The sequence below is a fragment of the Pseudomonas sp. A25(2017) genome (genome assembly GCF_002001065.1).
Classification (GTDB): domain Bacteria; phylum Pseudomonadota; class Gammaproteobacteria; order Pseudomonadales; family Pseudomonadaceae; genus Aquipseudomonas; species Aquipseudomonas kilonensis.
Map to the genome: position 1 here is coordinate 1 of NZ_MUOA01000033.1, position 57,671 is coordinate 57,671.

The following is a 57,671-nucleotide window of genomic DNA, read 5'->3' on the forward strand; positions in this document are numbered from 1 at the left end:
TGGGCATCCCGGCATGGATGCCGGGATAGCCGCGCTGGGCCATGGATGGCCCTTCGCGGCGGGCCCACGGAGCAATGCCGGAGTGAGGGCACACCGAGCCTAGGCGAGGTGCCGAGTGGTGGGGCAGGAGCGCTTTGGTTACTTTCGACTGGGCCGGCTTCCGGGCTTTTCGAAAGTGACCCGCCGTCAGGGCGGAACCCTAAGTGGCCGTTACCGCAGCAACGGATATACACCCAAAACCAAGCCCAAAACCAAGCCCCCAAAAAAAACGGCGCCTCCCTCTTCAGGAAGCGCCGTTTTTTCTAGCGACTTAGGGCAGCAGCGTTACAGATTACAAATCCTTAACGGTACGAACCTGATCCTTGTTCACACGAGTCTGCTTGCCATCCAGTTGCTCGAATTCGTAGAAGCCGCTTTCTTCATTGTAACGTGGGGCATCGACGGTCTGGATTTCGCGACCGTCATTCAAGGTGATCACTGTTGGCGAAGCGCACCCGGCAAGGGTGGCGAGGCCCAGAGCGAGCATGAACGTGGCGAGGGTCCGTTGTGTCATGGTGTTTCTCCGAAATGGATTCTTCAAGTTACTGACCTTCAGACGTATACATCGCGCGCAAGTTCCTGGCTAGTGTCAATCTGACACGCCTTTGTGTCGGGCCAGTAACTCCGGTGTGTTCAGATTTGCCAGCCGCGGATCGTCGGCAGGGCATTGCAAGGCAACGGCGTGCAGCGCGCGCATGATGCGACCGGGGCTGCGTTCGCCTTCGCTCCAGGCCTGTTCGAAGCGTGCTGCCAGAGTCAACGGGATGACGCACAGCAACGGCTCCCAATGCTCGCCGTGGCGCACCATCAACGGTTGGTCGGGGTGCTGGCTGGCCGTCCTGCGCATGTTGTCGAGCAGGTTGGCGTCGATTTGCGGCACATCACACGGCAGCACCAGCAAATACGGATGCTTCGCAGCCTTGAGGCCTGCCCGGATGCCCGCCAGTGGCCCGGGAAAGTCGCCTTCCTCGTCATGCACCAACTGATCGGCATACGGTGCATAACGTTGCGCATTACGGTTGCAGGAGATGATCAGATCATCGCTCATGGCGCGGGTCTGGCGATGCAGATGGGCAATCAGCGGTTCGCCCTGCCACGGCACCAGGCCTTTGTCCTGGCCGCCCATGCGTTGTCCGCGCCCGCCCGCCAGGAGCAGGATGGAGCAGGGTGGCAGTGACGTGTTCGAGGTCATGGCGTGTCTCCGCACGGGCGAAAAAATGAAGCGCTGTGATATAACACCGGGCTGTTTCCTCCACAACTGGACGAGCCTATGAAAGCCAAGGCTGATGTACCTTTCGTGCCGCTCAATATCGCGGTGCTGACTGTCAGTGATACCCGTACCCTGGAAACCGATACGTCCGGGCAGGTCTTCGTCGATCGGCTCACGGCGGCCGGGCACAACCTGGCGGAGCGGGTCCTGCTCAAAGATGATTTGTACAAGATCCGCGCGCAAGTCGCGACCTGGATTGCCGAGGACGTGGTGCAGGTGGTGTTGATCACTGGCGGCACCGGCTTCACGGGGCGTGACAGTACGCCGGAAGCCGTCACGTGCCTGCTGGACAAGCAGGTCGATGGTTTTGGTGAGTTGTTCCGACAGATATCCGTGGCCGACATCGGTACTTCCACCGTGCAGTCCCGGGCGCTGGCTGGCCTGGCCAATGGCACGCTGGTGTGCTGCCTGCCGGGTTCGACCAATGCGGTGCGTACCGGATGGGATGGCATCCTGGCTGAACAACTGGATGTGCGGCATCGGCCGTGCAACTTCGTGGCTCATTTGAAACAGGCAGCGCCTTGTGAATCCCGTGGGTAAACCGGGCAAGGCCGGGGCCTTGATGGCCGTTGAGGTCGCGTTGGAGCGACTGCTCGAGATGGCGGCGGCCACGCCGATTGTCCAGCGCGAGCATTTGCCGTTGGCCGCGGCGCTAGGGCGAGTGCTCGCCGAGGATCTGGTGTCGACCCTTGATTTGCCGCCATGGCCCAACAGCGCCATGGACGGCTATGCCTTGCGGCTGGCTGACGGGAATGGCGAGCCGTTGAGGGTCAGCCAGCGGATTTTTGCCGGGCAGGCCCCGGAGCCGCTGGCCGTTGGCACGTGCGCGCGAATCTTCACTGGGGCGCCAGTCCCGGCCGGCGCGGATTGCGTCGAGATGCAGGAAAATGCCGTGGTTGAAGACGACCAGCGGGTGCGCTTTACCGAGCGTATGGTCAGCGGGCAGAACATTCGCCCCCAGGGACAGGAGACCACCGTCGGGGAGCAGGTTCTCTCTGCTGGCACTCGCCTGGGGCCGATCGAGCTGGGGCTGGCGGCCTCCTTGGGCTGTGCATCGCTGGAGGTGGTGCGCAAGGTCCGCGTCGCAGTCCTGTCCACGGGGGATGAGCTGGTCGAACCCGGTCAGGCGCTGGGCCCAGGCCAGATCTATAACAGCAACCGCGTGCTGCTGTGTGGCTGGCTGCAACGCATGGGGTGTGAGGTGGTTGACGCGGGTATCCTGCCCGATGATTTATCGGCCACCCGCGAGCGCCTGGCACAGTTGTCAGATGTCGATCTGATCCTGTCCACCGGCGGGGTATCGGTGGGGGAGGCGGACTTCCTGGGCATCGCCTTGCGCGAGGACGGTGAGCTGGCGCTTTGGAAACTCGCCATCAAGCCGGGTAAGCCGCTGACGTTCGGGCATTACCGCGGCGTGCCGGTCATAGGCCTGCCTGGAAACCCGGCCTCCACCCTCGTGACTTTCGCATTGCTGGCAAGGCCTTACCTGCTGAGACGCCAGGGCGTTCAGTCGGTGGCGCCGCTCAAGTTCAAGGTGCCGGCCGGTTTCGCCTGGCCGAAGGCGGGCGCTCGACGAGAGTACTTGCGCGGCCGCATGGAGAATGGTCGAGCGATCATCTACCGAAATCAGAGCTCGGGTGTCCTGCGCAGCGCGGCCTGGGCCGAAGGGCTGGTCGAAGTGCTCGAGGGACGGACGCTGGTGGAGGGCGATGAAGTGGGCTTCATTCCCTTGAGTGAAGTCCTTGGCTAGCCCTGTGGCAGGTGTTCTGCGGCCCGAGTCGGATACTCGGGCCTGCATGCGTCTCACCCTTCATCGTGTGAGCAGCATCACCAACTGATCGAATCGATTGTTCGCAATCCAGCCCAGCAGTCCGAGCACCACCGCTGCAGCGCCAGCCGAGTAGGCCAGCCGGTGGCGGATCACCTTTACGTCGGTGCGAATTTCATCCATGTCTTTGCGGATGTATTTGAGGTGGATTTCCAGTTCAACGACGCGCGGTTCCAAATCAATTCCTCCAGCGGGATTACTGCAACTTTTGCATTCGTTCCGAGTATCGGCCCGCCCGTTCCCGAAGGACGGGCGCTGCCGGGGCAACAGTTTGTATTCACGGTTATGCATGGGACGGTTCATCCCCTTGGCCATAACTGTTCAAACGACTGATCCGGCCCCGACGGGCCGTGACGTATCCATCCATGGGTAAGTGCTTCCTTGTGTGATGAGGGTTTTAGCGTTCCAGCAGAACAGAAGGCCAAGGTCTCTCAATACCGCTAGAGGGTCAATTGAGCCGATTCGCCAGATCTTGTAAGAAAACTCTTCAAATCAAGGCGTATCGGTCGTGCGAGCTGCCCAACGGTTTTTCTCCCGGGGCAAACCTTCCTGCCTTTTTTAATGAATTGAGCTTCATCGAGGCTATTTCGGTCGAATGAGCGGTCACATTTCCTGAACCTTCCAATGACGGAGACAACGATGAGCAAAGGCAAGGCGCTGTTGATTTTGCATGGCAAGCAAGCGCTCAACGAAGAGGTTCGCACGGCGGTGATGCTCAAGCGCGAGCAGGGCTGGGACCTGGCGGTACGGTTGACCTGGGAAGCCGGTGATGCCCAACGATGCGTCGACGAGGCGCTGGAGGCCGGTTATACGCGACTGATCGCCGGCGGCGGCGATGGGACCTTGCGTGACATCGCCGAAGCGATCGTCCTCAAAGCGAGCGATGCCAGCCTGGTACTGCTGCCGCTGGGCACTGCCAACGATTTCGCCCGGGCCGCCGGCGTTCCGTTGGAGCCGGCGCAGGCCCTGGATTTGCTTGACGTTGCGCCACGGGCGGTGGATGTGGGCGAAGTCTGCGGCCGGATTTTCCTGAACATGGCCACTGGCGGTTTTGGCAGCCAGGTGACGGCGAACACCTCCGAGGACCTCAAGAAAGTCCTGGGGGGCGCGGCCTACCTGTTCACCGGCCTGTCGCGATTCAGTGAGCTGAGTGCCGCCTATGGTGAGTTGCAAGGCCCCGATTTCCACTGGCAGGGCGATTTGCTCGCGCTGGGTATCGGCAATGGTCGACAGGCGGGGGGAGGCCATGTGCTGTGCCCGCAGGCGTTGGCCGATGATGGGTTGCTGGACATCAGCATCCTGCCGGCGCCTCAGGAAGTGGTCAGTACGTTGAAGGACTTGCTGGCGGGCGGCCTGGGCATCGACAACATGTTTGTTCGCGCGCGCTTGCCATGGGTGGAGATCAAGGTCGCCCAAGGCCTGGATATCAATCTCGATGGCGAGCCGTTGCAGGTCGACGCCCTGCGTTTCACTGTCCGCCCGAAGGCACTGCGCGTGCATCTGCCGTCCGATTCGCCGCTGTTGGGCGGTGCGGCTGCGCTCAATCGTCCAGGCTGATGATTTTTTCGCGCACCGCGAACAGCACCAGGCCGGCCACGTCATGGATCTGCAGGCGCTTCATGACTTGCGCCCGGTGGGTTTCGACGGTCTTGATGCTCAGGTTCAGGCCGTTGGCAATTTCCCGGGTGGACTTGCCGCGTACGATCAATCGCAGTATTTCCAGTTGGCGTGCTGTCAGGTTATGGGCCTGGGCGGGGGCCGGCTGGTGCTTCTGGACGCGAGTCAGCGCCTGGTTGATCACGGTGTGGGCGATGGCCGGGCTCAGGTAGCGTTCATTGTTGCGCAACGCCTCCAGGGCGTGTTTCAGCTCATTGGCAGTGGTGTCCTTGAGCAGATAGCCATGGGCTCCGGATTCCAGCGCCTGCATGATCAGCGCCGGATCCGTATGCATGGACAGGATCAGCACCTTGCTGTGGGGGCGCACTCGCTTGAGCTGTAGCAGGGCGTCCAGGCCGCTGGTGTGCTTCATGGAGATGTCCAGCAGTACGATATCGGGGTTCAGCCGTTCGACCAATTCCACCAATTGCGTGCCATCACTGGCCTCGCCGATGACGGCATAACCGGGGATATCCATGACCAGCGCGCGTACGCCGGCCCTGATCAGGGAATGGTCATCTACCAGAAGCAAATTACAAATCAAAGGAGAACCTTATTCTTACTGGCTCGTTCCAGGGCACGCGGTGCCCAGGGAAAGCGTGCTTCGATGTGCGTGCCTTTGCCGGCCTCGCTGATGACCTTGAGGGTGCCGCCCAATTGTTCGACTCGCTCCAACATGCCGGCCATGCCCCGTTGACCTTCGCGCGCGGGGTGGGTGGCCGGGACAAACCCCAGGCCATCGTCGCTGATCTCCAGGGTCAGGCCGTCGGGCAGGCGTTGCAGGCGTACCAGCAGATTCGTCGCCCGCGCATGACGCAAGATGTTGGTGACCGCTTCCTGGGTGATCCGGAACACCGCGACCGACATTTCCTCGGGGATGCCTGCCATACGCTGTTGGCAATCGAGGCTCCATTTCACCGGGACGTTGGCCAGCGTCTTGAGCAGGTGTGCCCGCAGGCTGGCTTCAAGTCCGAGGCTGGTCAGTTCCCTGGGGTTGAGGATCGCCGATACATCGCGGACCTTGTTGAGGGTTTCGTCCAGGATCTCGCAGAGCAGCGCGCATTGGCCTTGCAATTCTTCCGGCATCCGTCGCTTGAGCCATTCGCCTTGCAGTTTCGCCGCGGTCAGCAACTGGCCAATGTCGTCGTGCAATTCGCGGCTCAGACGATGGCGCTCGTTTTCCTGCACTTCAAGTAATCGGTCGGCCAGTTCCTGGGGCTGGAACTTGATGGATTTGCGCGACAATCGATGGTGGATCCAGACACAGGTCATGGCTGCGACATTCAGTGCCAACAGGCTCAACGGCACCGTATGGGCGAACAGGTAGGCCAGCAGGCTGCCGAGGGTCGAGCAGACGCACAACAATAATGTGAAGCGACGGGCGTTTTCTCGGGAGGGAGGCCAGGTGATGAATGACTTGAGGCTGGCGTACATAGCGGATGGAGCCAATGAATGTTCGCTGCGGGCAGGCCGGTCAGCGCATCTGACAGGCCGGTCGGGTAAACGTTTCAGGTCGAGGGCGGCTTCGGTTGGCGGCTTTTACGGCGCTGTCTTGAAGTGGCTGACGCGCGAGATGGTACCACTTCGCTTATCGTTGGTCGCGCTCGGCATGGCGCGGCGAAAGCACCATGGGCCGGGCGCGCCGCATTGAGCCGATATCATCGCATCAGGCTTGTTTCTGGGAGTAGGGTATCAACGCCAGCGGACGTGGCGCTGCCAATGCCTGGCCAGGACACTGGCCTACCTGGAAAGCAAATGCCTCGATCAACGAGATCTGTTCACTGCTGTCCAGGCTCAACTGGCCTGTGGTGTGATCGACCAGTTCCAGTTGCCAGGCCATCAGGGTCAAGCAATCCTTCAGGGCGTCCAAGGCCTGGTCATGCAACTCCATGTGGTTTTGCGCGTGATTGAGCAAACCATGGATATGCAGTGAAAACTCCGAAACGGCTTCCAGCGCCAGGGCATTGGCCTTGTTCGAGAGTTTCAGCAAGGTGCTGAGCATGCAATCGATGGCGTCCTTGTCGTTGTTGATCAATTGCAGATGGCTCAGGCATTCCTCCGACTTGGCCAACAGCGTCTCGGCTTCGATCAGAAGTTCGGGAAGACGCTGACTCCAGTTCCTACGATCGTTCGGCATGCTTATCTCCACAACATCATGTCAGGCGAAAGAAAACCGCTTATGGCGAACGGCTGGATCTCAAGGTCGATTGCGGACGGACGCACGGCGACACGCCCCTGCCGTTCAGCGAAAGTGAATTCGCAAACAATTGCACGGGTGGGATCGGCCGAAAGACTGGAGGTCCGATGTCCAATGGTCGCGCACAAAAGCCTGACTCCGTTCAGCAATGAGAATGGCGTCACATTAATGGCTATTGGATAACGGGAATATCAGGTTGGACCTGATTGTGCCTAGGGGAATCCCTTAGGCAGCGGAACTTTGCGCGCAAACCTGGGTCGCGCGGCGAGGGAAATCGCAGATGAAGTTGCGAAGCCAGTAAAGCATGATGTTAATGTGACATCAATGCCCCCTCACTTGTATTTTATCCGGGGTCAAGATTCGGTTGGTGCAGCCGATATCTGTTTTATTGGATTCATCCGAACAAGCCCAGGAGTCATCGATGGCCGGCATTCTCGACACAGTAGATCAACGAACCCAACTGGTGGGTGAGAATCGCCTGGAAATTCTCATGTTCCGCCTGGCGGGGCGGCAGTTGTTCGCCATTAACGTGTTCAAGGTCCAGGAAGTCCTGCAACTGCCGAAGCTGACCTTGATGCCGCAGCGCCATCCGTTCGTGTGCGGCGTGGTCAATCTGCGGGGCCAGACGTTGCCGGTGATCGACCTGTCCCAGGCCATTGGCATGCGTCCGCTGGTGCCAGGTCCTAACAGCACCATTATCGTGACCGAATACAATCGCTCGGTTCAGGCATTTTTGGTGGGCGGTGTCGACCGCATCGTCAACATGAACTGGGAAGCCATCCTGCCACCGCCGACCAGCGCCGGCCGTGAGCACTACCTGACGGCCATCAGCAAGGTGGACGATCAGTTGGTGGAAATCATCGACGTGGAAAAAGTCCTGGCCGAAATCGTGCCGTACAACGCCAAGGTCTCCCGGGACAAACTCGAAGACCCGGTGCTGGAGCGCGCCCGAGGCCGCGAAGTGCTGCTGGTGGACGACTCCAACGTCGCGCTCTCGCAACTGCGCGATACCCTCGGGCAACTGGGCGTGAAAATGCACATCGCCAGCGACGGCCTCAAAGCCCTGAACATGCTCAAGGCCTGGGCCGATACCGGCGAGGTGATGACCGATAAATTGCTGATGATCTTCACCGACGCGGAAATGCCGGAAATGGACGGCTACCGCCTGACCACCGAAATCCGCAACGATCCGCGTTTGCGTGGGCTCTATGTCGTACTGCACACCTCGTTGTCCGGCAGCTTCAACGATTCGATGGTCAAGAAGGTCGGGTGCGACAACTTCCTCTCCAAATTCCAGCCGGACAAGCTGGTCGACGTGGTGCGTCAGCGGCTGATGCTCGACTGAAGCCGAGGATGGTTTGCTTCGATGGCCGGCTCGTATAAGGTGGCATTTTTTCGCCACCAGGGAAGTTGACCATGTTGCGGCTGAGCGCGCTGTATCGGTATCCGTTGAAGTCCGGCCAGGGCCAGCCCCTGCAAGGGATTGGGCTGGACAAGCTGGGATTGGACGGTGATCGGCGCTGGATGCTGGTGGATGAGGGCACGGGTCGTTTCCTGACCCAGCGCGCCGTGGCGAAGATGAGCCAGCTCTCAGCCTTGTGGAACGAAGCGGGCGGCCTGACGCTCAGCGCGCCGGGCCATGGCGCCATCGACGTGCCGCTGCCGCCAACCCAGGAAGAGCAGCGGCGCGCAGTGATCATCTGGCGTGACACCTTGCGCGTGCCGGATGCCGGTGACGAGGCCGCGGCCTGGGTCAGCGAATTCATCGGCACCCCCACGCGGCTGGTGCACGTGCCGGTGGAACTGGCGCGCACCACGGCAGCCGGTTATGGCAAGGACGACGACAAGGTCGCCTTTGCCGATGGTTTCCCCCTGCTGCTGATTGGCCAGGCGTCCTTGCAGGACCTGTCGAGCCGGGTTGGTCGTTCGCTGGAAATGTTGCGCTTTCGTCCCAACCTGGTGATCGAGGGCAGCGAGGCGTTTGCCGAGGACGTCTGGAAGCGCATTCGTATCGGTGAGGTGGAGTTCCGGCTGGTCAAGCCATGCTCGCGCTGCATCATGACCACGGTCGATCCGCAAACCGGCGAACGCGATCCGAATCGCGAACCCTTTGCCACCTTGCAGCAATACCGTTCGACACCGGACGGTGCGATGTTCGGCCAGAACCTGGTCAACGACAGCAACGGTCGGCTTGAAGTCGGCATGCCGGTTGAAGTGCTCGAATAAAAAGATCCGTGAATAAAAATGTGTGGCGAGGGGATTTATCCCCGCTGGGCTGCGAAGCAGCCCCAGACCTGCCGCCCTCTGTGTATCAGGCTGATTGTGTTCAGCCTTTTTGGGGCTGCTGCGCAGCCCAGCGGGGATAAATCCCCTCGCCACAGATGAGCGGCGTATCTATGCCACAGAATCAGCCGCGGTACTCACACAGGTAAGCGGTATCGACGGCCACTTTGAGCTGGAACTTGCTGTTGGCCGGGACATTGAACTGGCTGCCGGCCTCGAAGGTTTCCCAGTCGGTGCTGTCAGGCAGTTTCACGGTCAGGGCGCCGGAGACCACGTGCATGATTTCCCGTTGGGCCGTGCCGAACTCATATTCGCCCGGTGCCATGACGCCGATGGTCGCAGGGCCTTCGGCAGTGCCAAAAGCGATCGACTTGACGGTGCCGTCGAAGTACTCGTTGACTTTAAACATGGGCGATTCCTCGAAAAAGGGGCTGGAAAAGGCCGGTCAGTATGCACAAGGCTGCAACATTCGTCATCTGCCGCACCAGCAGGTGGCAGGCGTTCAACCCGGAAGCACCAGGGGCAACAACCGCGCGGTGTTGCGCGCGTCTTCCAGCGCACGGTGCTGTTGACCGCAGAATTGCAGGCCAGCCAGTTGCAGCGCGCCATTGAGCCCCAGCGGTCGCTCCAGTCGACGGACCTTGGCGAAGCGTTGCTTGAGGTTCATGTGCGGCACCTGGCCGAGGACACTGTGCAACTGCTGGTGCTGCCATTCCTGAAGCAGTTGCTTGCGGTCGTAATCGCCCCAACTGACCCAGCTTTCCAGCTTCGACTGATACGGCGCCAGCCAGCGCTCGAACGCCGGCCAGACCTCGCTCAAGGGCGCGGCACCGTCGATATTGGCCTGGGTGATGTGGGTCAGTTCGCGACAGAAGGGCGTGAGCAGCGGCCGCCTCAGGGGCCGCACGAAACGCTGGAAATGATCCACCTCGCGACCGTCACGATTCACCAGCGTGGCGCCGATTTCGATAATTTCCATTTCGGTTACCGGCCAGCCACCTTCATCGGTGGTGGCCTCCAGATCAATCACCAGCCAGTGAGGCATTGCAGGGTTCCCGGTATCGGCGTGCTGATGGGTTTGAGCGTAGTCAAACCCGCGGCATCCGACTAGTGGGCTGTTTCAACGCGCAACAAAACCTGGCGGTTTTTCACCTGGTCACCCCGCGTGACCTGCAATTGCCTGACCACGCCGTCGACGCCGGCCTTGAGTGGGTGCTCCATTTTCATGGCCTCAAGCACCATCAGCAGCTGGCCTTGGCGCACTGGGCTGCCTTCGCGGACCAGCAGCTCGACAATGGCGCCGTCCATTGGCGCCTTGAGCGTGCCATCGCTAGGGCTGGCCTTGGCGGCGATGGCGGCCAGGGTCCGATCTTGCAGGTGCAGGCCGCCAGGGCGGGTGAACAGCCAGAGATCGTTGCCATCGAGGCGCCAGGCATGGCGCTGGCGAATCCCGTCGATGATCAGCGTTGCGCCATACGTGTCAGCGTCGAGCAGCCTCAGTTCGATCAAGCGCCCGGCACTGCGGATGTGCAGTGTCCCGTCGGTTTTGGCCTCAAGGCTCAGCGCCCAGTCGTGCTCGTCGATGCCGATTCGATAATGCAGCGCCGCGCCGAGGCTGTTGCGCCATCCGCCAAGGTCGGGGGCATGCCGTGTTTGCGAGGCCTGATAGAACGCCGCCGTGGCAATGGCGAGTTGTTCGGCAGAGGGCTCAAGGGGCAAGAGCGCCGCATGATTGGCTAAGTGCTGCCCGATGAAACCGGTGCCGAAGGCGCCGTCGATGAACCGCGGATGTGCCAGCAACCCGGCGAGCAAGCGCTGGTTGCTCTGGACGCCAAGCAATACGCAATCTTCCACCGCTCGCAACAACTTGCGCCGGGCCTCCTCACGGGTGGCACCGTGGACGATGAGCTTGCCCAGCATCGAATCGTAGAACGGGGTGATGGCTTGGCCCTCCAGCAGGCCATGGTCGATTCGCACGCCGTCCTGTATAGGCGGCTCCCAACCGATCAGCCGCCCGGTCTGGGGCAGGAAATCCGCCGCCGGGTCCTCGGCGTACAGCCGCACTTGCATGGCATGGCCGCTGAGCGTCACCTGCTCCTGGCGCAGGGGCAGGGGCCTGCCGGCGGCGACGTCCAATTGCCAGGCCACCAGATCCAGGCCGGTGATCAACTCGGTGACTGGGTGTTCGACCTGCAGGCGCGTGTTCATCTCCAGGAAGTAAAACCGACCGTCCGCAGCGAGCAGGAACTCCACGGTCCCGGCACCGACATAATTCACTGCGCGTCCGGCCTTGAGTGCTGCGTCGCCCATGGCCTGGCGCAGATCAGTGGTCATGACCGGGCAGGGCGCTTCCTCGATGACTTTCTGGTGGCGCCGCTGGATCGAGCAGTCCCGTTCGCCCAAATGGATCAGCTGGCCATGGTGGTCGCCGAAAATCTGCACTTCCACATGCCGCGGATCGATCAAGGCCTGTTCGAGGATCAACTCGTCGTTGCCAAAACCGTGCAGGGCCTCCGAGCGCGCACTGCGTAACTGCTCCAGCAGGTCTTCGGCGCGCTGGACCAGGCGCATGCCTCGACCGCCGCCACCGGCGCTGGCCTTGATCATCAATGGGTAGCCAATGCGCCCGGCTTCGCGCTGCAGCGTGTCGTCGTCCTGGGCGGCGCCCTGGTAACCGGCGATGCAGGGAACGCCGGCTTCAATCATGGCGATTTTTGCCCGGCGCTTGCTGCCCATCAGGTCGATGGCTTCGGGGCTGGGGCCGATGAACACGATGCCGGCCGCTTCGCAGGCCTTGGCAAACCCGGCATTTTCCGAAAGAAAGCCGTAGCCGGGATGGATCGCATCGGCCCCGCAGCGCCGGGCTGCATCGAGCATGGCCGAGGGGTTGAGGTAGGACTGCTGCACCGCGGCTGGGCCGATCAACACCGCTTCATCGGCCATGCGCACGTGCAGCGCCTCGGCGTCGGCCTCGCTGAACACCGCCACCGTGCGATAGCCCAGGGCCTGGGCGGTGCGCTGGATCCGGCAGGCGATTTCGCCGCGGTTGGCGATGAGGATTTTGCTGAAGGCGGGCATGGGGTTCATTCCTGGGTTTTTGTGGTGTCTGTTTGGGCCTCATCGCGAGCAAGCTTTGCTCCCACAGGTGAATGCACTCACTGGGCATTGTGGGAGCAAAGCTTGCTCGCGATGGCGGTCTGGCAGGCGATGTACTCAGTTGTGCTTCCCCGGCAAAATCCCCATGAGCTTGCAGATGATGCCCAGCATGATCTCGTCCGCACCGGCACCGATGGACACCAGCCGCACGTCGCGATAGGCCCGGGCGACCGGGTTGTCCCACATGAAGCCCATGCCGCCCCAGTACTGCAGGCAACTGTCGGTGGTTTCCCGGGCCAGGCGCCCGGCCTTGAGCTTGGCCATCGACGCCAGCCGCGTGACGTCCTGGCCGTTGATGTACTGCTCGGTGGCCTGGTAGACCAGCGCCCGCAGGCATTCGATCTCGCTGGCCAGTTCCGCCAGGCGAAAGTGGATCACCTGGTTGTCGATCAGGGCCGCGCCGAAAGTCTTGCGTTCCTTGCAGTACGCGATGGTGCTGTCGATGCAATGCTCCAGGCCCTTGAGCATGTTGGCCGCGCCGAACAGGCGTTCTTCCTGGAACTGCAGCATCTGCATCATGAACCCGGCGCCTTCCTGGCCGATGCGATTGCGTTGTGGCACTCGCACGTCGTCGAAAAACACCTGGGCGGTTTCCGAGCTGCGCATGCCGAGTTTGTCCAGGTGCTGGCCGAGGCTGATGCCGGGGCTGTGCATCGGCACCATGATCAGCGATTTGTTGACGTGGGGCTTGTCGTCCGAGGTGTTGGCCAGCAGGCAAATGAAATCGGCGCTGGGTGCATTGGTGATCCACATCTTGCTGCCGTTGATGACGTAGTCGTCGCCGTCCTTGCGCGCCGTGGTCTTGAGCCCGGCGACGTCGGAGCCGGCGCCGACCTCCGAGACGCCGATGCAGCCGACCTGTTCGCCGCGTATGGCCGGGCGCAGGAACGCTTCACGCAACTCATCGGAACCGAAGCGGGCCAGGGCCGGGGTGCACATGTCGGTCTGGACGCCGATGGACATGGGCACGCCGCCGCAATGAATGGTGCCGAATTCCTCGGCCGCGACGATCGAATAGCTGTAGTCCAGGCCCATGCCGCCGAAGGCAGCTGGTTTGGAAATGCCCAGCAGTCCCAGCTCGCCGGCCTTGCGGAAAACCTCGTGGATGGGAAAACGCCCGGCTTTCTCCCATTCGTCGACGTAAGGGTTGATGTCATGCTCGACAAACTGGCGAACGGTGCGCCGCAGTGCTTCGTGTTCCTGGGTGAAGATCATTTTTAGTGTTCTCCTGTGAGCCGTGGAGCGTCCTCAGAAACGGGCCACGCCGAAGCTGTTGGCTTGCAGTGGCCGCTGCTCGGCCTGGTGACAGATGTCCAGCAGCAAGCCCAGCAAAGTGCGGGTGTCGCGCGGGTCGATGAGCCCGTCGTCCCACAGGCTGGCGCTGCCGTAGAGGGCGGTGGACTGGCTGTCGAGTTTCTGCGCGGTGGTTTGCTCGAGCAGGTCCAGCATCTTCGGGTCGGGGGTCAGACCGTTCTTGATCTGCGTGGCCTCGGTGACCATGCGCAGGACCTTGCCGGCCTGGGCGCCGCCCATCACCGCCGTATGGCTGTTGGGCCAGGCGAAGATGAAGCGTGGGTCCAGCCCACGGCCGCACATCGCGTAATTGCCGGCGCCGTAGGAGCCGCCCACCACGACGGTCAGCTTGGGCACTCGGGCATTGGCCACCGCCTGGATCATCTTGGCACCATGCTTGATCACCCCTTGTCGCTCCGACTCGGTGCCGACCATGAACCCGGTGGTGTTGTGCAAAAACAGCAGCGGCGTACGGCTCTGGTCGCACAACTGGATGAACTGCGCGGCCTTGCTGGCGCCTTGGGGGGTGATCGGTCCGTTGTTGCCGATCAAGCCACAGGCATGGCCGCGAATGTGCAGGTGGCCGCAAATCGTCTGGGCGTCGAACTCGCTTTTGAAGGCCAGGAAATTCGAGCCGTCGGCGATGCGGGCGATGATTTCCTGCACGTCATAGGGTTTCTTCGGGTCGTCGGGGATCAGTCCCAATAATTCTTCGGCGGGGTAGAGCGGCTCCGTCCAGCTCCGTTCGGGCTGTGGCGGCAGTTGCGCATTCCAGGGCAGCAGGCTGAGGATCTCCCGGGCCAGGCGCACGCCGTCGGCGTCGTTCTCGGCCAGGTATTCGGCGGTGCCCGCCACCTGCGCATGCATCTGCGCACCGCCCAGTTCCTCCTCGCTGGCCACTTCGCCGGTCGCCGCCTTGAGCAACGGCGGCCCGGCCAGGAACAGCCGCGCTTTGTCGCGCACCACCACCACGTAATCCGACAAACCCGGCTGATAGGCGCCACCGGCCGTGGCCGAGCCATGCACCACGGTGATCTGCGGCAGGCCCATGGCCGACATGCGCGCCTGGTTGGCGAAGCAGCGCGCGCCTTCGACGAAAATCTGCGCGGCGTAATTGAGATTGGCGCCGCCACTTTCGGCGAGGGTGATGACCGGCAGTTTGTTTTCCATGGCGATCTGTTGCAGGCGCAGAGTCTTGTACAAGCCGCTGGGGGAAATCGTGCCGCCCTTGATTGCGCTGTTGTTGGCCACCACCAACGCCCGCACCCCGGACACGTAGCCGATCCCGGCGATCAGGCCGCCGCCGGCCTGGCTGCCGTCCTTGTCGTCATGGCGTTTGTAGCCGGCCAGGCTCGCCAGCTCGAGAAACGGCGCGCCGGGGTCGAGCAGCAAGTTCAAACGCTGGCGCGGCAACAGTTGGCCGCGCTGGTCGAACTTGCCCTGGGCCTGGGCGGCTTTCTCCAGCACGGCCTGTTCGAGTTGGCGCAAATGTTCGACGCCGGCCAGCATCGCCGCGTGGTTGCGCGTGAAGTCAGCGCTATGGGGATCAAGGTGCGATTCGATGACTGGCATGCAAACTCCTTTCAAACGGATTAGCGCAAAATCGCCCCCCCTGTAGGAGCTGCCGAAGGCTGCGATCTTTTGATCTTGATTTTTATCTTTCGCTCGCGACTCAATTGTCCGGGACAAGATCGCAGCCTCGTTGCACTCGTCAGCTCCTACGGGTCAGGCATGCATCAGGGCGGTGTGGGGAGGCGTTGACCCGGTCGGCAATCTGTTGCGGCACCGGAATCTGAATTTCCAGCAACTGCTGGGCGAACGCCTTGCCCTGGGGATCGATGCGCAGGCTGGCGACACCGCCGCCGCCGAGGGCGTTTTCCAGCAGGAAATTCAAACTGTGGGTGCCCGGTAGGTACCAGCGTTCGATCCGGCCCAACCGCGGGTCGAGCACGTGGCTCATCCAGTCGACCATCACCTCCGGCGTCAGCGCTTCGGCGATCCAGGGCAGGTATTCGGGTTCACGGGCGATCACGCCAATGTTGCTGTGGTTGCCCTTGTCGCCGGAGCGCGCCACCGCCAGTTTGACCAGCGGTACGCTGGCATCGGCCCGGCCCTGGGGTTTGGGCACATTCGGGGCGACCGGCAGATCGACGGTGTGCAGCGGTGCGAAAGTGGGCAGGGGGCAAGGGTGACGCTGGCCGTCGAGTTCGATGTCGAGCCGGCAAGTGGCTTTGTCGATCAGGAACGAGAACAGGCGAATCAACGGCGACACCGTCGGCCGGCCACCGACCAGCCCTGTCAGCCCCGGCGCCATGCCGGTGGCGGCTTGGGCGATCTCCCTGGAAAACAGCACCAGCGGCTGTTTCTCCGGGTGCCGAACCGCCAGCTTGATCACCACCTCACGGCTGTCCCGGCGCTGGCCGTGCTGGCCGTAAGTAGCTTCGCTGCCCAGCAGTTCGATGTTCACTTCGCTGTAGGGCGCCCAGCCTCGTTGGCTGAAAATCTGTGAGGTCTTGGTGACGATTGCCTGACTGACCCGTTCAGCCTTGGCCACCGCATCAATGCCGGCGATCAGGCAGGTGGCGGTGCAGCGCCAGCCGTCCGGCCAGGTGGCGCTGACCTTGTATTGATCGGTGGGCGGCAAGCCCTTGGCGCCGTGGACGTGCACGGCGTGTTTGCCTTGCTGGATCAACCTGACCTGGCTGAAATCACAGATCACGTCCGGCAACAGATAGCCTTGCGGGTCGCCGATTTCGTAGAGCAACTGCTCGCCGACGGTCAATGGCGTGACCAATCCGCCGCTGCCTTCGGTTTTGGTAACCGTGAACTGGCCGTCGGCGCTGACCTCAACGATGGGAAAGCCGATGTGTTCATAACCCGGGACTTGCTGCCAGTCGGTGAAGTTGCCGCCCGTGCACTGGGCGCCGCACTCGATCAGGTGCCCGGCCAATGCGGCCTGGGCCAATCGGTCGTAATCGTCCCAGGCCCAGCCGAATTCATGCACCAGGGCGGCGCTGACCACGGCGCTGTCCACCACGCGGCCGGTGATCACGACATCGGCCCCCAGGCGCAACGCCTCGACGATGCCGGGCGCGCCGAGGTAGGCGTTGATGGACACGCACGCGGGCGGCAGGGGCTCGCCACTGAACATTTCACGGATGCCCTGGGCGGCGAGCCGTTCGAATTGCGGTTGCAGGTCATCGCCCAGCAGCACGGCGATCTTCAACGGCACGCCCGCCTGGTCGCAGGCGGCTTGCAGGGCCTTCGCACAAGCCTGGGGATTGACCCCGCCGGCGTTGCTGATCACGCGCACCCCATCGTCATACAAACGCCGTAGCAGCGGTGTGAGGACCTCGATGAAGTCCGTGGCATAGCCGCTTGAAGAATCCTTCAGCCGCGCTCCCGCCATGATCGACATCGTCACCTCGGCCAGGTAGTCGAATACCAGGTAATCCAGCGCCCCGCCCTCGACCAGTTGCGCCGCCGCAGTACAGGTATCGCCCCAAAAGGCGCTGGCGCAACCGATTCGGATCGTTTTGGGCATGGCGCTCCCTCCGGCAAAGGTGGCTCGAGACTACCAAGCAAGCGCTTGGTCTGTAAACGACCGCTGGTTCTTCTGGCCGAGCGCTTGCTTGGTTGCCTCGGTCAGCTTAAATTGCCCGCGCCACTGATGATTTGGTGTGCAATGCTCGCGCGTGGGTTGATCGACTGTAGGAGAGAATGGGTGGACGAGCAAAAAGCCCTGGGCGTGATGCGGGAGCTGGTCGACAACGGGCAACTGACCGACCCGGACAGTGCTCGCGGCAAACTGCTCCAGACCGCCGCCCACCTGTTTCGCAACAAAGGCTTCGAGCGCACCACGGTGCGCGACCTGGCCAGTGCCGTGGGCATCCAGTCAGGCAGCATCTTTCACCATTTCAAGAGCAAGGACGAAATCCTGCGGGCGGTGATGGAAGAAACCATCCGCTACAACACCGCATTGATGCGCGCCGCCCTGGCCGAGGCCGACAGCGTGCGTGAGCGGGTATTGGCGCTGATTCGCTGCGAATTGCAGTCGATCATGGGCGGCACCGGCGAGGCCATGGCGGTGCTGGTCTATGAATGGCGTTCGCTATCGCAGGAAGGGCAGCGGCACGTGCTGGCCCTGCGTGATATTTATGAAGACTTGTGGCTCGAGGTCCTGGGCCAGGCCAAGGAGGCCGGGTATATTCGCGGTGATGTGTTCATTACCCGGCGGTTCCTCACGGGAGCGTTGTCCTGGACCACCACCTGGTTTCGCGCCGAAGGCAGCCTGAGCCTTGATGAGCTGGCCGAGCAAGCCCTGATCCTGGTGCTTGAAGAAAAACAATAATCGAGCAATGCCTTAAATGACCGTGTGGCTGGCTAAGTGGCTGAAACCGCCTAGCTTGATTGTTATTGATGGGACTTTTGGGGAGTGGGTTATCTTGACGTTTTCGCCGATGAGGATGACCTCGCGTCTGCTGCTGGCTGCTCTGGCCGTTTTCCTGGCGTTGCCGACCGAGGCGGCGCAACTGGTGCGGATCGGCGCGGCGCATTTTCCGCCTTATACCGTTCGTCCCGAAAACGGTGCCGACACCGGCCTGCTGCCGCAAATGGTGGAGGCCTTGAACCAGTCGCAAACCGACTACCAGTTCGTGCTGGTGCCGACGTCGATCCCGCGCCGCTTCAATGATTTCAAGCAGGGCCGGGTCGACATGGCGATTTTCGAGAACCCCGAGTGGGGCTGGCAGGATGTGCCGCACACCTCGGTGGACATGGGCCTGGAGGATGCGGAAGTCTTCGTCGCCCAGCGCCAGCCGGATCGACAGCAAAGTTATTTCACTGACCTCAGGGGCAAGCGCCTGGCCCTGTTCAGCGGTTATCACTACGCCTTTGCCGAATTCAACGCCGACCCCAAGTTCCTCGCCGGCCAATACAACGCCACGCTGACGTATTCCCACGACAGCAACCTGTTGATGGTGTTGCGAGGACGGGCGGATATCGCCCTGGTGACCCGTTCGTACCTCAACGATTACGTGTTGCGCAATCCGGACGTCGGCCCGCAATTGCTGGTGTCCGAGCGTATCGATCAGGTTTACCACCATTTCGCGCTGATCCGGCCACAGGCGCCCATTTCCAGTGAAGCGTTTGCCCAGTTGCTGCAAACGCTGCGGGATAACGGTCAGTTGTTGAAGATTTTCCAGCCCTACCAGATCCAACTGGTGCCCACGCATTCCCATTGAAGGCGACACTAAATTTCCCTCCCCGGCTCACGTCCCACGTTGACTACCGACGAATACGCGAGCCCCTCCCATGTCCAACTTCAATCACCCGACGACGCTGCCCTTGCCCGGCGGCCGTCGCCTCGGCGCCGATGAAACCGAACGCCACCTGAGCCTGATGCTCGAAGGCGCGCCGCTGATCCGGCTGCGCCTTGCGCGCGGTCCCGAGTTGCACGTGCACTTGCAGGAAATCAACGACCGCCCAGTGGGCCCGGCGCTGTGGGCGGCCTGCTATTGGCTGTTTGCTCGCGATCCCGACTGCCAGCGCCTGACCTGGCACCTCGACGAGCGCCCCGGCGAAGCCTTGCTCAGCGGTTTGTTGACGGTCACTGAACGTGCCGGTGAATACGTTTGCGAGCGCACGATGTTCTGGCAATTGCCGCAGCCCTGGCTGGGAGTGTCGTTCAACGGCAGTTACCCGCAACACATGATCATCACCAATGGCCAGCGTCATCCACGCCGGCCCATCAAGCCCCGTGGCGAGGTGTACCGGCGTTTCGATGCGCGGCTGGGGGCCTGGGTGTCCTTGCGCACCTTGGAAATCGAGGAGGACCTTACGCGTTTCAACCGCTGGCAGAACAGTCCGCGGGTGGCGAGTTTCTGGCAGGAGGAGGGCAGCCTGGAACAGCATCGCGAGTACCTGGGCAAGCTGCAGGCCGACCCCCGGGTCTTGACCCTGATCGGCTGTTTCGATGACCAGCCGTTCGCTTATTTCGAAGCCTATTGGGCCAAGGAAGATCGGATCGCGCCGTTCTATGACGCTGGCAACTACGATCGCGGCATTCACATGCTGGTGGGTGAAGAGCAACACCGGGGACCGCACAAGGTGGCCAGTTGGCTGTCGGCGCTGGTGCATTACTTGTTCCTGGACGATCCGCGCACCCAGCGCGTGGTCGCCGAGCCCCGGGCCGACAATGCCCGGATGATCGGGCACCTGCACAACCAGTGCTTCCATTGTGAAAAGGAATTCGACTTCCCCCACAAGCGCGCGGCGCTGATGATCCTGGGACGTGAGCGGTTTTTTGATCGGTGTGGGTTGATGTGAGGTTTGGCATGGGGCAGGTGGTGGTTAACAGGCCGCCATCGCGGGCAAGCCTTGCTCCCACAGGCCCCGGGCTTCACATACTATTTGCCCGCCAGAAAAATCTTTGGGAGCAAGGCCTTGCTCCCAAAGGCTCTGGGCTTCACAAGCTATCTGCCTGCCAGAAAAACCTGTGGGAGCAAGGCTTGCCCGCGATGGGGTCGGAACTGACATATCACCGCCGGGCGAAGGTATCTCCTCGAACCCCCGACACCTTGCGGCAATGCACCAGGGCATCGCGGATCATGAAGTTCACCAGGGTCGGCGAGACGCCCAGTTCCTTGGCGATGTCCTTCTGTGGCACGCCGTGCAGGCGGTACATCTCGAAGGCATAGCGGGTGCGGCTGGGCAATTCGGTCAGCGCGTCGGCGATGTGCTCCAGCGTGGAGAAGTTGATATGGGAGGTTTCTGGCGAAGCACCCTGGATCACCACGTTCAACCCTTCCTCTTCCGGCCCCGAGTATTTCTGTTCCAGCGCCTGCTTGCGGTAGTGGTCGATCGCCAGGTTGCGCACGATCTGGAACAGGTAGCTGAGCTGGGCCTTGAACGAGGAGGTGATCTGCGGTGCCGATTGCAGCCGGAAAAATGCGTCCTGCACCACATCTTCCGCGCGGGAGCGGCAGCCGGTAATGCGCGCCGCGATCTTGACCAGGATCAATCGGTTGTCCACGAATGCCTGGAGTAACGGTGAGTCGCACCTGCTTGTGGATACTTGTTCCGTCATGGAATTCACCTTGCTGCAAAAAGTTAGCAGGACGTCCGGATGTCGGTCCCGTCCTGCACATCGAGCGCCAAATTAGGCTTAATGATAATGATTGTCAATTGAGAAAAAGAATTATTGCCGTAATAAAGTCCAGCCTCGGCCCCGCGACCCATTGCCGCGGCGCGTGGCTGTCGGCCGCTTCGGTGCGCAGGCTTCGCGACTAATTATTTGCCGCTGCTATCCGTTCCCATGGGTGACAACTTGCAAGCCGAATTCAGGCAGGAAACCCCCATGACCGACGCGTTCGAACTCCCCAGCACCCTGGCTCATGCCCTCCAGCGCCGCGCCGCGTTGACGCCGGACCGGGTGGCCCTGCGCTTCCTTGCCGACACCCCGGAGCAGGGTGTGGTGTTGAGTTATCGCGACCTGGACCTGCGCGCCCGGACCATCGCCGCCGCCTTGCAGGCCGAAGCGGCGCTGGGTGATCGCGCCGTGCTGCTGTTCCCCAGCGGCCCGGATTACGTCGCGGCGTTCTTTGGCTGCCTCTACGCTGGGGTGATTGCCGTGCCGGCCTATCCGCCGGAGTCCGCCCGTCGCCATCATCAAGAGCGCTTGCTGTCGATCATTGCCGACGCCGAACCGCGCCTGTTGCTCACCAGTAGCGATCTGTGCGAGCCGTTGCAGGCCATCGAATCGGCACCGCCGGTGTTGTGCGTCGATACCCTCGACCTGGCCCGCGCCGGGCAATGGCGGATGCCGGCGCTGCAGGACGATGACATTGCCTTCCTGCAATACACCTCCGGCTCCACCGCGCTGCCCAAGGGCGTGCAGGTCAGCCACGGCAACCTGGTGGCCAACGAATTGCTGATCCGTCATGGCTTCGGCATCGACCTGAACCCCGATGACGTCATCGTCAGCTGGCTGCCGCTGTACCACGACATGGGTCTGATTGGCGGCTTGTTGCAGCCGGTGTTCAGCGGCGTCCCCTGCGTATTGATGTCGCCGGCCTACTTCCTGGCCCGGCCCCTGCGTTGGCTCGAAGCAATCAGCGAATACGGCGGCACCATCAGCGGTGGCCCGGACTTCGCCTATCGGCTGTGCAGCGAACGGGTCAGTGACTTGGCCCGGCAGCGTCTCGACCTGAGCGGCTGGCGCGTGGCCTATTCCGGTTCCGAGCCGATCCGCCTCGACACGCTGGAGCGGTTTGCCGAGAAGTTCGCCCCGTGCGGCTTCACACCGGACAATTTCATGGCCTCCTACGGCCTGGCCGAAGCGACGCTGTTCGTCGCCGGCACGCCACGCCGCCACGGTATTCCTTCGCTGCGGGTGGATGATGCGGCACTGGCGCAAAACCGAGCCGAGCCGGGGCAGGGCAGTGCGGTGATGAGTTGCGGTGTCAGTCAGCCTGGGCACGCGCTGCTGGTCGTCGAGCCCGCTACGGTGCAGCCGTTGGCCGACAATCAGGTCGGTGAAGTCTGGGCTGCTGGCCCGAGCATCGCCCTGGGTTACTGGCGCAACCCTGAAGCCAGCGCCCAGACCTTTGTCCAGCACGATGGCCGGACCTGGCTGCGTACCGGTGACCTGGGTTTCCTGCGCGGTGGCGAGCTGTTCATCACCGGTCGCCTGAAAGACCTGCTGATCGTGCGCGGGCATAACCTCTATCCCCAGGACATCGAGCAAACCATCGAGCGTGAAGTGGAGGTGGTGCGCAAGGGCCGCGTGGCCGCGTTCGCGGTCAACGATAACGGCGAGGAAGGCATCGGCATCGCTGCGGAAATCAGCCGCAGCGTGCAGAAAATCCTGGCGCCCGAAGCCTTGATCAAAGCCATTCGCCAGGCCGTGGCCGAAGCCTGCCAGCAAGCCCCGAGCGTGGTGGTGCTGCTCAATCCCGGCGCGTTGCCCAAGACTTCCAGCGGCAAGTTGCAGCGCTCGGCGTGCCGTAGTCGATTGGCCGACGGCAGCTTGGACAGTTATGCACAGTTCCCGTCGGCCAAGGTAGAAGGCGCTGACGAGTCTGCGCCGTCCTCCGAGCTGCAAACGCTCATCGGCCAAATCTGGCAGGAGCAGTTGCAGGTCGAACACGTCCAGGCTGACGATCATTTCTTCCTGCTGGGCGGTAACTCCATCGCCGCCACTCAGGTGATCGCAAAGCTACGGGAAACCCTGGGGCTGGAGTTGAACCTGCGCCTGCTGTTCGAAGCCCCGACCCTGGTTGCGTTCGCCACAGCGGTGGCGAACCAGCAACAGGACGGCGGCCAGCCTCAAGGCGCGATCAGCGCATTGTCGCGCGCCGATGCGTTGCCGCAATCCCTGGCCCAGAACCGTTTGTGGATCACCTGGCAGCTCGATCCGGCGAGCCATGCCTACAATATTCCCGGCGCCTTGCACCTGCGCGGCGAGCTGGACGAAGACGCGTTGCGCGCCAGTTTCCAGCAATTGATCGAGCGTCATGAGTCCCTGCGCACGCGGTTCCTGGAGCGGGATGGCGTGGCCCTGCAACAGGTCGATCCGGCCGGTGAATTCAAGCTGCATGTCATCGATCTCGGCGACCTGCCTGCCGACTTGCGCGAAGCCCGGGCGCGGCAGGTTCGAGAAGACGAAGCGGCCACGCCGTTCGATCTGGAGAAGGGGCAACTGCTGCGGGTCAGCCTGTTGCGTCTCGACGAGGATGACCATCAGCTGCTGGTGACCCTGCACCACATCATCGCCGACGGCTGGTCGATGAACGTGTTGGTCGAAGAGTTTTCCCGGCTGTACGCCGCTGCATCCCAAGGCCAGGTCGCCGGTCTGGCGCCGTTGCCCTTGCAATACGCCGATTACGGCAGTTGGCAGCGCCAGTGGCTCGCCCAAGGCGAAGCCGAGCACCAACTGAGCTATTGGAAGCAGCAACTGGGCGCGGAACAATCGGCCCTGGTGCTGGGCACGGATCACCCACGCAGCGCTCAACGCCAGCGCAGTGCCGCGCGACATAGCCTGCGCCTGGACAAGGGTCTCGGCGAGGCCCTGCGCCACGTGGCCCAGGCCCATGACGCGACACCGTTCATGCTGTTGCTGGCAGCCTTCCAGGCGCTGTTGCAGCGTTACACCGGCCAATCCGACATCCGCATTGGCGTGCCCAACGCCAACCGTCCGCGCCTGGAAACCCAGGGCTTGATCGGCTTCTTCATCAACACCCAGGTGCTGCGCGGGCAGGTCGATTCACGTCAGCCATTCGCTGCGCTGCTGGCCCAGGCCCGGGAAGCCACGCTCGGTGCCCAGGCCCACCAGGACTTGCCGTTCGAACAATTGCTCGAAGCGTTTCCCGAGGCGCGCGAGCAAGGCCTGTTCCAGGTGATGTTCAACCACCAGCAGCGTGACTTGAGTGCCTTGCGGCGCCTGCCGGGGTTGCTGGCCGAGGAGTTGCCGTGGCACAGCCGTGAAGCCAAGTTCGACCTGCAACTGCACAGCGAAGAAGATCGCAACGGCCGGCTGACGCTGTCGTTCGACTACGCCGACGAACTGTTCGAGGCGGCGACCATTGAGCGGCTGGCAGCGCATTACTGCAACCTGTTGCGGGCGGTCTGTACCGATCCGCAACAAGCCATCGGTGATGTGCCGTTATTGGCCGCCGATGAACACAGCCAACAGCAGCAATGGAGCGCGGCCCCGTGCGCGCCGGCCAGCCAATGGCTGCCGGAGCTGTTGAACGAACAGGCCCGCTGCACGCCGCAACGCACTGCGTTGCGCTGGGACGGTGGTCAACTCGATTATGCCGAGCTGCACACCCAGGCCAATCGCCTGGCCCATTACCTGCGGGACAAGGGCGTTGGCCCCGACGTGTGCGTGGCGATTGCCGCCGAGCGTTCGCCGCAGTTGCTCATTGGTGTGCTGGCCATCATCAAGGCCGGCGGTGCCTATGTGCCGCTGGATGCGGACTACCCGGCCGAACGCCTGGCCTACATGCTCCACGACAGTGGCGTCGACTTGCTGCTGACCCAAACCGCGCTGCTCGAACGGTTGCCGGCGTGCGACGGCGTCAGAGTCATCGCCATGGACGCCCTGCACCTGGAGCAATGGCCAAGCAATCCGCCGGGCCTGCACTTGCACGGCGACCACCTGGCCTACGTGATCTACACCTCCGGCTCCACCGGTCAGCCCAAAGGCGTCGGCAACACCCACGCGGCCCTGGCCGAGCGCCTGCAATGGATGCAAGCGACCTACGGGCTGGATGCCAGCGATGTGCTGATGCAAAAAGCGCCGATCAGTTTTGACGTGTCGGTCTGGGAGTGCTTCTGGCCACTGATCACCGGCAGCCAACTGGTACTGGCTGGCCCCGGAGAGCACCGTGACCCACACCGCATCGCCCAGTTGGTGCAGCAGTTTGGCGTGACCACGCTGCACTTCGTGCCGCCGTTGCTCAGCCTGTTTGTCGATGAGCCACTGAGCGCGCGCTGCAACAGCCTGCGTCGGTTGTTCTCCGGCGGTGAAGCCTTGCCCGCCGAACTGCGCAACCGGGTGTTGGCGCAACTGCCGGCGGTGCAATTGCACAACCGCTACGGCCCGACCGAAACCGCGATCAACGTCACCCATTGGTATTGCACCGAGGCCGATGGCGAGCGCTCGCCGATCGGCCGTCCCCTGGGCAACGTCCTGTGCCGGATACTCGACAGCGAGCTCAATCCCGTGCCGGCCGGTGTGCCGGGCGAGCTGTGCATCGGTGGCCTGGGCCTGGCCCGGGGTTACCTCGGCCGTCCGGGCCTGAGCGCCGAGCGCTTCGTCGCCGACCCATTGGGGCCGGCCGGTGCGCGGTTGTACCGCACCGGCGACCGCGCGCGTTGGAACGCTGACGGCGTGATCGAATACCTCGGCCGCCTCGACCAGCAGGTCAAGCTGCGCGGTTTCCGGGTCGAGCCGCAGGAAGTCGAAGCGCGCCTATTGGCCCAGGACGGCGTCGCCCAAGTGGCAGTGCTGGTGCGCGACACCTCGGCCGGCCCGCAGTTGATCGGCTATTACACCGCCTCGACTGTCGCTCAGGACCAGGACGCGTTGAACATTCGACTCAAAACCGCCCTGGCCGCCGAGCTGCCCGACTACATGGTGCCCACCCAACTGCTGCGCCTGGACACCATGCCCCTGGGCCCGAGCGGCAAGCTCGACCGCCGCGCCTTGCCCGAACCGCAGTGGCAGGTGCGCGAGCACGTCGAGCCGGCCAGTGCCCTGGAGCAGCAAATCGCCGGCATCTGGCGCGACGTGCTGGGCCTTGCGTGCATCGGCCTGCGGGACGATTTCTTTGCCCTCGGCGGCCATTCGCTGCTGGCGACCCAGATCATTTCCCGCACCCGTCAAACCTGTGACGTCGAACTACCGCTGCGCACTTTGTTCGAAGCCAGTGAGCTGGGAGCCTTCGCTGAACAAGTGCGCTTGATCCAGGTCAGCGGCCAGACCAACCGCCAGCCGCCCATCGAGCAGGTCGACCGTAGCCAACCAGTGCCGCTGTCGTATTCGCAGCAGCGCATGTGGTTTCTCTGGCAGATGGAGCCGGACAGCCCGGCCTACAACGTCGGTGGCATGGCGCGCTTGCGCGGGGTGCTGGATGTCGGCCGCTTCGAGGCGGCCTTGCAGGCGTTGATCCTGCGCCACGAAACCCTGCGCACCACGTTCCCGAGTGTCGACGGGGTGGCCCGCCAGCAGGTGCACGGCGAGACGGGCCTGTGCATGGACTGGAAGGACTTCTCGAGGCTGGCCGCCGACATTCGCCAGCAGCGGGTGCAACAACTGGCCGACAGTGAGGCCCACCAGCCTTTCGACCTGGAAACCGGGCCGCTGCTGCGGGCCTGTCTGGTCAAGACCGCCGAGCATGAGCATTACTTTGTCCTGACGTTGCACCACATCGTCACTGAAGGCTGGGCGATGGACATTTTCGCCCGTGAACTGAGCGCGCTGTACGAAGCCTTTATCGACGATCGTGAGTCCCCGCTGGAACCGTTGCCGGTGCAGTACCTGGACTACAGCGTCTGGCAGCGCCAATGGCTGGAATCCGGCGAGCGTCAACGGCAACTCGACTATTGGACCGCGCAACTGGGCCGCGAACATCCGTTGCTGGAACTGCCCGGTGACCGTCCGCGTCCATCGGTGCAAAGTCATCGCGGTGAATTGTTCCGTTTCGACCTCAGCGATGATTTGGCGGCGCGGGTCCGTGCCTTCAACGCGCAACAGGGCCTGACCCTGTTCATGACCATGACCGCCGCCCTGGCCGTGCTGCTCTATCGCTACAGCGGCCAGACTGACTTGCGCATCGGCGCGCCGGTGGCGAACCGCATCCGTCCGGAAAGCGAAGGGCTGATCGGCGCGTTCCTCAACACCCAGGTGTTGCGTTGCCAGCTCGACGGGCAGATGTCGGTGGGCGAACTGTTCGAACAGGTGCGCCACACCGTCATCGAAGGCCAGTCCCATCAGGATTTGCCGTTCGATCATCTGGTGGAAGCCCTGCAACCACCGCGCAGTGCGGCCTACAACCCACTGTTCCAGGTGATGTGCAACGTGCAGCGCTGGGAATTCCAGCAGAGCCGCACGCTGGCCGGCATGACGGTTGAATACCTGGTCAATGACGCCCGGGCCACCAAGTTCGACCTTAACCTGGAAGTCACCGACCTGGACCGGCGCCTGGGTTGCTGCCTGACCTACAGCACCGACCTGTTCGACGAGCCGCGCATCGCGCGCATGGCCGGGCACTGGCGCAATCTGCTAGAGGCGCTGCTGGTCGATCCGGCCCGACGCCTGAGCGAACTGCCGTTGCTGGACACCCGCGAGCAGCAACAGCTGCTCGACAGCCTGGGCGTCGAGCCGGGTGAGCATCGCCTGGACCAATGCCTCCACGCACTGTTCGACGAACAGGCGCGGACGCGTCCCGACGCACCGGCGCTGACGTTCGCCGGGCAGACCCTGACGTATGCGCAACTGGACAGCCGCGCCAATCGCCTGGCCTGGATGCTGCGCGAGCGAGGCGTCGGGCCGCAGGTGCGGGTGGGCCTGGCCCTGGAGCGCTCGCTGGAAATGGTCATCGGCCTGCTGGCGATCCTCAAGGCCGGCGGCGCCTACGTGCCGCTGGACCCGGAATACCCGCTGGACCGCTTGAACTACATGATCGAAGACAGTGGCATCAGCCTGCTGCTCAGTGACCGGGCGATGTTCCAGGCCCTCGGTGCGTTACCCGAGGGCGTGGGCTGCTGGTGCCTGGAAGATGATTCGGCGGCCCTGGCCCAATACCCGGATCAGCCGCTGCCGCTGATCAACCTGCCGCAACACCAGGCGTACCTGATCTACACCTCCGGCTCCACCGGCAAGCCCAAGGGCGTGGTGGTGTCCCACGGTGAAATCGCCATGCATTGCCAGGCGGTGATCCAGCGTTTCGGCATGCGCCCGGACGATTGCGAGCTGCATTTCTATTCCATCAACTTCGATGCGGCCACCGAACGCCTGCTGGTGCCGTTGCTCAGTGGCGCCCACGTGGTGCTGCGGGCCCAGGGCCAATGGGACGCCGAGGAAATCTGCGGGCTGATTCGCCAGCATCGCATCAACATCCTTGGCTTCACCCCCAGCTACGGCAGCCAGTTGGCGCAGTGGCTGGCGACCCAAGGCCAGACCCTGCCGGTACGCATGTGCATCACCGGCGGCGAAGCCCTGACGGGCGAACATTTGCAGCGCATTCGCGCGGCGTTCAGCCCGAGCCTGTTCTTCAACGCCTATGGTCCGACCGAAACCGTGGTCATGCCGTTGGCGAGCCTGGCTCCGGAGCGACTGGAAGAGGGCGCGGCCAGCGTGCCGATAGGCAGCGTGATTGGCGCCCGTGTGGCGTACATCCTCGACGCCGACCTGGCGTTGGTGCCCCAAGGTGCCACAGGTGAGTTGTATGTGGGCGGCGCCGGTCTGGCCCAGGGGTATCACCAGCGTCCGGGCATGACCGCCGAGCGTTTCGTCGCCGACCCGTTCGCCAGCGAGGGCGGACGCCTCTATCGCACCGGCGACCTGGTGCGCCAGCGTGCCGACGGTCTGGTGGAATACCTGGGGCGGATCGACCATCAGGTGAAAATCCGCGGCTTCCGCATCGAACTGGGAGAAATCGAAACCCGCCTGCTGGAACATGACGCGGTGCGCGAGGCCGTGGTACTGGCCCTCGACACGCCAGGCGGCAAACAACTGGCCGGCTACCTGGTGACCGCTGTCGCCGAACAGGACACCGAACAACAAACGGCCCTGCGCGAAGCCTTGAAAAACCACCTCAAGGCACAGTTGCCGGACTACATGGTGCCCACGCACCTGATCCTGCTGGCGAGCATGCCGCTGACCGCCAACGGCAAGCTCGACCGCCGCGCCTTGCCGCTGCCCGACCCTGAACTCAATCGCCAACACTACGTGGCGCCGAGCAATGCCCTGGAGCAGACCCTGGCGGCGATCTGGTGCGAGGTGCTGAATGTCGGGCAAGTGGGTCTTAACGATAACTTCTTCGAACTGGGCGGCGATTCGATCCTGTCTATCCAGGTGGTCAGCCGCGCCCGGCAGCGGGGCATTCATTTCACCCCCCGGGACTTGTTCCAGCACCAGACCGTGCAGACCTTGGCCGCGGTTGCCACGCGTAGCCAGCAGGTGCTTGCCGAGCAGGGCCTGTTGCAGGGTGAGTCCGGGCTGACGCCGATCCAGCACTGGTTCTTCGAGCGCCAGATCCCCAACCAGCACCACTGGAACCAGGCGCTGGTGCTGACGCCGACCACGGCCCTGGCGCCGCAACTGCTGGAACAGGCACTGCGCAGCGTCTTCCAGCACCACGATGCCTTGCGCCTGGGCTTCGACGAAAGCCCCGGGCACTGGCGGGCCGAGCACCAGCCGTTGTCTGACGTGGCGCTGTTGCAGCACGTGTCTGTAGACACCACACAGGATTGCGAAGCGTTGTTTTCCGAAACGCAGAGCCGTTTCAATCTATCCACCGGGCCATTGCTGCGCGCAGTGCTGGCGCAGTTACCCGATGGCCAGCAACGGTTGCTGATCGTCATCCATCACCTGGTGGTCGACGGTGTGTCGTGGCGGGTGCTGATGGACGATCTGCAAACCGTCTACCGCCAGCTCACCACCGGGCAGGAAATACAACTGCCGGCCAAGACCAGCCCATTGCGGGACTGGGCCGCGCGCTTGCAGGCTTACGCCGGCAGCGAATCCCTGCGCGAAGAACTGGTGTGGTGGCAAGCGCAGTTGAGTGGCGCGCAGGTGCGGCTGCCGTGCGCGAATCCCGAGGGCGGGCTGCAGGAACGTCATGCTGAAACTGTCAGCGTGCGCCTGGACGCCGAGCGCACCCGGCAACTGTTGCAACAGGCGCCGAGCGCCTACCGCACCCAGGTCAACGACCTGCTGCTCACGGCGCTAGGCCGGGTGCTGTGCCGCTGGAGTGGCCATGCCTCGGCCCTGGTCCAGCTTGAAGGCCACGGCCGCGAAGCGCTGTTCGACGACATCGACCTGACCCGCACCGTCGGCTGGTTCACCAGCGCCTATCCCGTGCGCCTGAGCCCAGCGGCCGAAGGCTTTGGTGCGTCGATCAAGGCGATCAAGGAACAACTGCGCGCGGTGCGCCACAAGGGCCTCGGCCATGGCGTATTGCGCTACCTGGCCGACGCGACGACTCGCCAGACGATGGCCAACCTGCCGCACGCGGCGATCACCTTCAACTACCTGGGCCAACTCGACCAGACCCTCGGTCAGGATGCGCTGTTCCAGCCGCTGGATGCGCCGTTGGGGGCGATCCACGATCCCGAGGCGCCGCTGCCCAATGAGCTGAGTGTCGACAGCCAGGTCAGCGGTGGCGAGTTGGTGCTGCGCTGGACGTTCAGTCGTGAACGTCATGATCGTCAGGCTATCGCCACCCTGGCCGAGGCCTACCTCGATGAGTTGCAACGCCTGATCGAGCACTGCCTGACGGACGAGGCGGGCGGCCTGACGCCATCGGACTTCCCCCTGGCGAAGCTGACCCAGGGCCAGCTCGACAGCCTGCCGGTGCCGGCCGGGCAGATCGAAGACGTCTACCCGCTGACGCCGATGCAGGAAGGCATGCTGTTGCACACCTTGCTGGAACCGGGCACGGGCCTGTACTACATGCAGGATCGCTATCGCATCAACAGCGAATTGGACCCGCAGCGTTTTGCCCAGGCCTGGCAAGCGGTTATCGCCCGCCACGAAGCCTTACGCGCATCGTTCTGCTGGAACGTTGGCGAAGACATGCTGCAAATCATCCACAAGCCCGGCAGCACGCCGGTGGATTATCTCGACTGGTCCGAGGTGCCCGAAGACGCCCAGGAAGCCAAGCTCCAGGCCCTGCTCAAGGACGAGCGCGAGGCCGGTTTCGATCTGTTGAACCAGGCGCCGTTCCACCTGCGGCTGATTCGGGTCGGCGCGGCGCGCTACTGGTTCATGATGAGCAACCACCACATCCTCATTGATGCCTGGTGCCGTTCGCTGCTGATGGACGACTTCTTCGAGATTTACACCGCCCTGGGTGAAAACCGCGAAGCGCAGTTGGCCGTGCCACCGCGTTATCGCGACTACATCGGCTGGCTGCAGCACCAGAGCCTGGCCGAAGCCCGCCAGTGGTGGCAGCGCAACCTGCAAGGCTTCGAGCGGACCACCCCGATCCCTGGCGACCGACCGTTCCTGCGCGAGCACGCCGGTGACAGTGGCGGCATGATCGTCGGCGACTGCTACACCCGTCTCGATGCCCGGGACGGTGCGCGGCTGCGGGAATTGGCCCAGGCCCATCAACTGACGGTCAACACGTTCGCCCAGGCGGCGTGGGCCCTGGTGCTGCGCCGGGTCAGCGGCGACCGCGACGTGCTGTTCGGCGTCACCGTGGCCGGGCGCCCGGTGGAGCTGCCGCAGATGCAACGCACCGTGGGGCTGTTCATCAACAGCATCGCCTTGCGCGTGCAGATGCCTGAGGACCATCAGCGTTGCAGCGTGCGCCAGTGGCTCAGCGATTTGCTGGACCGCAACATGCAACTGCGCGAGTACGAATACCTGCCGCTGGTGAGCATCCAGGAGGTCAGCGAACTGCCCAAGGGCCAGCCGCTGTTCGACAGTTTGTTCGTGTTCGAGAACGCGCCGGTGGAGGTCTCGGTGCTGGACCGCGCCCAAAGCCTCAACGCCACTTCGGATTCGGGCCGGACCCACACCAACTTCCCGCTGACGGCGGTCTGCTACCCGGGGGATGACCTGGGGCTGCACCTTTCGTACGACCAGCGCTACTTCGATGAAAACACCGTCCAGGGGCTGCTGGGCGAGTTCAAGCGGTTGCTGCTGGCGCTGATGGAGGGCTTGCACGGCGACATGAGCGAGCTGCCGCTGATCGGTGCTCAAGAACAGGATTTCCTCATCGAAGGCTGCAACCAGAGCGAGCATGCCTATCCGCTGGAGCAGAGCTACGTCGAGCTGTTCGAGGCGCGGGTCGCGACCCATCCGCACCGCCCTGCGGTCAGTTGCCTGGAAGCGAGCTACAGCTACGCCGAGTTGAATGCGCGCAGCAACCGCCTCGGCCACGCCCTGATCGCTGCCGGTGTCGGCCTGGATCAGCCCGTGGCGCTGCTGGCCGAACGGGATGCCGAGTTGCTGGGCATGATCATCGGCAGCTTCAAGGCCGGTGCCGGCTATCTGCCGCTGGATCCCGGCCTGCCGAGCCAGCGCCTGAGCCGCATCATCGAATTGAGCCGCACGCCGTTGCTGGTTTGCACCCAGGCCTGCGAGGCTCAGGCGCAGGCGTTGCTGGACGAGTTCGCCTGTTCCGGGCGACCGAAACTGCTGGTGTGGGAAACCGTCCAGGCCAGCGACTTTTCACCGCAAGACCCAGGTGTCTACAGCGGGCCGGATAACCTCGCCTACGTGATCTACACCTCCGGCTCCACCGGCCTGCCCAAAGGCGTGATGGTGGAGCAGCGAGGCATGCTCAATAACCAACTGAGCAAAGTGCCGTACCTGGCGCTGAGCGAGGCGGATGTGATCGCCCAGACCGCTTCGCAGAGCTTCGATATTTCGGTCTGGCAGTTCCTGGCCGCGCCGTTGTTCGGTGCCCGGGTCGACATCGTGCCCAACGCCATTGCCCACGACCCGCAAGGGCTGCTGGAGCATGTACAGCAGCAGGGCATTAGTGTGCTGGAAAGCGTGCCGTCGCTGATCCAGGGCATGCTTGCCCAGGAACGCATCGGTCTGGACGGCTTGCGCTGGATGCTGCCGACCGGCGAAGCGATGCCACCGGAACTGGCCCACCAGTGGTTGTTGCGTTACCCGGACATCGGCCTGGTCAACGCCTACGGCCCGGCGGAATGCTCCGACGACGTGGCGTTCTTCCGGGTCGACCTGGCCTCGACCCGTGGTACGTATCTGCCGATTGGCACGCCCACCGACAACAATCGTCTGTACCTGCTCGACGGCGCGCTGGACCTGGTGCCGCTGGGCGCGGTGGGTGAGTTGTGCGTGGCGGGCACCGGGGTCGGGCGTGGTTATGTCAGCGATCCGTTGCGCACCGCCCCGGTCTTTGTGCCGAATCCGTTCGGTGCGCCGGGGGAGCGGCTGTACCGTACCGGCGACCTGGCGCGGCGGCGCAGCGATGGGGTGTTGGAGTACGTCGGGCGCATCGACCATCAGGTGAAGATCCGCGGCTACCGCATCGAGCTGGGGGAAATCGAAGCGCGCTTGCATGAACAGCCGGAAGTGCGCGACGGGGCAGTGGGCGTGCAGGAGGGCGCCAATGGCAAGCATCTGGTGGGCTACCTCGTCGCCACTGACTCGGCACTGAAACCCGCCGAGCGCCTGGAGCGCATCAAGCAGCGCCTGCGGGCCGAACTGCCGGAATACATGGTGCCGCTGCACTGGCTGTGGCTCGAGCGCCTGCCCCTCAACGCCAACGGCAAGCTCGATCGCAAGGCCTTGCCGGCCCTGGAGATCGGCCAGTTGCAAAGCCAGGACTACCAAGCCCCCGGCAATGAACTGGAGCAGGCCCTGGCAGACATCTGGGCCCAGGTGCTGAAAGTCGAGCGGGTGGGGGTGCGGGACAACTTCTTCGAATTGGGCGGGCATTCCTTGCTCGCGACGCAGATCGCCTCGCGGGTGCAAAAGGCCCTGCAACGCAACGTACCGCTGCGGGCGATGTTCGAATGCAGCACGGTGCAGGAACTGGCCGACTACATCGATGGGCTGGCGGCCAGCGAGATCACTGAGGAGAAGGTGGATCGGTTGAATGATTTGATGGCGGAGTTGGAAGGAATGTAGTTTTGCGGCGCCTGTAGCGGCCCCATCGCGGGCAAGCCTTGCTCCCACAGGGATCAGCGGCGAACAGAGTATTTGTGTTCGAGCTTCAACCCTGTGGGAGCAAGGCTTGCCCGCGATGGGGGCAGCACAGGCACTGCTGGCTCAAAGGTTGACTGCTCAGCTTGCACAGCTCAGTCTCCCCAAGGCTTTTTCCAGACTCAAACAAGGAGGTCACCCATGCCCTTTTCAATCATTGACGGACAGCCGCTCCATTACCTGGACCAAGGCCAGGGCCCGGTGGTGCTGCTGGGCAGCAGCTATCTGTGGGACCACACCATGTGGACGCCGCAGATCGAGGTGTTGTCCCAGCATTATCGAGTCATCGCCCTGGACTTGTGGGGGCACGGCCAGTCCGGGCGTTTGCCTGAGGGCATGACCTCCCTGGACGACCTGGCTCGCCAGGCGTTGACGTTGATGGATCACCTGGACATCGACTGCTTCAATCTGGTCGGGCTTTCGGTGGGCGGGATGTGGGGCGCTCGGTTGGCGCTGGCGGCGCCTGAACGCGTGCAATCGCTGGTGTTGATGGACACCTACGTCGGCGTCGAGCCGGAACCGACTCGCCAGTATTACTTCTCGCTGTTCGACAAGATCGAAGCCAGCGGCAGCATTCCCGAACCCTTGCTGGACATCATCGTGCCGATTTTCTTCCGGCCGGGGATCGACCCGCATTCGGCGCTCTACCAGCAGTTCCGGGCCACACTGGCCGCGCTGCCGACCGATCGCCTGCGCGACAGCATCGTGCCGCTGGGGCGGATCATTTTCGGTCGGGACAGCATCCTGCCGCGCCTGCATGAACTGGACGCCAAGCGCACGACGGTGATGTTTGGCGACCAGGACAAACCGCGGCCGCCGTCCGAGTCGCTGGAGATGGCCGAGTTGATCGGTTGCTCCCATGTGTCGATTCCGGAGGCGGGGCATATCTCCAATCTGGAGAACCCGGAATTCGTGAATCGGATGTTGCTGGGACTCTTGCGTCGCTGATCCACCGCTATCGCGAGCAGGCTCGCTCCCACAGGGGACTTGTGATCGACGCAGATCCAATGTGGGAGCGAGCTTGCTCGCGATTGCGGTGTGTCTGTCACATCAATGCTGACTGATCTGCCGCCATCGCGAGCAAGGGGTCTACAGCGAGGCCAGTCACTTCGGCCCGAGAATCTTCACCAGTTTGTCCGGTGACGGCGCGCCTTGCTGCTGTTGCAGGTCGCCTTTTTCATCCAGATAGAAAATCGCCGGGGTGGCGGACAGTTCCAGTTCGTCCATCAACTGCTGGTTGGCGTCCAGTTTTGCCTGGATGGCCGGCGGTATGGCCTTGAGCGGTTTGAGCGGGCTGCCCTTGCCGGCCTTTTCATGCTCGGCCAGGGTTTTTTCCGGGTCCTTGGCGGCCAGCAAGGCGGCGGATTTACCCGGGCTGTCTTCGCGGATGATGCCCACCATGATGTGGCGCAACTGCACCTTGCCGGCCTTGACCCAAGGCCGAGCCTGTTCCCAGAACATGTTGCAGTACGGGCAGTTCGGGTCGCTGAACAGGTACACCGTGCGCGGCGCGTCCTTGTTGCCGTCGGCGATCCAGTTGCTCGCTTCCATTTTCGCCCAGATGGCCTTGGCCATCGGCGCATAGACCAGTTTTTGCAGCGGCTCGGCGCTCAGGTCCTTGCCGTCGGCGTCGTACAGGTTGCCCAGCAGGACGTGCTGCCCATCCGGGGTCAGGTACAGCGCCATGCCACGGTTCTGGTATTGCGCCGCGTAACCGCGCAAGCCGTCCGGCGCGTCGAAGGTACCGATGATTTTTGCGCCCTTGGCTTCGATCTTCTTGATCGCTGCAGACAATTCTTCGGCCTGGAGCAGCGGTGCCTGCGACAGTGCGGCGGCAACGGCCAGGGTCAGCAGGTGGCGGAGGCGGGGCATGGCGTTTTCCTTGTGGCGGAGTGGGGCGTCGTGGACGAGTCCGGCGTTTCGAAGTTTTCCAGGGCGCGAGCCAGGCTCGCTTCCGACAATTCCCCCAGGTGGCTGCCCAGCAGGCGACCGTCGGCGCTGTAGAACAGGGTAGTCGGTAGAGCCATGGAACCCACGGCCTGGCCGAGGCGACCGCTGCCATCGAACAATACATTGGTCAGGCTCAGGCCTTGGGTGGCAAGGTAAGTGCTGACGCTTTGCATGCTTTCGGCCTGATTGACGAACAGGAAGGTCAGGTCCGGACGCTGTTGCTGGGCTTCTTCGAGCACCGGCATTTCACGCCGGCAGGGCGGGCACCAGGTGGCCCATAGATTGATCACCAGGGGGCCGCCCTGGTAATCGGTGAGTTTCACGGTCTCGCCGTCGGCGGTGCGCAGGGTGATGTCCGGCAGCCGGGTGCCTTGTTCATAAATTGTCAGCGACAGGGTCGCCACCAGCCAGAACAGCAAGCCGCTGCCGACGCCGAAGCCCAACGGCCGGCGCAGGGGTGGACGGCGGCGTGCCCACAACAAGGCGCCGATCAGCAGCGCCACGATGCCAGGCCAGGCCAGGAAGCCACCATCGCGCAGGTCGACGATCTGCCACGGGTCGTCCCGGTAATGTTGCCAATAGGCGACGACGAAGCCGATCCGTGCGGCCAGCAGGCCCAGTAGAAACAGCACGAACAGCACCGACTCGGGGTTTTCGCCACCGCGCTTGGCCACCCGCCAGCCGACGAAGGTCGCCAGGGCCAGGGCGCTGATGAGCAACAGGTGGTTGAGGGCGATGGCAAAGGTGCCCAAGGTAAACGTCAGCATCAGCGCGCGTCCCGGGTGAGGTTCCAGCGCTCCAGGAACGCCTTGGCGTCGACTTCCCCGGTGATCCGCTGGCTGCGGCGCTCTTCACCGTCGGCGCCGATCCACAGCAGGCTCGGCGGTCCCGGCACCTGGTACCGGCTCAGCAGTTCGCGGCTGGCGGGGCTGTCGGCGGTGACATCCAGGCGCAGCAGGCGCACGCCTTTCAGGGCGTCGAGCACTTCGCTGCGGCCGAAGACCTGTTTTTCCATGATCTTGCAGGACACGCACCAGTCGGCGTAGTAGTCCAGCAGCACCCACTGGCCCTGGGCCTTGGCGGCGTCCAGTTCCCGTTGCAGGGCGGCGGGCTCGCTGACCGTGACGAACGCGTCATGGGCACTGACGGTCGCACTGCGCTCGCTGCCGGCGTAGACCTTCAGGGGCTGGAAGAAATCCTCGCCGCCGCCCGCCGCGCCAATCACCAGCAGGCTGCCCCACAGGCCGAACAGCAACGAGGCACTGCCGCAGACATAGGCGATGCGGCCGAACCCTTCGGTCTGGCGCCAGGCGCTGTAGGCGGCGATCAACAACAGCACGCCCCACAGGCCGACCCACAACGAACCGTCGATGATCGGGCGAATCATCAGCAGCGCGGTGCCCAGGAACAGGAAACCGAACACGCCCTTGAGCAGGTTCATCCAGGCGCCGGGCTTGGGCAGGAAGCGGTTGCCCACGGTTACCAACAGCAACAGTGGCAAGCCCATGCCGATGCCCATGGTGAACAGGATCAGCCCGCCGTGCAGCGCATTGCCGCTCTGGGCGATATACAGCAGCGCGCCGGCCAGCGGCGCGGTCATGCACGGGCCCACCAACAGGCCGGACAGCGCCCCGAGAATGCCGGCGCCCACCAGGCTGCCACCGCGGCGCTGACGCCCGGCGTTTTCCAGGCGGTCACGCAGGGCGGCCGGCAATTGCAATTCGAAGAAGCCGAACATGGGCAGCGCCAGCAACACGAATACGGCTGCGAAGCTGCCCAACAGCCACGGTTGTTGCAGCAACGCCTGGAGGTTGGCCCCCAGCAGCGCGGCGAGCACGCCCATGGCGGCGTACACCAGGGCCATGCTGATCACGTAGCTGCCGGCCAGGGCCAGGCCGCGTCTCGGTCCGGCGCCGCTGCCCACCACCAGCCCGGCCAGGATCGGCAGCATCGGCAGCGAACAGGGGGTGAACGCCAGCAGCAGGCCCAGGCCGAAGAACACCAGCAGGCTCCAGCCCAGGGCCCGTTGTTGCAGGCCGCTGGCCAGGGCCTGGTCCGGCGCCTCGCCGCTGGCCGCCACCGGTGCGCTGCCACCCAGGTCGACCACTTGGGTCTGGGGTGGATAGCACAGGCCGGCGTCGGCGCAGCCCTGGAAACCGACCTTGATCTTGCCCGTGGCACCGGCCGGAATCTTCAGCTCCAGCGCCTGGCGATAGACCTGCTGGTCGCCGAAAAACTCGTCGCTGTGGGCTTCACCCTCTGGCAGCTTGGGTTTTTGCGCCTCGGCCAGGCCATCGAATTTAAGGCGCTGCTGATACAAGTAGTACCCATCGGCGATCTGCCAGAACAGCTGGGTTTCACCGGAGTCCAGGCGTTCGGAGGTCAACACGAACGCCTTTTCCACCGGCAGGAAATCGGGTTTGGTTTCGAAGGGATTGGCGGCCTGGGCCAGGCCCGAGATCAGGAACAGCCACAGCAAAAACAATCGACGCATGGATAAAGCCTTAGAACGAAGCAAGTGGAAAACACAATGGCGGCTGGCGATTAACCGTCGATTAACCCGGCGACGACCGGCAGGCAGCAATGATCGCCCATGTTGGCCGTACTCGTCGCATAATGTCGGCTTAATCGGCCGGCGGCCTAATGTACCTTTTTCCACGGGGCTTACCATGCGCGTACTGGTCTGCGAAGACGATGAGTTGATTGCCAGCGGGATCGTTGCCGGCCTTACGGCGCAGGGCCTGACTGTCGAGCACGTCGCCACCGCATCGGCGGCGCGGGCGATGGTCGGCGTGGCGGAATTCGATGTCATGGTGCTGGACTTGGGATTGCCCGACGAGGACGGTCTCAAGCTGCTCAGGCAACTGCGTCAGCAGGGGTTGGAGACGCCAGTGCTGATCCTCACTGCCCGAGACTCGGTAACCGATCGGGTCGACGGCTTGCAGGCCGGCGCCGATGACTACCTGCTCAAACCCTTCGACCTGCGCGAACTCGCGGCGCGCCTGCACACGTTGCTGCGGCGCGTAGCGGGGCGCAGCGTCAACCTGATCGAGCACGGTCGCCTGACCTACGACCCCAGCAGTCGGGAAACCACCCTGGACGGCCAGCCGGTGGATCTGTCCCGGCGCGAGCAATCGCTGTTGCAGGCGCTGCTGCACAGTCGCGGTCGGGTGCTGTCCACCGAACAGCTCAAGGACAGCGTCTACGGCTTCAACGACGAATTGGAAAGCAACGCCCTCAACGTCCATATTCATCACCTGCGGCGCAAGTTGGGCAACGGGATTGTCGAGACTGTGCGCGGCCTGGGCTATCGCCTGGGGCCAGCCGAAGGTGGAGAGTCTTCCAAGTGATGAGCCTGCGACTGCGCCTGAGCCTGACCCTCGGCGCGGCCTTTGCCCTGATCTGGGCCCTGGCCGCGGCGTGGATGCTCAGCGATCTGCGCAACCAGATGATGTTTTCCCTCGACCAGCGCCTGGTGGCCTCCGCGCGGATGGTCGCCGGGTTGCTGGAGCAGATGCCACCGTTGCCCAGCAAGGGCGACGGCACGCATTTGAGCTCCGAGCCATTGAGCATTCCTGGCGGCATGGCCTGCCAGGTCAGTTCCTTGCGCGGCGAGATTCTGGCTCGCAGCCATGGCACTCCGGAACAAACCCTGGAAGCCGAGAAGATGGGTTTCCACGACCAGATGATCGACGGCGCGCCCTGGCGCAGTTTCACCCTGGCCCGGGGGGACTTGCGCATCACCACTGCCGATCGCCAGATCGAACGGGAAGCCCTGAACATGTCGATACTGCTGGCCGCCTCGGTGCCGGTGGGCGTGGCATTGCTCGGTTGCCTGTGCCTGTTGTGGCTCGGCATCGGCCAGGGCCTGGCACCGCTCAATCGCATGCGCGATGCGCTGATGCGGCGCAATGCCGACTCCCTGGAACCCTTGCAGATCCATCCGCTGCCCAGCGAACTGCGGCCGTTGCTGGAGACCCAGAACCAGTTGTTCCAGCGCATCGGCAAGACCATCGAGCGCGAGCGACGGCTGACCGGCGACGCTGCCCACGAGCTGCGCAGCCCGCTGACCGCCATCAAGACGCACCTGCAAGTGGCGCGCATGACCGAGGGTGTCGCCCGCGATCAATCCCTGGCCCGGGCCGAGGAGGGCGCCGACCGCATGCATCGTACGCTCGAACAGTTGCTGCTGCTGGCGCGGGTCGAAGGCAGCCTGTCGTTCGACGATGGCGTGCAATGCAACGCCGAACAGGTCGCGCGGTTGGCGATCCAGGATGCCGCCAGCAGTGATTCCCGGCGGATCAGGCTGCACGTATCCCCAGGGTTGTCCGATGCACCGGTGCAGATGCCGGCGGTGCTCTCCATCGCCGCCTTGCGCAACCTGCTGGATAACGCCCTGCGCCATACGCCGGACGATACCGATGTGGAGCTGAGCCTGGAGATGATCGGCCAGCGCGTGCGCTTCCAGGTCCGCGACCACGGCCCCGGCATCGCTGCCGACGACATCCAGCACCTGACCCAGCGCTTCTGGCGCAACGGCCAGAGCACCGGCTGCGGGTTAGGGCTGGCGATCGTCCAGGCCATCGTCCAGCGTTGCGGCTGTGGCCTGCATTTCGACAGTCGCCCGGATGGCCTGCGGGTTGAATTGACGGTTCCGGTGCAGGTGTTACCGGCCTGATTGGCCTGTAGGAAGGCTCTGTGGGAGCAAAGCTTGCTCGCGATGGCATCACCTTGGCCGCTAGTCAGACCGAGGTGCCTGCATCGCGAGCAAGCTTTGCTCCCACAGGTTTCAAGGACAAACCACTGATCGCGCTGACGGAGAAAGTTCTGCCCGAGAGTAAATCCCTGCGTGGCTGATGCGTTTCCACAACAGGAAACCTGCATGTGCGCTCCGACCGGAGATGCATCTGCGCGGTGTGTCGTTGGGTCATTACTTCAGTGTATTGCGGGGTCGAGGGATGTCAGTCGCCAACAGTCTTATCGAAGCACAGCCGGCCCGGGTCAGTCCTGCGCCGGCCGAGACGCTCTACCAGTTCAATGAGTCGCCGCTGCTGGCCCGCCAGAGTCGGCAGGAGTCCAATGCCCGCAGCTACCCACGGCGGATTCCCCTGGCCCTCAAGCGTGCCAAGGGGCTGTATGTCGAGGATGTCGAGGGCCGCACCTTCATCGATTGTCTGGCCGGCGCTGGCACACTGGCGCTGGGGCATAACCACCCAGTGGTGATCGAAGCGATCCAGCAGGTGCTGGCCGATGAGCTGCCGTTGCATACCCTGGACCTGACCACGCCGGTCAAGGACCGTTTCGTCCAGGACCTGTTCGGCCTGTTGCCGGCAGAGCTGGCCGCCGAGGCGAAGATCCAGTTCTGCGGCCCCACCGGTACTGACGCCGTGGAAGCGGCCCTCAAGCTGGTGCGCACCGCCACCGGCCGCAGCACCGTGCTGTCGTTCCAGGGCGGTTATCACGGCATGAGCCAGGGGGCGTTGAGCCTGATGGGCAGCCTGGGGCCGAAGAAACCCTTGGGCGCCTTGCTCAGCAGCGGCGTGCAGTTCATGCCATACCCCTACGATTACCGCTGCCCGTTCGGGCTGGGCGGTGTGGCGGGCGTGAAGGCCAATCTGCATTACCTGGAAAACCTGCTGAATGACCCCGAGGCCGGCGTGCAATTGCCGGCAGCCGTCATCGTCGAAGTGGTGCAGGGCGAGGGTGGGGTCATTCCTGCCGACCTGGACTGGCTGCGCGGTTTGCGGCGGATCACCGAGCAGGCGGGGGTGGCGTTGATCGTCGACGAAATCCAGAGCGGCTTCGGCCGGACCGGCAAGATGTTTGCGTTCGAGCACGCCGGGATCATCCCGGACGTGGTCGTGCTGTCCAAGGCCATCGGTGGCAGCCTGCCGCTGGCGGTGGTGGTTTATCGCGATTGGCTCGACACCTGGCTGCCGGGTGCTCACGCCGGGACCTTCCGTGGCAATCAGATGGCCATGGCCGCCGGTTCCGCAGTGATGCGCTATCTGCAGGAGCACGACTTGCCGGCCCACGCCGCCGCCATGGGCGAACGCTTGAGCGAGCACTTGCGCATCCTGCAGCGAGACTTCCCACAACTGGGCGATATCCGCGGTCGCGGGTTGATGCTCGGCGTCGAACTGGTGGACCCAGCGGGTAAACCCGACGCCCTGGGCCATCCGCCGGTGCACGCATGGCTGGCGCCACGGCTGCAACGTGAATGCCTCAAGCGCGGGCTGATCCTTGAGCTGGGTGGCCGGCAGGGCGGCGTGGTGCGATTCCTGCCGCCGCTGATTATCACAAGGGCGGAAATCGACCGGGTCGCCGAAATTTTCGGGCGAGCCCTGCAGGCGGCGGTTGTCGCGGCCTAATTTTCACTCGGGCCCGTACGTTCCTTTCATATCCTGGCTGCGCATGCGCCGCAGCGAACCTCGAGCAAAGATGGAGAGACACCCATGACTTCAGTATTCGACCGCGAGGACATCGTCTTTCAGGTCGTGGTCAACCACGAAGAACAGTATTCGATCTGGCCGGACTACAAGGCCGTGCCCGAAGGCTGGCGTACCGTCGGCAAAAGCGGGTTCAAGAAGGAGTGCCTGGCCTATATCGAAGAAGTCTGGACCGACATGCGCCCGCTGAGCCTGCGCAAGAAGATGGAAGAGCAGGCGGCATTAGCTCAGTAGACCAGGGACTTTGTGGGAGCGAGCCTGCTCGCGATGCAGGCAACTCGGTCTATCAGTCAGGCTAAGGTGATGCTATCGCGAGCAGGCTCGCTCCCACAGGTGGTGTCCGTGCTCATCAAAAAATCAATCAACGCCCGTGCCGCCGCCGGCAGTTGTCGGTGCGGCGGGTAGATCACTGAAAACGGCCGGCTGCGTCCGCCGAAGTCTTCCAGCAAAGCCACCAGTTCCCCGCGCTCGATTCGCTCCCGGACAATGAATTCATAGGTCTGGCAGATCCCCATCCCGGCCTGGGCCAGGGACACGATGCCCAATACATCGTCGGACACCTGCACATTGCCCACCGGCAGCCATTCCCGATCTTGATGATTTTCGCGAAACAGCCAGGGGGCGATGCGTCCGCTGCTGGGCATCACGAAGGGCAGGCAGGCGTGTGCAGCCAGTTCATCGACGTGCCGGGGCATTCCGGCGCGTGCCAGGTAGTGCGGCGCGGCCACCAGGCAAAGGCGGGCGTCTTCGAGCTTGCGGCCGACCAGCCCGCTGTCCGGCAATGGCCCGAGGCGGATCGCCAGGTCATACCCCTCGGCCACCAGGTCGACATTGCGGTTGGTGATGCTCAGCTCGACCCGCACTTGCGGGCACGCCTGGGCGAAACGCGACAGCAGCGACGGCAGGCGGTAATGACCGTAGGTAGTCGGCACGCTCAGGCGTACGCGACCGGTCAGGACACCGTCCTGGCCCTGGATTCGCCGCTCGGCATCGTCAATCAGGGCAAAGGCCGAGCGCGACTGTTCCAGGTACAACGTGCCGGCATCGGTCAGGTTCAGCCGCCGGGTCGTACGTCGCAACAATTGCACCCCAAGCCGGGCTTCGAGGCGGGAGATGGCGCGGCTCAGGACCGAAGGCGTGGTCCCCAGCGCCACGGCGCCGGCGCTGAGGGTGCCTTTTTCCACGACTGTGACGAAGGCTTCCACGTCCGCCAGATGATCGAAACGACGGGCCATTGTTGCCTCCAGAGGCTAGGTGATGTTCCGGGCAGCCAGTTTATCGCCGGTAAGCGCATCAATACAGTGAGCCATCTTTTATCGAAGCGTTCTGGAGTCATCATGAAAAAGCTCACTACCTTGGCAACGTCTGTCGTTCTGGCAGGCATCAGCGTCGCGGCCCATGCCGATAACGTGCTGGTGGTCCTGTCGGACGCCGATCATCTGGATCTGAAAAATGGCCAGGTCTTCTCCACCGGTTTTTACCTCAACGAATTGCTGCAACCGGTGAAACTGTTGCTGGAAGCGGGTCACCAGGTGACATTCGCAACGCCCGAGGGCAAGGCGCCGACGCTGGACCGTTCCTCGGTGGACAAGATGTACTTCAACAATGACTCGGCGGAGCTGGAGCGCTACCAGGCGTTGCTGGCGCAGTTGAACATCACCTCGGCCAAGGACTCACCGGTGATCAGCCTGGCCCGTGTCGAGCAGATCGGCCTGGGGCGGTTCGACGCCCTGTACATCCCCGGCGGGCACGCGCCGATGCAGGATTTGCTGACCAGCGCACCGCTGGGACGGGTGCTGACGCATTTTCATGACAAGGGCAAGACCACCGCGCTGGTCTGCCACGGGCCGATAGCGCTGCTGTCGACCCTGCCCGATGCCAGGGGCTTCGTCGACCAGTTGGCCGCCAAAGGCCAGGCCTCGGCCAAGGCCGACTGGATCTACGCCGGGTACAAGATGACGGTGATCAGCAATCAGGAAGAAGAACTGGCCAAGGGGCTTCTGGGCGGCGGGAGCATGAAGTTCTATCCACAAACCGCATTGGAACAGGCGGGTGGGCAATACCGCAGCAACACATCGCCATGGATGTCCCATGTGGTCATGGACCGGGAGTTGATCACCGGCCAGAACCCGGCGTCGGCGCTGGAGGTGGGGCAGGTGTTGGTCAAGCGTCTGGCGCAGTAGCCAGCAGCACTACAAATCTCCTGTGGGAGCGAGCCTGCTCGCGATAGCGGAGTGTCAGCCAACATTAACTTTACTGACCCACCGCGATCGCGAGCAGGCTCGCTCCCACAGGTTTCAAGATGTGCCTGGGATTTATTTGAACCGCCGCTCCACCCCTTTCTCCACCAGGATCTTCGCCGAAATCTCTTCCACGGAAAAATGCGTGGAGTTGATGTGTGGAATATTCTCCCGCCGGAACAGGTTTTCCACTTCTCGCACTTCGAACTCGCACTGGGCATAGCTCGAATAGCGGCTGTTGGGCTTGCGCTCGTTGCGGATCGCGGTCAGGCGGTCCGGGTCGATGGTCAGGCCGAACAGCTTGTGCTGGTGGGCGCGCAGGGCGCTGGGCAGTTGCAGGCGCTCCATGTCGTCTTCGGTCAGCGGATAGTTGGCCGCACGGATGCCGAACTGCATCGCCATGTACAGGCACGTCGGCGTCTTACCACAGCGCGACACCCCCACCAGGATCAGGTCGGCCTTGTCGTAATAATGCGTGCGGGCCCCGTCATCGTTGTCCAGCGCGAAGTTGACCGCCTCGATCCGCTCCATGTAGTTGGAGTTGTGGCCAATGGAATGGGACTTGCCGACCGAGTAGGACGAGTGCTCGCTCAGTTCCTGTTCCAGGGGCGCCAGGAACGTGGAAAAAATGTCGATCATGAAACCATTGGACGTTGCGAGAATCTCACGGATGTCTTGATTGACGATGGTATCGAAGATAATCGGGCGGAAACCGTCGGTTTCGGCGGCTTTATTGATTTGCTGTACCATGGCCCGCGCCTTGTCGACGTTGTCGATGTACGGACGTATGAACTTGGCGAAGGTAATGTTTTCGAATTGTGCCAACAGGCTTTGGCCTAGCGTTTCGGCCGTGATGCCGGTGCCGTCGGAGATAAAGAAAGCAGATCGTTTCATTTGCGCCTTGGGCCTTAAGCTAGTGAGCTAGTGACGATTCTTGGATATGATAGGCGCGATTTGCCGGCCGCCAGTGGTCCGCATTCTCACTTATTTTCCAGGTCCAGGCCATATCGCCGGTCATCGCTCCCCTGGAGCCACCGGTGCCTTGAGCTTTTCCAACACAGTTAGTGGAGAGATCACCTTGGTAGAGTACGTAGTTTCCCTCGATAAGCTCGGCGTCCATGATGTGGAGCATGTGGGGGGCAAGAACGCATCCCTGGGCGAGATGATCAGCAACCTCGCCGGTGCCGGTGTATCGGTGCCAGGTGGCTTCGCCACGACCGCCCAGGCTTATCGTGATTTCCTGGAACTGAGCGGCCTGAACAAGCAGATCCACGATGCGCTCGATGCCCTGGACGTCGATGACGTCAATGCCCTGGCCAAGACTGGTGCCCAGATCCGCCAATGGATCATGGACGCCGAGTTCCCCGAGAAACTGAACGCCGAGATCCGCACCGCGTTCGCCAAGTTGTCCGAAGGCAATCCGGACATCGCCGTCGCCGTGCGTTCCTCGGCCACCGCCGAAGACCTGCCGGATGCCTCCTTCGCCGGCCAGCAGGAAACCTTCCTGAACATCCGTGGCGTGGAAAACGTCATCCGTGCCGCCAAGGAAGTCTTCGCCTCCCTTTTCAACGACCGTGCCATTTCCTACCGCGTGCACCAGGGCTTCGACCACAAGCTGGTCGCCCTGTCCGCCGGTGTGCAGCGCATGGTCCGCTCCGAAACCGGCACCGCCGGCGTGATGTTCACCCTCGACACCGAGTCGGGTTTCCGTGACGTGGTGTTCATCACCGGCGCCTACGGCCTGGGTGAAACCGTCGTGCAGGGCGCGGTGAACCCGGATGAGTTCTACGTCCACAAAGGCACGCTGCAAGTCGGTCGTCCAGCCATCCTGCGCCGCAACCTGGGCAGCAAGGCCATCAAGATGATCTACGGCGACGAAGCCAAGGCCGGCCGTTCGGTGAAGACCGTCGATGTGGACAAGGCCGAGCGCGCGCGTTTTTGCCTCAGCGATGCCGAAGTCAGCGAGCTGGCCAAGCAGGCGATGATCATCGAGCAGCACTACAAGTGCCCGATGGACATCGAGTGGGCCAAGGACGGTGACGACGGCAAGCTGTACATCGTGCAGGCCCGTCCGGAAACCGTGAAGAGCCGCACCCAGGCCAACGTCATGGAGCGCTACCTGCTCAAGGAAACCGGCACTGTGCTGGTGGAAGGCCGTGCCATCGGCCAGCGCATCGGCGCGGGCAAGGTGCGGATCATCAAGGACGTCTCGGAGATGGACAAGGTCCAGGCCGGCGACGTATTGGTCTCCGACATGACCGACCCGGACTGGGAACCGGTGATGAAGCGCGCCAGCGCCATCGTCACCAACCGCGGCGGGCGTACCTGCCACGCGGCGATCATCGCCCGTGAACTGGGGATCCCGGCCGTGGTGGGTTGCGGCAACGCCACCCAACTGCTCAAGGACGGCCAGGGCGTGACCGTTTCCTGCGCCGAAGGCGATACCGGCTACATCTTCGAGGGCGAACTGGGCTTCGACATCAAGAAGAACTCCGTGGACGCCATGCCGGACCTGCCGTTCAAGATCATGATGAACGTCGGCAACCCGGATCGCGCCTTCGACTTCGCGCAGTTGCCCAATGCCGGTGTGGGCCTGGCCCGCCTGGAATTCATCATCAACCGCATGATCGGCGTACACCCCAAGGCATTGCTGAACTACGACGGCCTGCCGCAGGAAATCAAGGACAGCGTCGACAAGCGCATTGCCGGTTACAACGATCCGGTCGGTTTCTACGTCGAGAAGCTGGTGGAAGGCATCAGCACCCTGGCGGCGGCGTTCTGGCCGAAAAAGGTCATCGTGCGCCTGTCGGACTTCAAGTCCAATGAATACGCCAACCTGATCGGCGGCAAACTCTACGAACCGGAAGAAGAAAACCCGATGCTGGGCTTCCGTGGTGCTTCGCGCTACATCAGCGAATCGTTCCGCGACTGCTTCGAACTCGAATGCCGCGCCCTCAAGCGCGTGCGTAACGAGATGGGCCTGACCAACGTCGAGATCATGGTGCCGTTCGTGCGGACCCTGGGCGAAGCGAGCCAGGTCGTCGACCTGCTGGCGGAAAACGGCCTGGCCCGTGGCGACAATGGCCTGCGCGTGATCATGATGTGCGAGCTGCCGTCCAACGCCATCCTGGCTGAAGAATTCCTCGAGTTCTTCGACGGTTTCTCCATTGGTTCCAACGACCTGACCCAGCTGACCCTGGGCCTGGACCGTGACTCCGGGATCATCGCGCACCTGTTCGACGAGCGGAACCCGGCGGTCAAGAAGCTGCTGGCCAACGCCATTGCCGCCTGCAACAAGGCTGGCAAGTACATCGGCATCTGCGGCCAGGGCCCTTCGGACCACCCGGACCTGGCCAAGTGGCTGATGGAGCAGGGCATCGAAAGCGTTTCGTTGAACCCGGACTCCGTGTTGGAAACCTGGTTCTTCCTGGCTGAGGGTCAGGCGGCGGTCTGATCGAGTGAAGGGATCTGATCGACTAAAGCCCGCCAGTTAAACGCAGAACCTGTGGGAGCGGGCTTGCTCGCGAAAGCGGTGTGTCAGACAACATCAATGTTGACTGTTCCGCCGTCTTCGCGAGCAAGCCCGCTCCCACAGGGGGTGCGCTTAACCGACTGGCATTAGCCGGGTCCCTTTTGATTGAAGTAGGGCGGGCTCCACGCGGATGCCGCCCTTTTTTGTGCAAGAAGATTATGCAAAGCAGCAGCAACCTCTTTCCTGTCGCCCTGATCAGCGCCGAGCGGCGCGGTGATCTGAGCGAAGACGTCTATCGCTTGAAACCCGGCAACAGCCCGGACGCCAGCGTCGAACTGGCCGTCACCCGGCTGGGCATGGCCGACGCCTGCGAAACCCGTGGGGTCCCGGTGATCCTGTTGCACGGCAGTTTTTCCAATCGGCGTTTCTGGTATTCGCCCAAGGGCCTGGGCCTGGGGGCGTACCTGGCACGCCTGGGGTTCGATGTCTGGATCCCCGAGATGCGCGGCCATGGGTTGTCCCAGCGCAACCAGGGTTATCGCCACAATCGCGTGGCCGACTACGCCCGCTACGACTTGCCGGCCATTGGCGCCTTCGTGCGTGAACAGAGCGGGCAAGTGCCCCACTGGATCGGTCATTCCCTGGGTGGCATCACCCTGGCGGCCGCCTTGGGCGGCCATTACCTGGGCGAGCCGGCGGTGGCTTCGGCGGCGTTTTTTGGCACCCAGGTCAGCCGCACCTACTGGCCGCTGAAGATTCCGCCGGTGGAATGGAGCGGCCGCTTCATCCTCAAGCGTTTTGCCCAATTGTCCGGCTCAAGGCTCAAGCGCGGTCCCGAGGATGAGCCCATCGGCCTGGCCCTGGAAAGCATGCGCTGGTACGGCCTGTTCGGGCGTTTCGGCGATGCCGAGAAGAACTGGTGGGCCGGGTTGGCCGATGTCCGGTTGCCGGTGCTGGCGGTGAGCGCCGCGGGCGATCATCAGGACCCCACCTGGGCGTGCCGCAAGCTCTTTGACCAGATCGGTTCCGAGCACAAACAGTTTGTCTGCCTGGGCCGGGAACAAGGTTTCAAAGGCGATTTCGGTCACGTCGAGATGCTGGTCAGCAAGGCGGCACAGGCTGAGGTCTGGCCTCTGGTGGCGCGTTGGCTGCAAGATCAGCAGGCACCGTTGCTGGAAAACCTGCCCGCCCTGGCCGAGGCGGTTTAAGCGAAAGGCTCTGACGTGGGCATTTCGCTCTGGTCGGCTTGCGGCTAAGATATGACGCTTCAAGCGGTTCCAGTCACAAACGGTTGCTCATTCAGTCTGACGTTCCAGCCTTTCAGGAGTTGTTCGATGAACCATTACCTCACGCCCGACCTGTGCGACGCCTACCCGGAACTGGTGCAGGTGTTGGAGCCGATGTTCAGCAATTTCGGTGGCCGCGATTCCTTCGGTGGTGAAATCGTGACCATCAAGTGCTTCGAGGACAACTCCCGGGTCAAGGAGCAGGTTGAACTCAAGGGCAACGGCAAGGTGCTGGTGGTCGATGGCGGCGGTTCCCTGCGTCGGGCGCTGCTGGGGGACATGCTGGCGGAAAAAGCCGCGAAAAACGGCTGGGAAGGGCTGGTGGTCTACGGTTGCATCCGCGACGTCGACATCATTGCCCAGACCGACCTCGGGGTTCAGGCCCTGGCCAGTCACCCGATGAAGACTGACCGGCGCGGCGTCGGCGAACTCAATGTGCCGGTGACCTTTGCCGGCGTGACGTTTCGCCCGGGCGAGTATGTCTATGCGGACAATAACGGCGTGATTGTCTCGCCAAGTCCGCTGAAAATGCCTGAATGAAGCAGTACAGCCATAAGGGATGAGGATGTTCGAGGAAGAAAACGCGCAATGGGGGCTGGTGCATGCCCTGGTGCTGGACGGTAAAGGCGGCGCGCGTTCCATAGCCCGGACCGAACTCGACGATTTGCAGTTGCAGGCCCATGAAAGCCTGTGGCTGCACTGGGATCGCAGTCATCCGCAAACCCACACCTGGCTGCGCAAATCCAGCGGCCTGAGCGAATTCAACTGCGACCTGCTGCTCGAAGAGAACACCCGGCCGCGCTTGTTGCCGTTGCCCAACGCCGAATTGCTGCTGTTCCTGCGGGGGATCAACCTCAACCCGGGTGCCGAGCCTGAAGACATGGTCTCGGTACGGATCTTTGCGTCCGCCCAGCGGGTCATCTCCCTGCGCCTGCGTCCGTTGCGCGCCACCGATGAGCTGTTGGCGCAACTGGCCGAGGGAAAGGGCCCGAAGACGGCATCCGAACTCATCCTCTACATGGCGCAATACCTCACCAATAAGGTGCAGGACCTGGTCACCTGCCTCTCCGAAATCGTCGATGGCGAGGAAGAAAAACTCGATACCGACGAACGGTATACCCCCGAGCACGACGCCATTTTGCACATCCGTCGAAGGGCTGCCGGGCTCAAGCGATTCCTGGCGCCACAGCGGGACATCTTCGGCCAGATGACGCGGCTCAAGCTGCCGTGGTTTTTCGACGATGACGGCGACTACTGGAACGAATTGAACAACAGCCTGACCCGTTACCTCGAGGAGCTGGAATTGACCCGAGAGCGCGTGGGGCTTGTGCTGGAGGCCGAAGACCGGCGCCTGTCGGTGCGCATGAACCGCACCATGTACCGCTTCGGCATCATCACCGGGATTTTCCTGCCGATGAGTTTTCTCACCGGCCTTTTGGGTATCAACGTCGGTGGCATTCCGTTTTCCGAAAGCCCCTACGGTTTCATGGTCGCCTGCCTGTTGATGATCTGCGTCGCGACGGGGCAGTGGTTGTTGTTCCGCCGTTTGCGCTGGGTGTGATGGGGTTTCATGTGACCCGACGAAATGTGATCGCGTCTTCCACAGACATCACGAGAGGTGCGTATGCACGATCCGTTTGAACAGTCTTTGCGCGACATGCTCAAGGCTTCGCCGTCCAGCCGGGACGACGATGCATGCCTGGGGCGTGTACTGAAAACCGCCAACCGCCAGGTCGGCGCCGGCGATCTCTTCAGTCTGCTGGGCCGCTGGTTGCCCGCGCTGATGATCGCCCTGAATAATGGATCGGCCCATGTCGCGCCGGTTTCCCGCCGTAAACCTGTTACTCGCACCGCTGATAAGGCTGATTGAATATGGAACTTGATCTCTGGACCCAGAGCCTCGTCACGGCAATGACTGCGTTGTGGACCAAGGTGGCTAACTTCATCCCAAACCTCTTCGGCGCCCTGGTGGTGTTGTTGCTGGGCTTTGTCGTGGCCAAGCTGCTGGACACGCTGCTGTCCAAGTTGCTCGCCAAATTGGGCCTCGATCGCCTGATGGGTGGCACCGGCCTGACCAAACTGTTGTCTCGAGGCGGCATCCAGGTACCGATCTCGACCCTGGTCGGCAAGATTGTGTATTGGTTCGTGCTGCTTATTTTCCTGGTTTCCGCAGCAGAATCCCTTGGCCTTGAGCGAGTTTCGGCTACGCTTGATATGCTTGCGCTGTATTTGCCGAAGGTTTTTGGTGCTGCGCTGGTGTTGCTGGTCGGCGTTCTGCTGGCGCAACTGGCCAACGGGCTGGTGCGCGGTGCGGCCGAGGGCGTTGGGCTGGACTACGCCGCTGGCGTGGGGCGAATTGCCCAGGGCCTGGTGATCATCATCAGTATTTCGGTGGCAATCAGCCAGTTGGAGGTCAAGACTGACCTGCTCAACCACGTGATCGTGATCGTATTGATTACCGTTGGTCTGGCGGTTGCGCTGGCAATGGGGTTGGGAAGTCGGGAAATCGCCGGTCAGATCCTGGCGGGAATCTATGTGCGTGAATTGTATGAGGTTGGGCAACAAGTGCGTGTTGGCGAGGTCGAAGGCCAGATCGAAGAGATTGGCACGGTGAAGACCACATTGCTGACCGAGGAGGGCGAGTTGGTGTCGCTTTCCAATCGGATCCTGCTGGAACAGCATGTGAGTAGCCGCTAACCCGGCAAACCCTGCTAATGTATGCCGCCGCAAAATGCCCGATATCGCAGGCTGCGGCGCACATTGACCTAGACTGTCGGCCCGACTTGTTTTGAACAAACCCCAATCGCTATCCACGCGCTACGAACCCCGTGATCTCTCCGATGAGGAGTTGGTCGCGCGCGCGCATACGGAGCTGTTTCACGTAACGCGCGCCTATGAAGAGTTGATGCGTCGTTACCAGAGAACGTTATTTAACGTTTGTGCACGTTATCTCGGGAACGATCGTGATGCTGACGATGTCTGTCAGGAGGTGATGTTGAAGGTGCTGTATGGCCTGAAGAACTTCGAGGGGAAATCGAAGTTCAAGACATGGCTTTATAGCATCACGTACAACGAATGCATCACACAGTACCGCAAGGAACGGCGAAAGCGTCGCTTGATGGACGCGTTGAGCCTGGACCCTCTCGAGGAAGCGTCGGAAGATAAGGCGCCCAAGCCCGAGGAAAAGGGTGGACTCGATCGCTGGCTGGTCTATGTGAACCCGATCGATCGGGAAATTCTGGTGCTACGATTTGTCGCAGAGCTGGAATTCCAGGAGATCGCAGACATAATGCATATGGGTTTGAGCGCGACAAAAATGCGTTACAAGCGTGCTCTTGACAAATTGCGTGAGAAATTTGCAGGCATTGCTGAAACTTAGTTCGGCGCAAATATCTCTTACGTGTAGGCAAGTTCTGATAGACTTGCCGCCGAGTTGTCCCCCGGTTTGCGGGACTGCTTCACAATCACCAGATGGGGATTTAACGGATGAAACTGAAAAACACCTTGGGCTTTGCCATTGGTTCTTTGATTGCTGCCACTTCGTTCGGCGCTCTGGCACAAGGCCAAGGCGCAGTTGAAATCGAAGGCTTCGCCAAGAAAGAAATGTTCGACAGCGCTCGTGATTTCAAGAACAACGGCAACCTGTTCGGCGGTTCGGTTGGTTACTTCCTGACCGACGACGTTGAACTGCGTCTGGCCTACGACGAAGTGCACAACGCACGTACCGAAGACGGCACTAACGTCAAGGGCGCCAACACCGCTCTGGACGCTCTGTACCACTTCAACAACCCAGGCGACATGCTGCGTCCTTATGTTTCTGCCGGTTTCTCCGACCAGAGCATCGACCAGAATGGCAGCAACGGTCGTAACCGTTCTACCTTCGCCAACGTTGGTGGCGGCGCCAAGCTGTATTTCACCGACAACTTCTACGCCCGTGCCGGCGTTGAAGCTCAGTACAACATCGACCAGGGCGACACCGAGTGGGCTCCTAGCGTTGGTATCGGTGTGAACTTCGGTGGCGGCTCCAAGCCTGCTGCTGCTCCAGTTCCAGCACCAGCTGAAGTCTGCTCCGACAGCGACAACGATGGCGTGTGCGACAACGTCGACAAGTGCCCTGACACCCCAGCCAACGTAACCGTTGACGCTGATGGCTGCCCAGCTGTTGCTGAAGTCGTACGTGTTGAGCTGGACGTCAAGTTCGACTTCGACAAGTCGGTCGTTAAAGAAAACAGCTACGGCGACATCAAGAACCTGGCTGATTTCATGAAGCAGTACCCATCGACCAGCACCACTGTTGAAGGTCACACTGACTCCGTCGGTCCTGACGCTTACAACCAGAAACTGTCTGAGCGTCGTGCAAACGCCGTTAAGCAAGTTCTGACCAACCAGTACGGTGTTGAATCGACTCGTGTTCAGTCTGTTGGCTACGGCGAATCCCGCCCAGTTGCTGACAACGCCACTGAAGCTGGTCGTGCAGTTAACCGTCGCGTAGAAGCGCAGGTTGAAGCTCAAGCTAAGTAATTAGCCCACAGCTTTGGAAAAGCCCGGCCTAGGCCGGGCTTTTCTTTGCCTGGGATTTATGACTCAGGGTTGGAACACTGAACCTGTGGGAGCGAGCTTGCTCGCGATGGCGGCCTTACGGTTAACCAGGATTTTTGGATTGGGTACATATCCGTTGCTGCGGTAACGGCCTCTTAGGGTTCCGCCCTGACGGCGGCTCACTTTTGAGAAGCGCAAAAGTAAGCAAAACGCTTCTGCCCCACCACTCGGTGCCTCGCCTAGGCTCGGCATGCCCGAACGAAGGCATTGCTCCGTGGGCCCGCCGCGAAGGGCCATCCATGGCCCAGCGCGGCTATCCCGGCATCCATGCCGGGATGCCCACTACGCAATACCTGCGTTCGGCCAGCGTGGTTAACGGGGCGCCCCAGATCAAGATCAAAAGCGAGGCGGCCTTCCAGCCGACCTGTCTCTCCCGGTCGTACACCCATCCGATCTGTGGGAGCAAAGCTTGCTCGCGAGGCGGCCTTCCAGCCGACCTGGCTCTTCCGGTCGTACACCCATCCGATCTGTGGGAGCAAAGCTTGCTCGCGAGGCGGCCTTCCAGCCGACCTGTCTCTCCCGGTCGTACACCCATCCGATCTGTGGGAGCAAAGCTTGCTCGCGAGGCGGCCTTCCAGCCGACCTGTCTCTCCCGGTCGTACACCCATCCGATCTGTGGGAGCAAAGCTTGCTCGCGAGGCGGCCTTCCAGCCGACCTGTCTCTCCCGGTCGTACACCCATCCGATCTGTGGGAGCAAAGCTTGCTTGCGAGGCGGCCTGACAGCCGACCTGGTTCTTCCGGTCGTACACCCATCCGATCTGTGGGAGCAAAGCTTGCTCGCGAGGCGGCCTTCCAGCCGACCTGTCTCTCCCGGTCGTACTCCGATCCCATTGTGGGTGTCTGTCAGAGGGCTGAAACCTGAGCCCAGGCCGGCGGGGAGGCGGCCAGTTCAGCCGCGCCGGCCACTGCGCCAATCACCAGGATCGCCGGGCTCTTGAGTTGAAAGGTGCTGGCATCGGCTTCCATCGAGGCCAGGTCGCTGCGGCAGTCACGCTGGTGGGGCAGGGAGGCGTTTTCGATCATGGCCACGGGTGTGTCCGCCGCCAGGCCGCCGGCCAGCAATTGCTCGCGAATCTCGCTCAGCTTCGCCACGCCCATGTACACCACCAGGGTGGTTCCGCTTTGCGCCAGGGCTTGCCAGTTCAGGCTGCTGCCGTCCTGGGTGTGGGCCGTCACCAGCGTCACGCCCCGGGCAATCCCGCGCAGGGTCAGTGGAATATCGCACTGGGTCGCCCCCGCGAGGCCGGCGGTGATGCCATTGACCATCTCCACTTCGACACCGTGCTCGCGCAGCCACTGCGCCTCTTCACCACCGCGTCCGAAGATGCAGGGGTCGCCGCCCTTGAGACGCACCACGCATTTGCCCTGGCGGGCATAACGCAGCATCAGGCGATGGATAAAGGCCTGGGGTGTGGAGCGGCAGCCGCCGCGCTTGCCCACGGCAATGATGCGCGCATCGGGGCAATGCTCCAGCACCGCGGCGTTGACCAGATCGTCGATCAACACCACGTCGGCCTCGCCCAGGGCGCGCACGGCTTTGAGGGTCAGCAATTCAGGGTCACCGGGACCTGCACCCACCAGCCAGACTTTTGCGTTCATAGTGTTTTCCTCACGAGATAGCCGCCAGCGGTTGCGCAGTGGCAACCAGCAGGCGCTTGATTTCCGGTACGCAGGAGCCGCATTGCGTGCCACAGCCCAGTTCCTGTTTGAGCCCCTGCAAGTCCAGGCCACGTTCGATGCCTGCGCAGATCGCACGCTGGCTGACGTTCATGCAGTTGCACAGCGTTTTACTGCCACCCGTTGCGGCGCCGACGTTGCCCGGCGGCGCGCTCAAAGGCGCCAGCAGCCAGCGCCGCAGTTGTTCATCGGCACGACCTTCCAGCCACAGGTTCTGCAGCCAGTGCCGGGCCAGGGTTTCGCCTGCCAGGCGAATGGCGGTGATGCGGCCGTTTTCGATGCGCACCCGTTTACCGATGGAGCGACGCGGATCGTCATAGGCCAGCACCGGCCCCTCGATCAGGCCCAATTGTTCGTCGATGGCCTGAAGCAGTTGCGGTTCAGGGGCAACGGCGCTGGCAGCGCGAATCAGCAACGCGGGACGCTCACGGCCAGTCAGGCTCAGGCTGACGTAGGAAAACGCCTCACACAGGGGGCGTAGGGCCTCCAGATGCTGTTGAACATCGCCTTCGATCAAGGCGAAAAGCTGCCAAGGCAGGTCCACCGGTTCCAGGCGCACGCCGCTGTGCTTGAGTTCCGGTTGTTTCGACAAGGGGTCGAAGGCCGGTTGCGTCAGGGTATTGACCCCACCCTTGAGGAACCGGTCGCCCCAGTGCATGGGCAGGAAGGCCTGGCCGGGGCGCACACTGTCATCGCTGTCCACGGCCACGATCACGCTGCCGCGACGGCTCTTGAGGCTGACCAGGTCGCCCGCTTGCAGGCGATGGCGTTGCAGTTCGTCGGGGTGCAGGCTGAGGACCGCTTCGTTCACATGACCAAACAACTGCGCGGCGGTACCGGTACGGCTCATGCCGTGCCACTGGTCACGCAAGCGGCCGGTGTTCAGGGTCAATGGGTAGCGGGCGTCACGCAGCTCCTTGGCGGCGCGATACGGGTCGGCCACAAACCGCGCCCGGCCGTTGTCGGTAGGAAAAATCCCGTCCACGTACAGGCGCGCCGTCCCGACCGTGGCGCCGTCCGGGAAGGGCCATTGCTGAGGGCCGAGTTGATCGATCAGGGCATGGCTGATGCCCGACAAGTCCAGGTCGCGGCCACGGGTCAGCTGTTTGTATTCATCGAACAGTTGGGCCGGGCTTTCAAAGGCGAACAGGCTGGGCAAGCTTGGGCGCAGACGTTTCTCCAGGCGTTGTGCGAAATCCACGGTGATTGCCCAGTCCGCACGTGCTTCACCCGGTGCGCCGATGGCCCGGCGGACGTGGGAAATGCGCCGTTCGGAGTTGGTCACCGAACCTTCTTTCTCGCCCCAACTGGCCGCTGGCAGCAGCAGGTCGGCAAACGCGGCGGTTTCGGTGGTCCGGAAAGCTTCCTGCAACACCACGAATGGACAGGCTTGCAGGGCTTCACGTACCGCGGTCTGGTCCGGCATCGATTGCGCAGGGTTGGTGCAGGCGATCCACAAGGCCTTGATCTTGCCGCTGCGCACCTGCTCGAACAGCTCGATGGCGCTCAAGCCAGTGGTGGCGGGCAGTTGCTCGACGCCCCAGTAGCGGGCGACTTCCGCACGATGTTCCGGGTTGGCGGCTTCGCGATGGCCCGGCAGCAGGTTCGACAGGCTGCCGGTTTCCCGCCCGCCCATGGCATTGGGTTGGCCGGTCAGCGAGAAAGGCCCCGCCCCCGGCCGGCCGATTTGCCCCGTGGCCAGGTGCAGGTTGATCAGTGCGCTGTTTTTCGCGCTGCCGGCGGTGGACTGGTTCAACCCCATGCACCACAAGGACAGGAAACTCGGCGACGTGCCGACCCATTCGGCGCACTGCTGCAGTTGTTCGACACTGATGCCGCACAGCTGGGCGACCATG

43 protein-coding genes (1 of these 43 running past the window's edge) are annotated in these 57,671 nt (G+C 62.8%); 23 read left to right on the plus strand and 20 right to left on the minus strand.

What is annotated here, in order from left to right; translation table 11 throughout:
- Positions 1-331 precede the first annotated feature (331 nt).
- Entirely contained in the window at positions 332-553 is a 222-nt protein-coding gene (locus B0E42_RS01775; protein WP_018603169.1) for a YgdI/YgdR family lipoprotein, read from the minus strand.
- A gap of 75 nt (positions 554-628) precedes the next feature.
- Entirely contained in the window at positions 629-1,231 is a 603-nt protein-coding gene (gene mobA, locus B0E42_RS01780; RefSeq protein ID WP_018603171.1) for a molybdenum cofactor guanylyltransferase MobA, read from the minus strand.
- 78 nt (positions 1,232-1,309) lie between these two features.
- Here mobA and moaB point away from each other — a divergent pair, with 78 nt between their 5' ends.
- Together moaB and glp are read left to right on the plus strand one after the other, a co-directional pair.
- A complete protein-coding gene (gene moaB / locus B0E42_RS01785; RefSeq protein ID WP_003183685.1) occupies positions 1,310-1,849 on the plus strand; it encodes a molybdenum cofactor biosynthesis protein B in 540 nt (179 codons plus the stop codon).
- A 22-nt stretch (positions 1,850-1,871) separates the two neighbouring features.
- Positions 1,872-3,059 carry a gephyrin-like molybdotransferase Glp gene (gene glp / locus B0E42_RS01790; protein WP_168188488.1) on the plus strand — a complete coding sequence of 396 codons (1,188 nt, stop codon included), beginning with the start codon at positions 1,872-1,874 and terminating at the stop codon, positions 3,057-3,059.
- Between the two features lie 60 nt (positions 3,060-3,119).
- On the opposite strand, the gene B0E42_RS31390 is transcribed toward glp, so the two are convergent.
- Positions 3,120-3,428: a hypothetical protein gene (locus B0E42_RS31390; RefSeq protein ID WP_256578264.1), complete on the minus strand. Its 309-nt coding sequence runs from the start codon at positions 3,426-3,428 to the stop codon at positions 3,120-3,122.
- A gap of 348 nt (positions 3,429-3,776) precedes the next feature.
- On the opposite strand from B0E42_RS31390, the gene yegS reads away from it, so the two are divergent.
- Positions 3,777-4,694, plus strand: a complete 918-nt coding sequence (yegS, locus tag B0E42_RS01800) for a lipid kinase YegS (protein ID WP_053181548.1) — start codon at positions 3,777-3,779, stop codon at positions 4,692-4,694.
- On the opposite strand, the gene B0E42_RS01805 is transcribed toward yegS, so the two are convergent.
- The 3 genes from B0E42_RS01805 to B0E42_RS01815 form a co-directional block, all read right to left on the minus strand.
- Positions 4,678-5,337, minus strand: coding sequence for a response regulator transcription factor (locus B0E42_RS01805; RefSeq protein ID WP_053181546.1), 660 nt, complete (start codon positions 5,335-5,337; stop codon positions 4,678-4,680). The two genes, yegS and B0E42_RS01805, sit on opposite strands and share 17 nt — an antisense overlap.
- Entirely contained in the window at positions 5,334-6,227 is an 894-nt protein-coding gene (locus tag B0E42_RS01810) for a sensor histidine kinase (protein ID WP_018603179.1), read from the minus strand. The genes B0E42_RS01805 and B0E42_RS01810 overlap by 4 nt, the downstream gene beginning before the upstream one ends.
- A 232-nt stretch (positions 6,228-6,459) precedes the next feature.
- The gene (locus B0E42_RS01815) at positions 6,460-6,930 is read right to left on the minus strand and encodes a hypothetical protein (RefSeq protein ID WP_018603181.1); all 471 of its coding nucleotides are present in this window, start codon (positions 6,928-6,930) and stop codon (positions 6,460-6,462) included.
- Positions 6,931-7,411: 481 nt separating this feature from the next.
- Between B0E42_RS01815 and B0E42_RS01820 the strand changes: the two genes are divergently transcribed.
- On the plus strand, positions 7,412-8,335 hold the full coding sequence (locus B0E42_RS01820; RefSeq protein ID WP_003183670.1) for a chemotaxis protein CheV: 924 nt from the start codon (positions 7,412-7,414) through the stop codon (positions 8,333-8,335).
- A 71-nt stretch (positions 8,336-8,406) separates the two neighbouring features.
- Complete coding sequence (locus B0E42_RS01825; RefSeq protein ID WP_077505434.1) at positions 8,407-9,216, plus strand: MOSC domain-containing protein; 810 nt, start codon at positions 8,407-8,409, stop codon at positions 9,214-9,216.
- Between the two features lie 181 nt (positions 9,217-9,397).
- Here B0E42_RS01825 and B0E42_RS01830 read toward each other — a convergent pair whose 3' ends face one another.
- The 6 genes from B0E42_RS01830 to B0E42_RS01855 all read right to left on the minus strand — a co-directional run bounded on the left by B0E42_RS01830 (position 9,398) and on the right by B0E42_RS01855 (position 17,266).
- Positions 9,398-9,682, minus strand: coding sequence for a pyrimidine/purine nucleoside phosphorylase (locus B0E42_RS01830; RefSeq protein WP_014337306.1), 285 nt, complete (start codon positions 9,680-9,682; stop codon positions 9,398-9,400).
- Between the two features lie 93 nt (positions 9,683-9,775).
- Entirely contained in the window at positions 9,776-10,318 is a 543-nt protein-coding gene (locus B0E42_RS01835; RefSeq protein ID WP_077505436.1) for an exonuclease domain-containing protein, read from the minus strand.
- Between the two features lie 62 nt (positions 10,319-10,380).
- Positions 10,381-12,351 carry an acetyl/propionyl/methylcrotonyl-CoA carboxylase subunit alpha gene (locus tag B0E42_RS01840; RefSeq protein WP_077505438.1) on the minus strand — a complete coding sequence of 657 codons (1,971 nt, stop codon included), beginning with the start codon at positions 12,349-12,351 and terminating at the stop codon, positions 10,381-10,383.
- A gap of 135 nt (positions 12,352-12,486) precedes the next feature.
- Complete coding sequence (gene atuD / locus B0E42_RS01845; protein ID WP_077505440.1) at positions 12,487-13,644, minus strand: citronellyl-CoA dehydrogenase; 1,158 nt, start codon at positions 13,642-13,644, stop codon at positions 12,487-12,489.
- A gap of 33 nt (positions 13,645-13,677) precedes the next feature.
- Positions 13,678-15,294, minus strand: a complete 1,617-nt coding sequence (atuC, locus tag B0E42_RS01850) for a geranyl-CoA carboxylase subunit beta (RefSeq protein ID WP_077505442.1) — start codon at positions 15,292-15,294, stop codon at positions 13,678-13,680.
- A gap of 139 nt (positions 15,295-15,433) precedes the next feature.
- Positions 15,434-17,266, minus strand: coding sequence for an acyclic terpene utilization AtuA family protein (locus B0E42_RS01855; RefSeq protein WP_077505444.1), 1,833 nt, complete (start codon positions 17,264-17,266; stop codon positions 15,434-15,436).
- Between the two features lie 180 nt (positions 17,267-17,446).
- Here B0E42_RS01855 and B0E42_RS01860 point away from each other — a divergent pair, with 180 nt between their 5' ends.
- The 3 genes from B0E42_RS01860 (at position 17,447) to B0E42_RS01870 (ending at position 20,049) form a co-directional block, all read left to right on the plus strand.
- Entirely contained in the window at positions 17,447-18,073 is a 627-nt protein-coding gene (locus tag B0E42_RS01860; RefSeq protein WP_046063788.1) for a TetR/AcrR family transcriptional regulator, read from the plus strand.
- A 115-nt stretch (positions 18,074-18,188) separates the two neighbouring features.
- A complete protein-coding gene (locus B0E42_RS01865; RefSeq protein WP_077505446.1) occupies positions 18,189-18,965 on the plus strand; it encodes an ABC transporter substrate-binding protein in 777 nt (258 codons plus the stop codon).
- A gap of 70 nt (positions 18,966-19,035) precedes the next feature.
- Positions 19,036-20,049 (plus strand): GNAT family N-acetyltransferase, encoded by a 1,014-nt coding sequence (locus B0E42_RS01870; protein ID WP_077505448.1) that lies wholly within the window; start codon positions 19,036-19,038, stop codon positions 20,047-20,049.
- A 211-nt stretch (positions 20,050-20,260) separates the two neighbouring features.
- Here B0E42_RS01870 and B0E42_RS01875 read toward each other — a convergent pair whose 3' ends face one another.
- Positions 20,261-20,809: an RNA polymerase factor sigma-70 gene (locus B0E42_RS01875; RefSeq protein ID WP_024619408.1), complete on the minus strand. Its 549-nt coding sequence runs from the start codon at positions 20,807-20,809 to the stop codon at positions 20,261-20,263.
- Positions 20,810-21,079: 270 nt separating this feature from the next.
- Between B0E42_RS01875 and B0E42_RS01880 the strand changes: the two genes are divergently transcribed.
- Together B0E42_RS01880 and B0E42_RS01885 are read left to right on the plus strand one after the other, a co-directional pair.
- Positions 21,080-34,066 carry a non-ribosomal peptide synthetase gene (locus tag B0E42_RS01880; protein ID WP_077505450.1) on the plus strand — a complete coding sequence of 4,329 codons (12,987 nt, stop codon included), beginning with the start codon at positions 21,080-21,082 and terminating at the stop codon, positions 34,064-34,066.
- Positions 34,067-34,282: 216 nt separating this feature from the next.
- On the plus strand, positions 34,283-35,089 hold the full coding sequence (locus B0E42_RS01885) for an alpha/beta fold hydrolase (protein WP_077505452.1): 807 nt from the start codon (positions 34,283-34,285) through the stop codon (positions 35,087-35,089).
- 156 nt (positions 35,090-35,245) lie between these two features.
- Here the strand turns inward: B0E42_RS01885 and dsbG are convergent, their stop codons facing one another.
- From dsbG to dsbD, 3 genes are read right to left on the minus strand one after another with little or no spacing between them, the layout of a single operon-like run.
- The gene (dsbG, locus tag B0E42_RS01890; protein WP_077505454.1) at positions 35,246-36,013 is read right to left on the minus strand and encodes a thiol:disulfide interchange protein DsbG; all 768 of its coding nucleotides are present in this window, start codon (positions 36,011-36,013) and stop codon (positions 35,246-35,248) included.
- On the minus strand, positions 35,989-36,858 hold the full coding sequence (locus B0E42_RS01895) for a TlpA disulfide reductase family protein (RefSeq protein WP_053181518.1): 870 nt from the start codon (positions 36,856-36,858) through the stop codon (positions 35,989-35,991). Before B0E42_RS01895 ends, dsbG begins: the two co-directional genes overlap by 25 nt.
- The gene (dsbD, locus tag B0E42_RS01900; RefSeq protein WP_053181515.1) at positions 36,858-38,585 is read right to left on the minus strand and encodes a protein-disulfide reductase DsbD; all 1,728 of its coding nucleotides are present in this window, start codon (positions 38,583-38,585) and stop codon (positions 36,858-36,860) included. The genes B0E42_RS01895 and dsbD overlap by 1 nt, the downstream gene beginning before the upstream one ends.
- A gap of 175 nt (positions 38,586-38,760) precedes the next feature.
- Between dsbD and B0E42_RS01905 the strand changes: the two genes are divergently transcribed.
- The 4 genes from B0E42_RS01905 (at position 38,761) to B0E42_RS01920 (ending at position 42,774) form a co-directional block, all read left to right on the plus strand.
- The gene (locus tag B0E42_RS01905; protein WP_013692602.1) at positions 38,761-39,441 is read left to right on the plus strand and encodes a response regulator; all 681 of its coding nucleotides are present in this window, start codon (positions 38,761-38,763) and stop codon (positions 39,439-39,441) included.
- Positions 39,438-40,769, plus strand: coding sequence for an ATP-binding protein (locus B0E42_RS01910; protein ID WP_077505456.1), 1,332 nt, complete (start codon positions 39,438-39,440; stop codon positions 40,767-40,769). The genes B0E42_RS01905 and B0E42_RS01910 overlap by 4 nt, the downstream gene beginning before the upstream one ends.
- Positions 40,770-41,049: 280 nt before the next feature.
- Entirely contained in the window at positions 41,050-42,462 is a 1,413-nt protein-coding gene (locus tag B0E42_RS01915) for an aspartate aminotransferase family protein (protein ID WP_077505472.1), read from the plus strand.
- 84 nt (positions 42,463-42,546) lie between these two features.
- Positions 42,547-42,774: an MbtH family protein gene (locus tag B0E42_RS01920; protein WP_053120590.1), complete on the plus strand. Its 228-nt coding sequence runs from the start codon at positions 42,547-42,549 to the stop codon at positions 42,772-42,774.
- Between the two features lie 56 nt (positions 42,775-42,830).
- Here B0E42_RS01920 and B0E42_RS01925 read toward each other — a convergent pair whose 3' ends face one another.
- Entirely contained in the window at positions 42,831-43,775 is a 945-nt protein-coding gene (locus tag B0E42_RS01925) for a LysR family transcriptional regulator (RefSeq protein WP_077505458.1), read from the minus strand.
- Between the two features lie 102 nt (positions 43,776-43,877).
- Here B0E42_RS01925 and B0E42_RS01930 point away from each other — a divergent pair, with 102 nt between their 5' ends.
- Positions 43,878-44,723, plus strand: coding sequence for a type 1 glutamine amidotransferase domain-containing protein (locus tag B0E42_RS01930; protein ID WP_077505460.1), 846 nt, complete (start codon positions 43,878-43,880; stop codon positions 44,721-44,723).
- A 132-nt stretch (positions 44,724-44,855) separates the two neighbouring features.
- Here the strand turns inward: B0E42_RS01930 and B0E42_RS01935 are convergent, their stop codons facing one another.
- Positions 44,856-45,674 (minus strand): pyruvate, water dikinase regulatory protein, encoded by an 819-nt coding sequence (locus tag B0E42_RS01935; RefSeq protein ID WP_014337326.1) that lies wholly within the window; start codon positions 45,672-45,674, stop codon positions 44,856-44,858.
- A 184-nt stretch (positions 45,675-45,858) separates the two neighbouring features.
- Between B0E42_RS01935 and ppsA the strand changes: the two genes are divergently transcribed.
- From ppsA to B0E42_RS01985, 8 genes are all read left to right on the plus strand, one after another.
- On the plus strand, positions 45,859-48,234 hold the full coding sequence (gene ppsA / locus B0E42_RS01945) for a phosphoenolpyruvate synthase (protein WP_077505462.1): 2,376 nt from the start codon (positions 45,859-45,861) through the stop codon (positions 48,232-48,234).
- Positions 48,235-48,470: 236 nt separating this feature from the next.
- Positions 48,471-49,460, plus strand: a complete 990-nt coding sequence (locus B0E42_RS01955) for an alpha/beta fold hydrolase (protein WP_053186752.1) — start codon at positions 48,471-48,473, stop codon at positions 49,458-49,460.
- A 126-nt stretch (positions 49,461-49,586) separates the two neighbouring features.
- Positions 49,587-50,078, plus strand: coding sequence for a ribonuclease E activity regulator RraA (rraA, locus tag B0E42_RS01960; protein WP_003199517.1), 492 nt, complete (start codon positions 49,587-49,589; stop codon positions 50,076-50,078).
- Positions 50,079-50,103: 25 nt separating this feature from the next.
- The gene (locus tag B0E42_RS01965; RefSeq protein WP_018605650.1) at positions 50,104-51,099 is read left to right on the plus strand and encodes a zinc transporter ZntB; all 996 of its coding nucleotides are present in this window, start codon (positions 50,104-50,106) and stop codon (positions 51,097-51,099) included.
- A 63-nt stretch (positions 51,100-51,162) separates the two neighbouring features.
- The gene (locus tag B0E42_RS01970; protein ID WP_024619525.1) at positions 51,163-51,408 is read left to right on the plus strand and encodes a hypothetical protein; all 246 of its coding nucleotides are present in this window, start codon (positions 51,163-51,165) and stop codon (positions 51,406-51,408) included.
- Between the two features lie 2 nt (positions 51,409-51,410).
- A complete protein-coding gene (locus B0E42_RS01975; RefSeq protein ID WP_003199523.1) occupies positions 51,411-52,235 on the plus strand; it encodes a mechanosensitive ion channel domain-containing protein in 825 nt (274 codons plus the stop codon).
- A gap of 91 nt (positions 52,236-52,326) precedes the next feature.
- Positions 52,327-52,917 (plus strand): RNA polymerase sigma factor SigX, encoded by a 591-nt coding sequence (gene sigX, locus B0E42_RS01980; RefSeq protein WP_018605654.1) that lies wholly within the window; start codon positions 52,327-52,329, stop codon positions 52,915-52,917.
- Positions 52,918-53,024: 107 nt separating this feature from the next.
- Complete coding sequence (locus tag B0E42_RS01985; protein WP_018605656.1) at positions 53,025-54,059, plus strand: OmpA family protein; 1,035 nt, start codon at positions 53,025-53,027, stop codon at positions 54,057-54,059.
- Positions 54,060-54,981: 922 nt separating this feature from the next.
- Here the strand turns inward: B0E42_RS01985 and cobA are convergent.
- Entirely contained in the window at positions 54,982-55,737 is a 756-nt protein-coding gene (gene cobA / locus B0E42_RS02000; protein ID WP_053181493.1) for a uroporphyrinogen-III C-methyltransferase, read from the minus strand.
- Between the two features lie 10 nt (positions 55,738-55,747).
- Positions 55,748-57,671: the 3' portion of a nitrate reductase gene (locus tag B0E42_RS02005; RefSeq protein WP_077505468.1), read on the minus strand. 794 nt of this gene lie beyond the right edge of the window; the window shows 1,924 of its 2,718 coding nt (coding positions 795-2,718); its start codon lies off the right edge, out of view; its stop codon occupies positions 55,748-55,750.

What these genes read in the sequence shown, in the direction of transcription:
- B0E42_RS01775 (WP_018603169.1), bottom strand. Translation starts at nt 553, where the DNA reads ATGACACAACGGACCCTCGCCACGTTCATGCTCGCTCTGGGCCTCGCC.
- mobA (WP_018603171.1), bottom strand. Translation starts at nt 1,231, where the DNA reads ATGACCTCGAACACGTCACTGCCACCCTGCTCCATCCTGCTCCTGGCG.
- moaB (WP_003183685.1), top strand. Translation starts at nt 1,310, where the DNA reads ATGAAAGCCAAGGCTGATGTACCTTTCGTGCCGCTCAATATCGCGGTG.
- glp (WP_168188488.1), top strand. Translation starts at nt 1,872, where the DNA reads ATGGCCGTTGAGGTCGCGTTGGAGCGACTGCTCGAGATGGCGGCGGCC.
- B0E42_RS31390 (WP_256578264.1), bottom strand. Translation starts at nt 3,428, where the DNA reads ATGCATAACCGTGAATACAAACTGTTGCCCCGGCAGCGCCCGTCCTTC.
- yegS (WP_053181548.1), top strand. Translation starts at nt 3,777, where the DNA reads ATGAGCAAAGGCAAGGCGCTGTTGATTTTGCATGGCAAGCAAGCGCTC.
- B0E42_RS01810 (WP_018603179.1), bottom strand. Translation starts at nt 6,227, where the DNA reads ATGTACGCCAGCCTCAAGTCATTCATCACCTGGCCTCCCTCCCGAGAA.
- B0E42_RS01815 (WP_018603181.1), bottom strand. Translation starts at nt 6,930, where the DNA reads ATGCCGAACGATCGTAGGAACTGGAGTCAGCGTCTTCCCGAACTTCTG.
- B0E42_RS01820 (WP_003183670.1), top strand. Translation starts at nt 7,412, where the DNA reads ATGGCCGGCATTCTCGACACAGTAGATCAACGAACCCAACTGGTGGGT.
- B0E42_RS01825 (WP_077505434.1), top strand. Translation starts at nt 8,407, where the DNA reads ATGTTGCGGCTGAGCGCGCTGTATCGGTATCCGTTGAAGTCCGGCCAG.
- B0E42_RS01830 (WP_014337306.1), bottom strand. Translation starts at nt 9,682, where the DNA reads ATGTTTAAAGTCAACGAGTACTTCGACGGCACCGTCAAGTCGATCGCT.
- B0E42_RS01835 (WP_077505436.1), bottom strand. Translation starts at nt 10,318, where the DNA reads ATGCCTCACTGGCTGGTGATTGATCTGGAGGCCACCACCGATGAAGGT.
- B0E42_RS01840 (WP_077505438.1), bottom strand. Translation starts at nt 12,351, where the DNA reads ATGCCCGCCTTCAGCAAAATCCTCATCGCCAACCGCGGCGAAATCGCC.
- atuD (WP_077505440.1), bottom strand. Translation starts at nt 13,644, where the DNA reads ATGATCTTCACCCAGGAACACGAAGCACTGCGGCGCACCGTTCGCCAG.
- atuC (WP_077505442.1), bottom strand. Translation starts at nt 15,294, where the DNA reads ATGCCAGTCATCGAATCGCACCTTGATCCCCATAGCGCTGACTTCACG.
- B0E42_RS01855 (WP_077505444.1), bottom strand. Translation starts at nt 17,266, where the DNA reads ATGCCCAAAACGATCCGAATCGGTTGCGCCAGCGCCTTTTGGGGCGAT.
- B0E42_RS01865 (WP_077505446.1), top strand. Translation starts at nt 18,189, where the DNA reads ATGACCTCGCGTCTGCTGCTGGCTGCTCTGGCCGTTTTCCTGGCGTTG.
- B0E42_RS01870 (WP_077505448.1), top strand. Translation starts at nt 19,036, where the DNA reads ATGTCCAACTTCAATCACCCGACGACGCTGCCCTTGCCCGGCGGCCGT.
- B0E42_RS01875 (WP_024619408.1), bottom strand. Translation starts at nt 20,809, where the DNA reads ATGACGGAACAAGTATCCACAAGCAGGTGCGACTCACCGTTACTCCAG.
- B0E42_RS01880 (WP_077505450.1), top strand. Translation starts at nt 21,080, where the DNA reads ATGACCGACGCGTTCGAACTCCCCAGCACCCTGGCTCATGCCCTCCAG.
- B0E42_RS01885 (WP_077505452.1), top strand. Translation starts at nt 34,283, where the DNA reads ATGCCCTTTTCAATCATTGACGGACAGCCGCTCCATTACCTGGACCAA.
- dsbG (WP_077505454.1), bottom strand. Translation starts at nt 36,013, where the DNA reads ATGCCCCGCCTCCGCCACCTGCTGACCCTGGCCGTTGCCGCCGCACTG.
- B0E42_RS01895 (WP_053181518.1), bottom strand. Translation starts at nt 36,858, where the DNA reads ATGCTGACGTTTACCTTGGGCACCTTTGCCATCGCCCTCAACCACCTG.
- dsbD (WP_053181515.1), bottom strand. Translation starts at nt 38,585, where the DNA reads ATGCGTCGATTGTTTTTGCTGTGGCTGTTCCTGATCTCGGGCCTGGCC.
- B0E42_RS01905 (WP_013692602.1), top strand. Translation starts at nt 38,761, where the DNA reads ATGCGCGTACTGGTCTGCGAAGACGATGAGTTGATTGCCAGCGGGATC.
- B0E42_RS01915 (WP_077505472.1), top strand. Translation starts at nt 41,050, where the DNA reads ATGTCAGTCGCCAACAGTCTTATCGAAGCACAGCCGGCCCGGGTCAGT.
- B0E42_RS01920 (WP_053120590.1), top strand. Translation starts at nt 42,547, where the DNA reads ATGACTTCAGTATTCGACCGCGAGGACATCGTCTTTCAGGTCGTGGTC.
- B0E42_RS01925 (WP_077505458.1), bottom strand. Translation starts at nt 43,775, where the DNA reads ATGGCCCGTCGTTTCGATCATCTGGCGGACGTGGAAGCCTTCGTCACA.
- B0E42_RS01930 (WP_077505460.1), top strand. Translation starts at nt 43,878, where the DNA reads ATGAAAAAGCTCACTACCTTGGCAACGTCTGTCGTTCTGGCAGGCATC.
- B0E42_RS01935 (WP_014337326.1), bottom strand. Translation starts at nt 45,674, where the DNA reads ATGAAACGATCTGCTTTCTTTATCTCCGACGGCACCGGCATCACGGCC.
- B0E42_RS01955 (WP_053186752.1), top strand. Translation starts at nt 48,471, where the DNA reads ATGCAAAGCAGCAGCAACCTCTTTCCTGTCGCCCTGATCAGCGCCGAG.
- rraA (WP_003199517.1), top strand. Translation starts at nt 49,587, where the DNA reads ATGAACCATTACCTCACGCCCGACCTGTGCGACGCCTACCCGGAACTG.
- B0E42_RS01965 (WP_018605650.1), top strand. Translation starts at nt 50,104, where the DNA reads ATGTTCGAGGAAGAAAACGCGCAATGGGGGCTGGTGCATGCCCTGGTG.
- B0E42_RS01970 (WP_024619525.1), top strand. Translation starts at nt 51,163, where the DNA reads ATGCACGATCCGTTTGAACAGTCTTTGCGCGACATGCTCAAGGCTTCG.
- B0E42_RS01975 (WP_003199523.1), top strand. Translation starts at nt 51,411, where the DNA reads ATGGAACTTGATCTCTGGACCCAGAGCCTCGTCACGGCAATGACTGCG.
- B0E42_RS01985 (WP_018605656.1), top strand. Translation starts at nt 53,025, where the DNA reads ATGAAACTGAAAAACACCTTGGGCTTTGCCATTGGTTCTTTGATTGCT.
- cobA (WP_053181493.1), bottom strand. Translation starts at nt 55,737, where the DNA reads ATGAACGCAAAAGTCTGGCTGGTGGGTGCAGGTCCCGGTGACCCTGAA.